This is a genomic window from Streptomyces phaeofaciens (assembly GCF_014648915.1).
Taxonomy (GTDB): domain Bacteria; phylum Actinomycetota; class Actinomycetes; order Streptomycetales; family Streptomycetaceae; genus Streptomyces; species Streptomyces phaeofaciens.
Map to the genome: position 1 here is coordinate 57,672 of NZ_BMSA01000019.1, position 57,671 is coordinate 115,342.

Genomic DNA, 57,671 nt, shown 5'->3' on the forward strand with positions numbered 1-57,671 from the left:
CGAACCGCTGCTCGCGGCACGCGGTCCGCGCGCGCGGTCGGCCGGAGTCACCGCGCTGCGGCGGGCCGGGCGGCCCGAGCGGGCGGTGGAGTTCCTGAGCGACCGGTCGGGTCTGGTGCGGGCCTGCGCCCGGTACGTCGTACGGCAGCACGGTGGGGATCCGTCGGCCTGGTACCGGGAGCGGTGCGCGGACCCGGCCGGCGTGTCGCCCGGGGCGGTGCTCGGGCTCGCGGAGTGCGGGGAGCGGCAGGACGCCGTTCTCCTGTGGCCCCTGCTCCGGCATCCGGCGGCGGCGGTACGGGCGGGGGCGGTGGCCGGACTGCGGACGCTGGACGTGACGGACATCGCCCGGCTGCTCCCGTCGCTCGACGATCCGTCGCCCGCCGTGGTGCGCCGGGCGACGCTCTCGCTGCTGCCCTCCGCGGGGTCCCTGGACACCGGCCCGCTCACGCGGCGGACCGGCACCGGGTGGCCGCCGCATGTGCGGATCGCCGCGTTCCGGCTGCTGAAGGCGCACTCGGTGCCGGCCCGGCTGCGGACCGCGGTCGCCCTCGCCGACGACGAGAACGACCGGCTGCGGACCCTGGCCCGGCGGTCCCTGCGCGACTGGGGCTTCGCGATGGACCCGCGGGGGAGGGCGGAGACGGAGGAGCTGCTGGACCGGGCACGGCGCCGGATCGACGAGCTGACGCCGGCGCGGCCGGGCGGCTGAGGCCCGCACCAGGAGGCTTTGCTGGCCCTAGGGCTGGTCACGACCGCTTCATGGCGGGCCCGGGTGCACACTGGGCAGTGGGGCGAGTGCGTGACTGCGGGGTGATTGCAGATGCAGAGCCGTTTCCGGAGCGACCGGCAGCTGACCGTGCGGATGACCGTCACGTTGTTCCTGCTCGGGCTGCTCTACGTGGCCTTCGTCGCCGCGTTGATCGTCTTGCTGAAGTCTTGGGTGCTGGTCGTCGTGGTGGTGGCCGGAGTACTGGGCGCGCAGTACTGGTTCTCCGACCGGATCGCGCTGTTCGCGATGCACGGACGGGTCGTCGAGCGGGAGGATTACCCCGAGTTGCACGCCGTGGTGGACCGGCTCTGCGCGATCGCGGACATGCCGAAACCGGTGGTCGCCGTGTCGGAGATGGACATGCCCAACGCGTTCGCGACCGGGCGGAACCCCGACAACGCCGTGGTGTGTGTGACGACCGGCCTGCTGCGGCGGCTGGATGCGGCCGAGCTGGAGGGAGTGCTTGCGCACGAGATGTCGCACGTGGCGCACAAGGACGTCGCCGTGATCACGATCGCGTCGTTCCTCGGCGTGATCGCCGGGCTGATCGTGCGGTTCGCCTTCTACTCGCAGCTGTTCGGCGGCGGCCGCCGGGACCAGAACACCGCGGCGGTACTCGCCGCCGTGATGGCCGTGTCGGTGGCCGTGTACGCGATCAGCTTCCTGCTCATCCGGGCGCTGTCGCGGTACCGGGAACTGGCCGCGGACCGGGCGGCGGCCCTGCTCACCGGCCGGCCCTCGGCGCTGGCCTCCGCCCTGACGAAGGTCTCCGGGGACATCGCCCGGATCCCGACGAAGGACCTGCGCACGGCCCAGGCCTTCAACGCCTTCTACTTCACCCCGGCGCTGGGTTCCGAGCCCGGCCTCGCCCGTCTCTTCTCCACCCACCCGAGCCTGGAACAGCGGCTCGACCAGCTGGGGCGGATCTCCGCCGAACTGGGCGAGGCCGCCAGGCCCGGGAAGGCGGGCTGATCATGGGGCTGCTGGACATCCTGCTCGGCCGGACGAAACCGGCCGCTCCCGATCTGGACCAGCTGTTCGCGCTGCCCTCCGCGGCGGTGACGCTGGAGGCGGCGGCCGGGTTCACGCCGACCGGGCAGGGCGCCGTCTGCTTCGCCACCGTGGAGGGCGCGGCCTTCGAGCAGACGCACCGCGAGGTCCAGGCGCTCCTCGACGCGGACACCGAGCGCACCGGTCCCCCGGTGCGGCTGCTGCGCGACGACCACGGCTACTCCTGGCTGGTCTCGCAGCGCGGCCCGGACGAGCTGTCGCTGCTGGTGAACGATCTGCACGCGGTGAACAGCGCGATGGAGGTCAACGGCTTCGGGCCACAGCTGCTGTGCTCCCTGGCCGGTTTCGAGAACCCCGACGGCCGTCCGCTCGCGCTGGTGTACCTCTACAAGCGCGGCACGTTCTATCCGTTCGCGCCCCTGCCCGAGCGGGGCCAGCGGCGCGACAGCCCGCTCGAACTCCAGGTGCGGGCGGCCCTCGCGGACGACCTGCGCATCGAGCCGGACCTGAGCCGCTGGTTCCCGGTGTGGGGCGCGCCCGCGCTGTGAGGCGGTCGGGGCGGGACGCGTGGTCCGTCCGTCCTCAGTGGTCCGTCCTCAGGCCTCAGGCCTCAGTCGTCTGTGGTGCGTGGGGCGTGAGTCAATAGGGCCGTGATCAATCCGACTCGCCTCACGCCCGAGCACGACGGCTCCGCGCGCCCGCCCGAGTACAGCGGCTTCACGCACGAGTACGACGGTGAACGCCTCAGCGGGGTCTACGGCGCCGGCCCGGGACCGGCCACCGCCGTGGTGCTGCACGGCGCCGGCAACGGCAGCAAGGAACGGCTGCTGCCGCTGCTCGGGGAATTCGCCGCGCACGGCTGCCGCACCCTCGCCTTCGACTTCTCCGGGCACGGCGAAAGCAGCGGCGTGCTGGGCGAGTTGAGCCTGCGGCGGCGGTTCGAGCAGGCGGTGTCCGTGATCGACGCGTACGTGCCCGCGGCGGGGCCCCTGGTGCTGGTCGGCTTCAGCATGAGCGGGCAGACCGTGGCCGATCTGGCCGCCCACTACGGAAGCCGGGTGACCTCCCTGGGGCTGTGCGCGCCCGCGGTGTACGCGGCCGGGGCCTGGGACGTGCCGTTCGGGGCGGGGGACGGGGAGTTCAGTGCGATCATCCGACGCCCCGGCAGCTGGCGGGAGACGCCGGCGCTCGATGTGCTGCGGGCCTACCCGGGCCGGGCGGTGCTCGCCGTGCCGGGCACGGACGCGGTGATCCCGCCGGAGGTGACGCGGGCCGTCCAGGACGCGCTCGGTGCCCGCGCCCGGTACACCCGCCTCGAACTGCCGGACGCGGGGCACCGGCTGGGCCTGTGGTTCCGCGACCACGCGGGCGACCGGCAGGAGTTCGTACGGGCCGTGCTGGCACCGGGTCCGGCGGCCGTCTGACGCCTCACACGTCGGGTGCCGCCGTGACGACCCCCGCCGCGACCGCCGCGCTCAGGGCGGCGTGGTCGGCGGCGTTCTGCTCGGCGTAGGCGAGGGCGAACTCGGCGACGGCGCGTTCGAAGGTGTCGGCGCCGCCGAGATAGCCGGCGAGGGCGACGCGGTCGCCGGAGCGGGCGTGGGCGCGGGCCAGGGCGGTGCCGCACAGCCGGGCATAGGCGAGAAGGTCGGCGGCGCCCATGCCGGCGACGTCCGCCGAGGCCTTCATGTCCCGCAGCTGCCGCCAGTAGAAGGCGCGCCCCTGGGGTCCGGTCATCCAGCCGAGGAAGATGTCGCCCGCGGCCTGGAGCAGCCGCTGTCCGGCGACGACCCGGTGCCCGGCGTGCCCGTACGGCCCGGTCGGCAGATGGTCCTCCAGGACGGACTTGCGGGCCTCCTTGATCTGGAGGAACAGCGGGTCGTCGGCGTCGCGTCCGGCGAGCAGGACGACGAAGCAGCGCAGGCCGACGCTGCCGACGCCGACGACCTTGCGGGCGGCGTCGACGAAGCGGTAGCGGTCGAGGAGGAGCCGGCGGTCCTCGGAGAGGGTGGAGCGGTAGTCGCTGAAGATCTTGCGCAGGGCGGCGCTGTCGGAGGCGCCGGCGGCCTGGAGGAGCGGCGGGTCCTGGATGATGCGGCGCCGCCCGTCGACGACCTCCGTCAGCCGGCCGAGCGCCTGGAGGCTGGTGCGGCGGCGGGCGCGGGTGAGACTCGCCCGGACGCGGTCGCGGTGGCGGGCGGAGCGGGCGAGGAACAGCAGCTGCTCGGCGTCGATGCGCTCGTACCAGACGGCGAGTTCGCCGAGCCGGGCGAGGCGGCGCATGGCGGTGCGGTAGGCGGCGGCGGTCTCCAGGGCCGCGCGGCGCACCTTGGGTTCCGGGTGGCCGTTCTCGCGGGCGGCCACGGCGACGGAGACGGCGAGCCGTTTGACGTCCCACTCGAAGGGGCCGGGGAAGGTCTCGTCGAAGTCGTTGACGTCGAAGAGCAGGGCCCGTTCCGGGGAGGCGTAGAGCCCGAAATTGAGCAGATGGGCGTCGCCGCACAGCTGCACGGTCAGCCCGGTGTGCGGCTGGGCGGCCAGGTCGGCGGCCATCACGGCGGCCGAGCCGCGCAGGAAGGCGAACGGCGACGCGGTCATCCGGCCGTACCGGATGGGCAGCAGTTCGGGCAGCCGGTCCCGCCCCTGCCGCTCGAGTACGGCGACGGGGTCGGCCCGGTCGAGGGACGGCAGCCAGAGTCCGTGCCCGGAGCGGGGCACCCGTCTGCGCGCGTCCCGGCCGCGCCGGGAACGGTCGGCGGGGGTGGTCATCTGCGTCGTCCCTGCATGGCACGCCTCCTGTTCGCAGTGAAGAGGGGCGGAGGGTGGTGCGCATGCCGGGGTCGGCGAACGGGTGACGGGCGCGGGGGCGGGCGGACCGGGGGCGGGCCCGTTGTCAGTGGCGTCGGGGAGGATCGGGACAAGGACAGAAGTCCGAGGTCCGGGGAGCGGCACCAAAGGCCGACAACCGAAGGCCGAGGGCTGATGGCTGAGCGCTGATGGCTGAGCGCTGATGGCCGAGGCCCGAGGACGGCGGACCGAGGGCGGGTGACGGCGGGTGGAGGCCGGTATGGGTGACGGTGCGCGGTACATCGGCGTGGCGGAGCGGCGGGCGCGGCTGGCGCTGCGGCACCGGCTGGCCCCGCAGGCGCGGGCCGGGACGCCCGAGGAGGTGGCGGACGCGCTGGTCGCGCTGCACGGCAGTGACCCGGCGACGGTGTACCTGGCGGTGGGGGCACGGCTGACGGACGCGGCGAGCACCGTGGCAGGCACGGACCGGGCGCTGTACGAGGACCGGACGCTGGTCCGGATGCACGGCATGCGGCACACCGTCTTCGCGTTCCCCACCGGGCTGACGGCGGTGGTGCACGCCTCGACCGGCCTGACCGTCGCCGCGCGGGAGCGGGCGGCGCTGCTGAAGGACATGGCGAAGGCCGGCGCGCCGGACGCGGCCTGGCTGAAGGAGGTCGAGGAGGCGGCGCTGTCCGCGCTGGGCCGGCTGGGCCAGGCGACGGCGGCCGAGCTGGCCCAGGAGGAGCCGCGGCTGCGGGAGCGGTTCGTGTACGCGGCCGGGAAGCCGTACGAGGGTGTCCACACCGTCGCGACCCGGCTGTTGAGGGTGCTGGGGGTGGAGGGGAAGGTGGTCCGGGGGCGCCCGCTGGGTTCCTGGACGTCGAACCAGTTCCGCTGGGCCCTGGCGCCCGAGCATCACGAACTGCCGCCGTCGGACGCCCAGGCGGAGCTGCTGCGCCACTGGCTGACGGCCTGCGGACCGGCCACGGAGGCGGACCTCAAGTGGTGGACGGGCTGGCGGGTCACGGACGTACGGCGGGCGCTGGCGGCGATCGGGGCGCGGGCGGTGTCCCTGGACGAGGGCACGGGGTACGTCGTCGAGGGGGACGTCGATCCCGTGGCGGGGCCGCGGGAGCCGTGGGCGGCGCTGCTGCCCGGCCTGGACCCGACGGCGATGGGCTGGCAGGGCCGCGACTGGTATCTGGCCCCGGAGCTGCGGCCGGCCCTGTTCGACTACAGCGGCAACGTGGGGCCGACGGTGTGGTGGGACGGCCGGGTGGTCGGCGGCTGGGCCCAGCGGCCGGACGGGGAGATCGTCTGGCGGATCCTGGACCGCGCGGGAGCCGGCCGGGACGCGGAGACGGCGGTCGCCGCGCAGGCGGAGCGGCTGGCGGCGTGGCTCGGGAGCACCCGGGTGACGCCGAGGTTCCGGACGCCGGTGGAGAAGGAGTTGGCGGGGTGAGGTGGCCCGGGGGTCACGGGGCCGGGGGCGCCGGGGGCCGCCGTGGGGCGGCGGCACCCGGCGTCACGGCTCACCGTGAGTAGCGCATCAGCGCCCGCACCATGTGGCAGGTGGTGTCCGACGGCGGATGTACACCGATCAGCACCGCGGTGCTGCGGATCTTCGCGTTGCGGGCCTGGGCCGGGTGGACACCCAGGTCGAGCAGGGCGATCGCGAGGCGCATCGCCTTGAGGCGGCGGTTGTGCGTGACGTACCACTCACGCGGCTGCCCGGGCGGCAGCACCCGCTTCTCCACGGGTACGTACGGCAGGTCGAGCTGGACGGGACGCTTCGCGGTGGACTGGGTCGGCAACGGCTTCGTCTTGAGTGCGGCAGCGGGCACAGGCATCCTCCTGTCGCGGTCGGGGTCCCGGTCCGGAACCTCCGGCGGAACCCTCGAACACTGCTTCTATTCTACCCGCCCCCACTGACAAAAGCCCCTGGCCACAGGGGCGTTCGGCGCGTTGTGACGCTACCGTGAGGCACATGGAGATCTGGATCAACCCCGCCTGTTCCAAGTGCCGCAGCGCCCTCACCCTTCTCGACGCCGAGGGTGCCGACTACACGGTCCGCCGCTATCTGGAGGACGTCCCGAGCGTGGACGAGATCAGGGCCGTGCTGGAGCGTCTCGGGCTGGAGCCGTGGGACATCACCCGTACCCAGGAGGCCGTCGCCAAGGAGCTGGGCCTCAAGGAGTGGGCCCGGGACGCCGGTTCGCGCGACCGCTGGATCAGCGCCCTCGCCGAGCACCCGAAGCTCATCCAGCGCCCGATCATCACCGCCGAGGACGGCACGGCGGTCGTCGCCCGCACGGACGAGGCCGTACGGGATGCTCTGTCCCGGTAGTCAACGGTTCGTCCGCCGAGGGGAGTTCGGGCCGTGCGCGCTGTTACCCTCCGCCGCCATGACCTTCGGTGATCAAGGACTCCCCAACGGAACGCCCGACCCGTACGGAACGTCGAGCCCCTACGGCACACCCGACCCGTACGCCCAGTACGCGGCCGAGCAGGAACGCATACGCCGGCGCCGGCGCAACCGGCGTGCGGTGGCGGCCGGGGCGGGTGTCGTCCTCGCCGCCGCGATCGCGGCCGGCGCCGTGACGGTCGCCGGGTCGGACGACGACACCCCGCCCGCCGCCGCACCCGCGACCGCCTCCCGCTCGGCCACCGGCCTCTCCGCCACCACCCCCGCCGTCCCCTCCGTGGAGGTCGGCCTGCCCTCCGACGCGCCGAGCGCGCTCCCCTCGCTGCTCGCCCTGCCGATCGTCCGCCCCGAGGAGGCGTTCCCGGCGAAGAGCGTGCGCCTGTCGGACGGTTCCCGGTTCACCCGCGTGGAGCTGGCCACCACCACCGACTGCGCCCGGGGGATGTCCCCGGAGCTGGCCGAGCTGATCACGCAGGGCGGCGCGTGCTCCCGGATGACGGCGGGCCTGTTCACGGACACCGACCGGCTCTCGCAGGTCACGGTCACGGTGCTGAGCTTCGAGCGGGTCGAGGACGCCTCGCGGGTGTTCGCGATGGCCTCGATGGACCCGGTGACGTACCAGGTGGTCTCGCTCGACCCGCCGCCGGAGGCCGGTATGCCGACCGTGCCACCGGGTTCGGCGGGGGTCTTCCGGCGGGTGATGACGGTCCGTTCGGTGGTGTTCGCCAACGGGCAGTGGGGTGACGGAAAGGAGACCGGCGAGGCCGAACTCACCGGTCAGACCGAGGGGTTGCTGGGATATGTACGGGACAAGGTGGTGGCGCACGAGGAGGGAAGGACGGGCTGACCCGGCCCTCGACCCTCATGTGACGCACGCCACTTGAGCTGACTCCTGTAACCGCTGAGTAACTTGGTTCGGTATCTCGTACATAGCGGCGTACGCTCCCCTACCTCTCAGGAGGCGCACATGTCGCGCAGGAGAACCCTCAGCACGAAGAAGAAGCTCGCCCTGCTGGTGAGTGCCGCGACCGTGGCGGGAGGCGGCGCCTTCGTCATGGCGGCCACCTCCAACGCCGCGCAGCCCGCGCAGACGGCCGCCGAGTCGACCGTCTGCCAGGGGCTCGCCACCGCCCTCGGCAACAACCAGACGTTCATCGACGGCCAGCGGGCCAATCCGGACGCGCAGTCGGCGGCCCGGATCGCCAACCGCGAGGCCGTCATCGCGCAGATCAAGGTGCAGCAGAAGGCGTCCGGCTGCGTCGTTGGGGAGTCGGCTCAGGGCTCCCAGGCGACGCAGCCCTCGCAGGCTGCCTCCGCGCCGGCCGCTTCCGCTCCCGCGGCCTCCGCGCCGGCCGGGAACACGGGCAACGCCGGGAACGCCGGGAACACGGGCAACGCCGGCAACAACGGCGGCGGTGCCGCCGCCTCCGGCCAGCAGGTATGCAACGGCTCCACCGTCACGCTCTCGGGCGAGGGCGGCGCCCCGGCCGCGTCCAGCAACCAGTTCCCGGCCGGAACCAAGCTGAAGGTCACCAACCTGGACAACAACAAGTCCACGACCGTCGAGGTGACCTCGGTGTCCGGCAGCTGCGCGCTGCTCAACAACGCGGCCTTCGAGCAGGTCCGCGAGCCCGGCAAGTTCCTGATCCGCCGTGCTCTGATCGAGAAGGTGGGGTGACGCCCGACCGCCGAGGAGATCGCTGAGGCGGCGGCCCGTTCCGGAGGGTGCGGCGAACGGCAGACGTTCGCCGCACCCGGGCCGCCACCACGTACGTGTCACGGGTCCCGCTGTTCGCGGCCACGAGCAGCGGGACCCACGCACGCGGACCCTTCAGGCAGGACGCGCGGCGGACACGCCGTCTCGGCCCGGCGCAGGACCGAGCCGGGCCGAGGAGGAACAGACGGCGTGTCCGCTCCCGTCGCGGGAGCGCGTCCCCGCACACGCGCCCCCGCGTACGCGCCGCACGCCCACCGAGGAAACCGGGCCGCACAGCACCCCGGTTCGCGAACCGCAACGGTGCGCACCCGACGGCCGTCCGCGCGCCGATCGTCCCGAGGGACGCGGCGCGGGCGGCGGGGCGCGTCCGGCCGACGACACGGATGCCCCCTTTCCGGGGCTCCCACTCCCATCGCATACGAGCCGCCCGCACCGGGCGTCTGCTCCCGCGAACGGCAACCTTCGGCCCGGCCGCCGCCCTCACACCGTGACTCCCACCACAGAACCACCAGGTAACACGGGGTTCACATTCGAGCAATGATCGGGAAATCGCCTGTTGACAAGCTGCCGGGCAGACAACAGCGGCGCCCCAGTGCCGCAGCGCCGCAGCACCCGCAAGTGCGTCAGACACACCCCGAAGGAAGTGGCCCGTGACCTTCAAGGCTGAGTACATCTGGATCGACGGCACCCAGCCGACCGCCAAGCTCCGTTCCAAGACGAAGATCATCACGGGCGAGCCCGTCGGTCTGGACGAGCTGCCGATCTGGGGCTTCGACGGGTCCTCCACGAACCAGGCCGAGGGCCACTCCTCGGACCGTGTCCTCAAGCCGGTCTTCACCTGCCCCGACCCGATCCGCGGCGGCGACGACATCCTCGTCCTGTGCGAGGTCCTCAACATCGACATGACCCCGCACGAGTCCAACACGCGTGCCGCGCTGGTCGAGGTCGAGACGAAGTACGGCGCCCAGGAGCCGATCTTCGGCATCGAGCAGGAGTACACGTTCTTCCAGGACGGCTACCCGCTCGGCTTCCCCAAGGGCGGCTTCCCGGCCCCCCAGGGCGGCTACTACTGCGGTGTCGGCGCCGACGAGATCTTCGGCCGTGAGGTCGTCGAGGCCCACCTGGAGAACTGCCTGGCCGCCGGCCTCGGCATCTCCGGCATCAACGCCGAGGTCATGCCCGGCCAGTGGGAGTTCCAGGTCGGCCCGCTCGCCCCGCTCGAGGTCTCGGACCAGCTGTGGATCGCCCGCTGGCTGCTCTACCGCACGGCCGAGGACTTCGGCATCGCCGCCACCCTCGACCCCAAGCCGGTCAAGGGCGACTGGAACGGCGCCGGCGCGCACACCAACTTCTCCACGAAGGCGATGCGCGAGGGCTACGACGCGATCATCACCGCGTGCGAGTCGCTCGGTGAGGGCTCCAAGCCGCTCGACCACGTCAAGCACTACGGCGCCGGCATCGACGACCGTCTGACGGGTCTGCACGAGACCGCCCCGTGGAACGAGTACTCCTACGGTGTCTCCAACCGTGGCGCCTCGGTCCGTATCCCGTGGCAGGTCGAGAAGGACGGCAAGGGCTACATCGAGGACCGCCGTCCGAACGCGAACGTCGACCCGTACCTGGTGACCCGTCTGATCGTGGACACCTGCTGCGCCGCCCTGGAGAAGGCCGGCCAGGTCTGATCCCGACCGCTTCCCGGAAGGGGGCGCCCGCCTACTCGGCGGGCGCCCCCTTCTGCGTATCGTGCGTCGTCATGGGGACCGACGGGGTGGAACAGACGGAGGAGTCCGGCGTGGCGGGGGACGACACCACCGCCGTGGAAGCCGTGAGCGAGTCCGCCGAGGCGGGCGACGTCGCCGCGCTGCTGCGGGCGATGGAGTCGCCCCGCGCGGACGTGCGCGCGAAGGCGATGGACTGGCTCGCCTCCGCGTCCTGGAGCGAGGACGACCTCGCCGTGGCGACCGCGCGCGCCGTGCCCGAGCTGGCCCGGCTCACCCTGGCGGAGACCGGTCACCGGGCGGAGCTGCTGTGGCTGCTCGCCGCGCTCGCCGACCGGCCCCCGTGCCCCGACGAGGACGGCTCGGCCCGGCGGACGGCGGCGGAGGCGCTGCCGGCCCTGCTGCCCTTCGCACACGACGGCGACCCGGCCGTACGGGACGCGACGCTCGCGCTGATCGCCGCGTGCGGCCGGGAGGAGGACCTGCCGCTGCTGCGGGCCCGGCTCGGGCGGGAGCCCGACCGGCTGGTGCGCGCCCACGCGGTCACCGCGCTCGCGCTGCTCGATCCGGGCGACGGCGCCTGGCGGCACGGTCTGCTCACCGACCCCGAGCCCCGGGTGGCGCTCGCCGCCGCCGAGGACCTGCTGCGCACCGCGCGGCTCCCGCTGCCCGGCCCGCTGGTCGACCACTGCGCACGGGCGTACTCGGCCGACCCCCATGAGCCGGACAACGCCCTGTGGCCCGGCCGGCACAAGCCGTTCACGGACCGGCTCCTGGAGGACCCCGAGGCCGCGCTGCGGGCCCTCGCCGGCGGGGTGCCGCTCGCCTACGAGATCACCGGGCACTGGCGTGACCGCGAGGCCGAGGTGCTGCCCTGGGCGCTGCGGGAGACCGGCGGCGAGGACTGGGAGCTGTACCGGCTGGCGCAGTTGACCCGCGCGCTGCCGCCCGAGGAGCACGCGCGCGTGCGGCAGCATGCGCTGCCGTATCTCTCGTCGGGCCCGCCGGACGTCCGGGCGGCGGCAATCACCGTGCTGGCCCGCGCGCGGACGCCGCAGGCGGTGCCGGAGGCGGTACGGCTGATCGAGGAGGACCCCGGTTCGTACGGCACCGCCCGCGCCGTCACCGCGGTGGCCGACGAGTTCGGGGCGGCGGCGCTGCCGGCGGTACGGGCCCTGGCCCGGCGGCTCGACGACGTCCACTCCGAGCTGGTCCCGGTGCTGGCCCGGTTCCCCGAGGCGGCGGTGGACGTCGTCGAGGAGCTGACGGTGCTGCTCGCCCGTACGGGCACCGGGTACCCGCCGGTCGCGGTGGCCGTGCTGGACGCGCTGGGGCCGGCCGCCGGCCCCCTGGCCGAACGGGCGCTGCTGGACTGTGTGACCGGGCGCGCCCACAGCTCGGTGTCGGCGGTCGCCGCGGTGGCGCACCACCGGGTCGGCGGCGACCCGGAGCCGGCCCTGGCCTTCTTCCACGAGGAGATGACCGCCTTCGGCCCCGGTCTGACGATGCAGTGGGCGAGCCGGCTCGGGCCGGCGGCCGCTCCCCTGCTGCCGTTCATCGAGCCCCTGCTGGCCGGCGACGCAGCGGCCTGTGCCGCGCAGGCCGTCTGGCGTATCACCGGCCGTACCGAGGACACCCTGGAGCCGCTGGCCCGCCGGGCCGTCGCGTGGGAGCGGATCTACCGCGGTCTTCCCCACCCCGTGCCCACCCTGACCGAGATGGGGCTGCTGCCGCGCTTCGCCGTGGAGCCGCTGCGCCGCGGAGCCGAGCAACGGCGGCGCGTCGTCCACGACTTCATGACGGGGGACGCCCTGCACGCGGACTACGTCGCCCGGACCGCCGTGCGCGACCTGCTGGAGACCGCCCGGATCGTGGACTGAACCGCCCGCCCCGCACCGGGGATCCGTCCACGCTGTGAGAGAAGTCTGCTGTTACGGGCGGGTGTCTGCTTCAATGGGGCCATGGCCAGCTTCCAGAAGGACACCGCGACGGGTCGCCATGACCTCGAGCCGTTCTGGCCCTCCCGTCAGCACCACGATTTCGACCGGGTGTGTTGCCGCGCGAAGAACGCGCCGGCCCTCTAAAGCCGTACACCCCCGGCCTTCGGCCAGCGCGCACGACGTACGTCCCTCGACGAGCCCGACCACGAATCGCGGCCGTCGTCCCCCCAGACGAACTTCTCGCGCGAAAGAGCTGACCTCTCATGGCGACCACTCGTTCCCTCTCCTCCGCTCCCCTCGCCCCCGTCTCCCCGGCCGCTCCCGCCCGGCACCGGCTGCGCGCCGTCGACCGGGACGAGGTGATCGACGTCACGGACTTCCTGCCGCCGGGCGCCACCTGGCTGCCCGCACCGCAGGACACCCTGCCCACGCTGCCGGGCCGGCCGCCGATGATCGGCTACCTGGTGCTCGTCCCGGCCGACCAGCAGCCGCCGTTCCTGCCGGTGGCGGTCCCGGACCGGCCCGCTCCGGACGCGGCCGACCCGCTGGTGCGGATCGACCCCGTGCAGCGCACCGCCGCCGTGGACGGCCGCGAACTCGACCTCACCTACCTGGAGTTCGAGCTGCTCGCCCATCTGGTGACCCACCCGAACCGGGTGCACACCCGCGACCAGCTCGTGACCACCGTGTGGGGCTACGGCCATGTCGGCGACGGCCGCACGGTCGACGTCCACATCGCCCGGCTGCGCCGCAAGCTGGGCACGGACCACCGCCGGACGATCCAGACGGTGCGCCGGGTCGGCTACAAGTACACCCCGCCGACCGGCCGCTGAACCCCTGTCTCTGCCCTGAGCAGAGCACGGCTGCGCCGCACGCCCGGTCCGGGCAGACTCACCTCCATGAGACTTCTGGTGCTGGGTGGTACGGAGTTCGCGGGGCGGGCCGTCGTCGAGGCGGCCCTCGGGCGGGGCTGGGACGTGACGGTCCTGAACCGGGGACGGCACGCACCCGTCCCCGGAACCCGTTCGCTGACCGGCGACCGCACCGCGCCCGGGGGCCTCGACGCGCTCGCCGAGGGCGCATGGGACGCGGTCGTCGACACCTGGTCGGCGGCGCCCCGCGCGGTGCAGGAGACGGCACGGCTGCTGCGGGGCCGGGTCCGCCGGTACGTGTACGTGTCGAGCTGCTCGGTGTACGACTGGGCCCCGCCCGCCGGATACACCGAGGACGCGCCCCTGGTCGAGGGCGCCGAGGCGGACGCCGGACAGACCGACTACGCCCACGACAAGCGGGGCGGCGAGCTGGCCGTCGTCGAGGCGTTCGGCGCGGAACACTCCCTGCTCGTACGGGCCGGGCTGATCCTCGGCCCGTACGAGAACGTCGGCCGGCTGCCCTGGTGGCTGACCCGGATCGCCCGCGGCGGCCCGGTCCTCGCCCCCGGCCCGCACGACCTGCCCCTTCAGTACGTCGACGTCCGCGACCTCGCCGAGTGGACGCTCGGGGCCGTCGAGCAGGAGCTGAGCGGGCCGTACAACCTGATCAGCCCGCAGGGGCACACGACGATGGGCGAGCTGCTGGAGGCCTGCGCGCGGGCCACGGGCTCGGACGCCGAACTGCGGTGGACCGAACCCGAGATCATCCTCGACGCGGGCATCGAGCCGTGGACCCAGCTGCCGGTGTGGGTGCCGCCGGGCACCGACCTGCACGACGCCCTGCACGCGGCCGACGTCTCGCGGGCGGTCGCGACGGGCCTGTCCTGCCGCCCGGCCGAGGAGACCGTGGCCGACACCTGGAGCTGGCTGACGTCGATCGGCGGCACGGCGCCCCAGCGCCCGGACCGCACCCGCAAGGGCCTGGACCCGGAGGTCGAGGCGAAGGTGCTGGCCGGGTCGGGGGGTGTACCTGGCACCACCTCCTGACCGGGGGCTTCGGGCCAGTGACCGGCGGTCCGCGGCTCGGCCAGACTGACGGCATGAACACCGACACGAAGGACGGCGGCGGCTCACGGACGAGGGCCGTCGTACTCGCCGCCGTACAGGGGCTGGTGCTGGCCCTGGCGGTCCTGCCCTCGACCGTGCTGTGCCTCGTCCTGACCCTCGTCTCCCTGGCGCTGATCCCCCTCGGTGTCGGCCTCGTCACGACTCCGTGGGCCCTGGCCGTGGTGCGGACCCTGGCGGGCACCCGCCGCAGGCTGGCGCAGGAGTGGTGCGGGGTGCGGATACCGGTGGTGTACCGGCCGGTTCCGGCGGACGCCCGCCCGTGGACCCGCACCGCCGGGCTGCTCCGTGACCCGCAGACCTGGCGGGACCTGCGGTGGCTGCCGGTGGACATGACGGCGGGCTTCGTGACCGCGCTGCTGCCCGCCGTGCTGCTGCTCTACCCGCTCGAGGGGTTCGCCGTGGCCGCCGGGTGGTGGCGGGTGCTCGCCGACGGCGGGACCTACTGGTACGGCTTCGTGCCGGTCACCGACCAGCCGACCGCGCTCGGCGCCGCCGCCACCGCCGCGGTCCTGCTGGTCGCCGCCTACCCGCTCGCCCCGCGGCTGCTGGTCGTCCACTTCCGGCTCACCCGGGCCCTGCTGGCCTCGCCGCAGGAGGAACTGGCGGCCCGCGTCAGGGTGCTGACCGAGACCCGGCGCGACGCGGTGGACACCTCCGCCGCCGAACTGCGCCGCATCGAACGGGATCTGCACGACGGGGCGCAGGCCCGGCTGGTGGCGATGGGCATGGACCTCGGCACGGTCGAGATGCTCGTCGACAAGGACCCGGAGCAGGCCAAGCGGCTTCTCGCGCAGACCCGCCGGTCCTCCGCCGAGGCGCTCGCCGAACTGCGCGACCTGGTGCGCGGCATCCACCCGCCGGTGCTGGCCGAACGCGGACTGGGCGACGCCGTACGGGCGCTGGCGCTCAGGCTGCCGGTGGCGACCGAGGTCGAGGTGGACCTCCCGGGCCGGGCGGACGCGCCGGTGGAGTCGGCCGCGTACTTCGCGGTGAGCGAGATCCTCACCAACGCGGTCAAGCATTCCGGCGCCGACCGGATCTGGGTCGACCTGCACCACGGGGAAGGGCGGCTGCGGATCTCCGTCACCGACAACGGCCGGGGCGGCGCGGCGCCCGGGGCCGGTTCGGGGCTCGCCGGGGTCGAACGCCGGCTGGGTACATTCGACGGTGTCCTGGCCGTCAGCTCCCCGGCGGGCGGCCCCACCATGGCGACCATGGAGATCCCTTGCGCGTTGTCCTAGCCGAAGACCTGTTCCTGCTGCGGGACGGGCTGGTGCGGCTGCTGGAGGCGTACGACTTCGAGATCGCCGCCGCCGTGGAGAGCGGGCCGGAGCTGGAGCGGGCCCTGGCCGAACTGGAGCCGGACGTCGCCGTGGTCGACGTCCGGCTCCCGCCCACGCACACCGACGAGGGTCTCCAGTGCGCGCTGACGGCCCGCCGCGCCAGGCCGGGCCTGCCGGTGCTGGTCCTCTCGCAGCACGTCGAGCAGCTGTACGCGCGCGAGCTGCTCGCGGACGGCAGCGGCGGGGTCGGCTATCTGCTGAAGGACCGGGTGTTCGACGCCGAGCAGTTCGTGGACGCCGTGCGGCGGGTCGCGGCGGGGGGTACGGCGATGGACCCCCAGGTGATCCAGCAGCTGCTGGCCCGGCGCAGCGGCGACCGACAGAGCCCTGTGACTCGCCTCACACCTCGCGAGCGGGAGGTGCTCGAACTGATGGCGCAAGGCCGGTCGAACACCGCGATCGCCGGCAAACTGGTCGTCACCGAGCGGGCCGTCGCCAAGCACACCGCGAACATCTTCGTGAAGCTCGGTTTGGAGATCTCGGACGACGACAACCGCAGGGTACTGGCGGTGCTGGCCTATCTGGACCGGGACCGGTGATCGCTCAACTCGCGTGAAGTGTGCGGTTGTTGGGGTCGTTTTGTCGTACGGGTCTCTCATCAATTTCTGAGTCCGCTGAACACCTCTGCGACGACATGCGTAAGGGAGGGGGCAGCTTCACTCCTGTCGGGCGCCTCGATGCTGCCCCGCAAGGAAGTCAGAGGAGTTCCATGGGACGCAACACACGTAAACGCCGTTCGTCGATGGCCACGAAGGCCGTGGCAGCATCGGCGGCCCTAGCGCTCGGCGGGGGCGGGCTGATCTGGGCGAACTTCTACGCTTCGGCACACGAGTCGAAGTCCGGCCAGAACTCGACCAAGGCCGCCACCGCGGCCGCTCAGGTCGCCACCATCTCCTGCCCGGACGTGGGGCAGAAGCTGACGAACGTTCCCAGGGGGGCGCGTCAGGGCGTGGCAACCGAACTGGCGAACCTCGACAAGCAGATCACCGAGGCCTACACCCGGCTCGCCTCCACGCGTCAGGCGCAGTCGAAGGACTCCGGTTTCGTCCAGAACGCGATCGTCGGCCCCCTGAAGGAGAAGCGGGCTGCCACGATCGACCGGATCCGGATCAACATCCAGCGCGCCGGCGGCCAGTTCAACAGCCAGCTCAGCCAGCTCGCCGCCTGCACCACCCAGGGCGCCAACACCAACGCCGGCCAGGCCGGCGGCGGGCAGAACAACGGCGGCCAGCAGCAGAACGGTGGTCAGCAGCAGAACGGCGGCCAGCAGCAGAACGGCGGCCAGCAGAACGGCGGTCAGCAGAACGGCAACAACGGCCAGCAGCAGAACGGCCAGGGCGGCAACGGCCCGGTCGCCGCGGACTTCGTGGACATCACCAAGGTCCAGGGCAACGCGCAGCTGGGCGTCGGCGCCAACGGTCTCGCGGCCAACGGCAACAGCGGCTCGCGCGGCACGTTCACCACGCGGTGCGGCACCAACGGCAACGACAACCACAACACGGACAACGTGATCGTCGCCCCCGGTGTCACCAACGGCGCGCACCACCTGCACGACTACGTCGGCAACCAGAACAACGACGCCTTCGCGAGCGACCAGGAGCTGGCCGGCGCGAGCACCACCTGCCAGAACCAGGGCGACAAGTCCTCGTACTTCTGGCCGGTGCTCCGTCTCCAGAACGGTACGCAGGACTTCGACCAGAACAACGACGGTGGCGGCAAGGAAGGCAACGTCGGCAAGATCCTCCAGCCGGCGCAGGCCCAGCTGAAGTTCGTCGGCAACAAGAAGGGCAAGGTCGTCGCGATGCCGACGGCCCTGCGCATCATCACGGGTGACGCGAAGGCCTTCGTCAACGGCAACGCCAACGCCAACGTCAACTGGAGCTGCACCGGCTTCGAGAACAAGGTGCAGCTGAAGGACAAGTACCCGATCTGCCCGCAGGGCAGCCAGGTGGTGCGGACGACCAACTTCCAGAGCTGCTGGGACGGTCAGAACATCGACAGCGCCAACCACCGCACGCACGTGTCCTTCGTCCAGGCGGACGGCACCTGCGCCAACGGCTTCAAGGCGATCCCGCAGCTCCAGGTCCGGCTGGTCTACAACGTCCCGGCCCCGAAGCTCCAGAACGGCACGGTCGTGAACCCCTACGCGGTCGACACGTTCCCGGAGAACCTGCACAAGCCGATCACCGACCACAACGACTTCATCAACTTCTTCTCCACGAACACGATGAACAAGCTGGTCAACTGCATCAACACCGGCAAGCGCTGCCAGTGACGCCCTGATCTGACGCCGAAGGCCGGCGGTGAGGACTCCTCACCGCCGGCCTTCTCGTCGTCCGGGCTCAGTGACCGGAGTGCGTGGCGCCCTCGGAAGGGTCGCCCGACACGTGCGCCGAGTGGTCCGTGCCCTCCTCGATGTCACCGCCGAGGGTCTTGCGCAGCGCCGTCACGGTGCTGGTCTCGCCCACGGCCACCCACTTGCGGCCGACCAGGTAGTGGCCGCCGTAGTCCTTGGCGCCGTTGATCCACTCGCGCTGGCCGCGGTCGGTGGCGAAGGTCGCCAGGATGAACTTGCCGGCCGCGTTCTTGCAGATGGCCTGGCGGATCTCGTCCGCGTCGGTCTGCATGTTCGGTTCGCACTTCACCTCGGCGGCCAGGTGCTCCAGGCTGCCGGTCGCCGTCGTCGGCACGGACGCCTCCTTCGAGCCCCCGTCGGAGCCGCCGCAACCGGTCAGCACCAGCGCCGCCACAGCGGCGGCCGCCGCGAGCATCGGTCGGGTCACGTTCATCTGTCCTCCCTGGAGAGCCTCGTCCTGGATACGGCTCCCGAGCGCGGTCCGCTCAACCTACCGGTGTCACCGCCCGGCGCACCGGGCGAGCGCCCCGCCCGGTGCGCGCCACGGGCGGCCGCCGCGCACACCGCTCCCGCGGGGGTGACCCACCCGGACGGCCGGTGACCATCCACCGGCACGCTCGTTCTGCTGGACGTGCAGTCACAGGATGTCGCCCCGCGCCACGCCGCCGGTCCCGCCGGCCGGACCGTCGACGTCGAGCAGGCCGAGGCCGCGCTCGTCGAGCACTACCCGCGCCTCGTCCGGCTCGCCTACCTGGTGCTGCCGCCGGGCCGCGGCCGGGGCCGCCGCGTCCTGACCGCCCACGCCCTCGCCCAGCGCGCCCTGCCCCGCGGCCGCTCCGCCGCCCCGGTCATCCCGGCCCAGTCCACCGGCCACGCCGGGGACCCCGGATACGCCTACGTCCGCCTCCAGGTCGTCCGTACGGCGCTGGAGGCCGGTCTGCCGCTGCGGCGCGGGGCGTGGCCCAAGCGTGCGCAGCTGCCGCCGCTGTTCCCCCAGGTGTGGGGCCTGCGGCTGTTCCCGCGCTCGGGCGGCGCCGACGAACTCGCCCTGGACCAGCGCCTGGCCGGCCTCCCGGGCCCGGCCCGCGCCGCCTACGTCCTGCGCGGCCTGGAGAAGCTGCCCGACGGCGATGTGCGCAAGGTCCTCACCGAGGCGGGCGTCGAGGACGTCGACGCCGCGCTGAGCGAGGCCGACACGGTCCCGGCGGCCCGGTACGCGCTGCTCGACTCCCCCGAGTTCGACGCCTGCTCGCTCCAGGCCCGGCCCACCGATCTGATGCGCCGCCGCCGGCACACCCGGGCCGCGCTCGCGGCCGCGGCGGCGCTCGCCGTGTGCGGCGCCCTGGTCGCGCTGCCCGGCGACGGCTGGGGGCCCGACGGCGCGGCGGCCCCGTCGTACGCGCGCAACCCGGCCGCCGAGGCCGCGCTGGACCCCGGCCGGCTGATCAAGGTCTCCCCGGTCGCCTGGAAGACCTCCGCCCGCCTGGACTTCTCCGTCTGGCCCGCCCGCGGCGGCCTCGCCGGCGACACCGCGCTGCTGCGCCGCGCCCTCGCCGTCTGGGCCCGCCCCGGTGAGACGGTACGGGTCTCCGCGACCCCGGAGACCCCGTTCGGCGGCCCCGCGGGACCGCCTCAGCTGCTGTACGCGGGCGAGGTCGACGGCGCGCGCGTGGTGATCCTGCACGACGGTCTGCGCATCGCCCGGTACGCCGAGCCGAAGGAGGGCACGACCGGGGCGGCGCTGGACTTCGCACGGGTCGACGGCGCGACGCGCGCCGAGTCGGGCGCGCTGGTCCTCGGCCGGGCCGACGGCAACGTCCGCTATCTCACGGCTCCCTGGATCACCGGGGCAGGCGAGCGGGACCTGTCCAAGCCGGGCGCCGGGGTGATGGACCTGGCGCTGACCGACGGCATCACCGCGCCGCTGGCCAGCCCCGCCACCCGGACCGGCACCTGCACGACCTGGAACGTCCTCCAGCTCACCGACGCCACCGGCGGCCAGCTCCTGACCGACCTGGGCGAACTCGTCCCCGCCCGGCTCACCACGGGCAAGCCGTCCTCGGTCGGGCGCGCGACGGGCGCCGAGGCGCTCAGCACCTGGGCGCCGTTCGCCTGTTCGCTGGCCGATGTGCGCGGACAGGGGGTGCGGACGGTCAACGCCTGGCCGTACGCGCGGCAGTCGCTGCCCGACGGCAGCGGTTCGGCGTCCTGGGCGTGCACGCGCGCGGAGACCTGGCGGGGGGACGGCAGCCGGGTGCTGGCCCAGTTCCGTACGCCGGGCGGGCTGTTCGGGGCGGCCGTGGCGAAGGCCGGGGACGTGCCGGCCTGCGGTCCGCGCGATCCGCATGTGCTCGCCGGGGTGCTGTGGAAGTCGGAGGGCGGCACCTGGTACCTGCTGGCCGCCGGTGACCGCAGGACGGTGTCGGTGCGGGCGAGCGGCGGGGTGAGCGGGTCCGCGCAGGGGAATCTGCTGGCAGTCCGGACCGAGCGGGGCGCGAAGGCGAGCCTGAAGGGCACCCTGGCGGACGGGCGCTCGGTCGACGGCCTCGGCTGATCCGCGCACGGGGGTTCACCTCCGGCCTACCCGTCAGTACATTGACGTCATGTCTAACAAGAGGGGCCGGATACCGCTCAAGGCCCGCAAGGTGTCCTTCTCCTGGGACGGCACACCGCTGCACTGGGTCCCCGGCGATCCGTTCGCCACCCACACCATGAACGTGCTGCACCTGCTGCTGCCGGCCGGCGAACGCTGGTTCGTGCACGTCTACCGGCAGGTGCTGCCGTACATCCGGGACGAGCGGCTGCGCGAGGACGTCATCGGGTTCATCGGCCAGGAGGCCATGCACTCCCAGGCGCACGACGAGGTGCTGCCGCACCTCAAGGAGCAGGGGCTCGACCCGACGCCGTACACCGCGCAGGTCGACTGGTTCTTCGAGAAGCTGCTCGGCGACCGCACGCTGCCGCCCGGGCGGGCGCGGCGCTGGTGGCTGATGGAGCGGGTGGCGCTGATAGCGGCCATCGAGCACTACACCGCCTTCCTCGGCGACTGGATCCTCAACGCCGAGGAGCTGGACCGCCGGGGCGCCGATCCGACCATGCTGGACCTGCTGCGCTGGCACGGCGCGGAGGAGGTCGAGCACCGCTCGGTCGCCTTCGACCTCTTCACCCATCTCGACGGCGGCTACCGGCGCCGGGTGCGCACCTGGGCGACCGCGTTCGCGGCCCTGGTCTTCCTCTTCCAGCGCGGGACGCGCTTCTTCATGGAGAACGACCCGACACTCGTCGACGGGAAGGCGAGCTTCCGGGACTTCTACGTCCGCGGCCGGCGGGGCACACTACCCGCGACCGGCGATCTGCTGAAGTCCGTCCCGCGCTATCTGAGCCGGAGCTACCACCCCTCGCAGGAGGGCTCCACGGAGCAGGCGGCCGCCTATCTGGCGACCTCTCCCGCGGCGCTGGCGGCCGAGGCGGCCGAGTCGGAGGGCGCGGGCGTCCCGTCCGCCCGCGTCGAGAAGGGAGCCGTGTGATGCCGAGGCCCGTGACCGTGGCGGCCGTCGCCGGTGCGGCGTGGCTGGTGAAGCGGGCGTTGCGGCGCCGGATCCAGGTCTCCCCGCTGTGGCCGATGCCCGCACTGGAGGAACCGGTCTCCGGGCGGCCGCGGTCGCGCGCGCTGCGGCTGCGGGTGGCCGCGCACGAGACGATCGCCGACGGGGTCGTCCGGCTGCGCCTCGAGGGGCGGGAGCTGCCGCGCTGGGCGCCGGGGGCGCACATCGAGCTGGTGCTGCCGTCGGGGCTGGTGCGGCAGTACTCGCTGTGCGGGGACCCGGAGGACACCTCGTCGTACACCGTCGCCGTGCGGCTGGTGACGGACGGGCGGGGCGGCTCGCGGGAGGTGCACGGGCTGCGGGAGGGCACGCAGGTCGAGGTGCGGGGGCCGCGGAACCGGTTCGCGCTCGTGGCCGCGCCCTCGTACGTCTTCGTCGCGGGCGGCATCGGGATCACGCCGGTCCTGCCGATGCTGCGGGCACTGCCCGAGGATGCCGACTGGCGGCTGGTGTACGCCGGCCGGACCCGCGCCTCGATGCCGTTCCTGGAGGAGATCGAGAAGCTCGGCAGGACGGGGGTCCCCGCGCCGGAGCGGGAGCGGGTGACGGTCGTCGAGGGGCGGCCGGCCCTCGACGCGCTGCCGGCGGAGCTGCCCGAGGGGGCGGCCGTCTACGCCTGCGGGCCGGAGGGGCTCATGGCGGCGGTGGCCGAGCGGGTACCGGCCGTGCGGGTCGAGCGGTTCGGGGCGCGGGCCGCGACCGGAGTCCCCTTCGAGGTCGAACTCCGGCGCACGGGACGGGTGTTGACGGTCCCGGCCGACTCGTCCGTGCTCTCCGCCGTACGCGCCGAGCTGCCGGGCACCCTCTACTCCTGCGAGCAGGGATTCTGCGGCACCTGCCGACAGCGGGTGGTGGCCGGGGAAGTGGACCACCAAGACGAGCTGTTGACGGACGCGGAACGCGCCGACTCGATGCTCATCTGTGTGTCGCGGGCGCGAAGTGATCGTCTGGTGCTGGACATGTGAACGCTCATGGCCGGTCCGGGCCGTTCGAGGCCTGAATCGATCGGTAAGGTGTCCGCATGAGTACCGGGGTTCGCCGCAGGATGGGAGTCGAGGAGCGGCGGCAGCAGTTGATCGGCGTCGCCCTCGAACTGTTCGCCAAGCGCTCCCCCGACGAGGTCTCGATCGACGAGATAGCCGCGACCGCCGGCATCTCCCGGCCCCTCGTCTACCACTACTTCCCCGGCAAACTCAGCCTGTACGAGGCGGCGTTGAAGCGTGCCTCGGAGGATCTCGCGAGCCGGTTCGTCGAGGCGCACGACGGGCCGCTGGGCTCCCGGCTGCTCCGGGTGATGCGGCGCTACTTCGACTTCGTGGACGAGCACGGCCCCGGCTTCTCCGCCCTGATGCGCGGCGGCCCCGCGGTCGGCTCCTCGACCACCAACGCCCTCATCGACTCCGTACGCCAGGCCGCCTACGAGCAGATCCTGTCGCACCTGGGGGTCACCGACCCGCCCGCCCGGCTCGAACTCGTCGTGCGCTCGTGGATCTCGCTCGCCGAGTCGACCGCGCTGATCTGGCTGGACGGGCGGCGCATCCCGCGCCAGGAGCTGGAGGTGCAGCTCGTGCACGACTTCGCCGCGCTGACCGCCGTGAGCGCCGCCTACGACGACGAGATGCGGACGTTGCTGCGCCCGATGCTCGGCGGCGAGCCGGCCGACGGCCCCTTCGGGGACCTGGCCACCCGGCTCATCGCCCTCGCGTCGTAGCCGCCGCCTGCCGCTCCCGGCCCTTCCTAGCCCTCGTACTTGCGGTACGACGGGTCCAGGTCGCGCACCTCGGCGGAGGCGTGCAGCACGAAGCCGTCGCCCGCCACATGCTCGCGCAGCAGCTCCAGGACGGCCTCGGTCAGCTTCGCCTTGGTCTCGTCGGTACGCCCGGCCAGCAGCCCGAGGGTGACGTGCACGATCGCGTGGCGCTGCTCGGCGGGGTCCTCGTAGCCGAACGCCGTGAAGTCGGCCTCGCGGAACAGCGTCTTGCAGGCCTCCGGCTTGGCGGCCGCGATCTCGACCACCAAGGTGTGCAGGGCCCGTGCGAAGGCACCCCGGTCGAAGGACGGGCTCATCGCACCGGAGTGGTCGACGGTGATCTGCGGCATGGTCGCTCCTGTTCCAGTCGTCTGCGACGTTCACCCTAGTCGCAGCGCCAGCATCGCGATGTCGTCCTCCCGGTCCTGGCCGAACCGGCCGAGAAGCAGGTCGCACAGGGCGTCCACGCCGGGCGGGGCCCCGGCGGCGGTCTCGCGCAGCCGGTCCAGACAGACGCCGATGTCCGTGCCGCGGGTCTCGACGAGGCCGTCGGTCACCATCAGCAACCGGTCCGTGCGGGCCAGCACCAGCTCCGCCGGCTCCGGCCGCCGCAGACCGAGCCCCAGCAGCGGCCCGTCCGCGTCGACGTACGCGGCGCCACCGCCGTCCGCCACGACCAGCGGCGGGAGATGGCCCGCGTTGGCGACCCGCACCCGGCCGGTGCCGGGGTGGAGCAGCGCCAGACAGACGGTCGCCGTGACGTCGGGGTGGTAGCGCTGGAGCATCCGGTCGAGCCGGGCGGCCAGCGCCGCCGGGTCCGGATCCTCGACGCAGTAGGCGCGCAGCGCGTGCCGGATCTCCACCATCACGGTGGCCGCCTCCAGCGAGTGCCCCACCACGTCGCCGACCGCCGTGAGCACCCCGGCCCCGGTGGACACGGCCGCGTAGAAGTCGCCGCCGATCTCGGTCTCCCGGGACGCGGGCACGTACCGCACCGCCAGGTCCACGCCGGGCACCTCGGGCAGCAGTCCCTGCGGCAGGGGCAGGAAACTGCGCTGGAGGGTGAGCGCCACATGCCGTTCCGCCTGGTACCTCAGCAGCGGTTCGGCGGCCAGCGCGGCGGCCTCGGCGAGCCGGGCGACCAGAGCGTCGCCGGCACCGGCCCCGGCGGGCATCGCCAGACAGACCGGCGTACGACGCCCCCGGGGCACCGCCAGCACCAGGCGGGCCTCCTCCCGGACCCCGGGCCGCAGGAACCCGGCGGGCCACAGCGACGCCGGCACCACGGCACTGCGCACCCCGCCGCGCCCCGCCGTGAGCCGGGCGACCAGTCCGGCCACCTTCTCGTGCGCCGCCGCGTCCGGCAGGGCGAGTGCGGCACGCTCCCGGGACGCGCCCCGGTGCAGCTCGCCACCCGGTCCGAGCACGAAGGCGACGGCCGGTGAGCCGGTCAGCCGGGCCGCGCCCTCCGCCGCCGCGTCGGCCAGCTCCGCCGGACAGCGCGCGGCCTGCACGGCGCCGACCGCCTCCGCGAGGAGCGTCAGCCGCCGCGCCAGCGCCTCGGCGTCCCCGTGCCGGCGGGCGCCGCGCACCGCGGCCCGGACGACGGCCTGGACCTCCAGCGGATCGGCGGGGACCGTCAGATACGCCTCACCGCCCGCGTCCAGTCCCCGGCACCGGTCGCGCGGGGCGACCACGGCGGCCGAGAAGTAGACGACGGGCAGCGCGGCGGTGGGCGGCCGGGACTTCAGCCGGCGGCACAGGTCGAAGCCGCTCATGTCCGGCAGTCCGACGTCCACCAGCGCCACGTCGGGCAGCCGGCCGGTCCGCTGCCGCTCGTCGAGTTCACGGAGCGCCTCGCGGCCGCCGGCCACGGGCACCACCCGGTGGCCGGCCCGGCGCAGGACCGGGCCCAGGGCATGGCGGCCCGCCGGCACGTCGTCGACGACCAGCACGGTCGTGTCGCTCTGTTCGCGGTTGCCGTACATCTTCCGGCGCCTTCGAAGGGACATGGTGAGGGGGCGGCCCCGAACCGGGACCGCCCCCTCAACGTAGTTCCTTATCAGGTGGCCGGGGAGAAGACCGCCACCGTGCGACCCGGAACGGTGAACGTGCCGGATTCCCGCTCGTACGAGGCGGACTTGACGATAGAGTCCGCCCCCGCGGCCTGGACCGGATGCAGTCGGTAACCCGCTCCGGCGGCGGCGTCGACGCGCTGCCGCTGGGTGTCCGGCGTCGCGTTGAACACGACGACCAGGTCGCCCAGCCGCATGGTGATCACACCCGGTGTCTCGTCCTTGCCCGACAGCGGGAAGGAGAGCGCCGACTGCACCCGCGCGGTCGTGCCGAGGGAGAAGGTCTTCTCCGTCGTACGGATCCTGAGCAGGTCCTGGTAGGCGGCGGAGGCCCCGGTGATCTGCGGGCAGCCCACCTGGACGGTGGTCAGCAGGGGCTTGGCGTACGGCCACTTGGCGGCGTTGTCGGCGGCCGGCGGAAGACCGGTTCCGAAGCCGTTTCCGTCGGCGCAGTTCCAGCGGATCGCGTTGAACCAGTCGCCGCTGTCGTAGGAGTTGCGGTCCAGGGACTTGGAACGCAGCAGGTCACTGCCGGCCTGGGAGAGCGCCGGGCCCTGGGAGAGCGTGGCCGTGGCCATCGCGAGGACCTGCATCCGGGCCCGGTCGGCGGCCGAGGTGTCCTTCGGCAGCTTGAAGGCGAGAGCGTCGAACAGGGACTCGTTGTCGTGCGCGTCGGCGTAGGCGAGGGCGTCGCCCGGGGCGTCCGCGTATCCGGCGGGCTGGCCGTTGTAGTCGACCTGGGCGCCGCTGACCTCCTTGCCGTCGGTGTCGGTGAAGCGGTATCCCGCGAGGTTTCCGGAGAGCCCGACCTTGATCAGGTCCTGGTAGTGCAGCAGCCGGGCCTTCTGCTCGGCCTCCGTCCCGTTCGCCGTGGAGGTGTTGGGGTCGGTGTAGAGCCCGGACGCGAAACCCTGAACGCCGGGGTCGGAGTCGAAGGGGCCGCCGCCGCGCACCGCGTCACGGGCGCGGTCGGAGAACGTCGCGACGCCGGTTCCCGCCATGTTCTTCTGGGTGGCCTGCACGAAGCGGGCGTCGTCGGCGACCTCGCCGAAGTTCCAGCCCTCGCCGTACAGGATGATCTTCTTGCCGTCCACGCCGTCCTCGGCGAGGGTCAGCGCGTCCAGCGCCTTGCGGACCGCCAGGATGTTGGCCTTCGGGTGGTGGCCCATCAGGTCGAAGCGGAAACCGTCGACCTTGTACTCCTTGGCCCAGGTGACGATCGAGTCGACGACCAGCTTGCCCATCATCGCGTTCTCGGTGGCGGTGTTGGCGCAGCAGGTGCTGTTGGCGACCGAGCCGTCCGCGAGGAGCCGCTGGTAGTAGCCGGGGACGACCTTGTCCAGCACGCTGTTCGCCGCCTGGCCGCCGGCGGCCGTGTGGTTGTAGACGACGTCCATGACGACCCGCAGGCCGTCCTCGTTGATCGCCTTCACCATCCTGCGGAACTCGACGTTACGGGTGGTGCCGTCCGGGTCGGTGGCGTACGACCCCTCGGGGACCGTGTAGTGGTACGGGTCGTAGCCCCAGTTGTAGGCGTCCTTCGCGGCGATCGCGGCGACGCACTCCTGCTGCTTCTCGGAGTCGGCGGGGTAGGACGCGAGGTCGCAGTCGGTGGTGGCCTGGTCGGCCTTGCGCTCGGGGATGGTGGCGATGTCGAAGACCGGCAGGAGGTGGACGTAGGAGGTGCCGGCCTTCGCCAGCGCCTTCAGGTGCCGGGAGCCGTCGCTGAACTTGTCGGTGAAGGCCAGGTAGGTGCCCTGGTCCCGCTTCGGGGTCGTCGGGTCGGCGACCGAGAAGTCCCGGACGTGCAGCTCCTGGATCTGGGCGTCCTTCAGCGGGACGGCCCGGGGCTTGGTGTACGTGTTCCAGCCGGCGGGGGCGAGGGACCGGTCGGCGAGGTCGACGACCAGGCTGCGCGCGGAGTCGGCGGTGAGCGCGACGGAGTAGGGGTCGGTGACCTTGTTGGTGACGACCTTCCCGGCGCCGGGCGCCCACACCTTCACCACGTACCGGTAGGGCTTGCCCTTCCAGGACGAGGGGCCGGTGACGGACCACACGCCGGTGGTGGCGTCGCGCTTCATGGCGACCACGGAGCCGCCCAGCTCCAGCTTCACCGACTGCGCGGTGGGGGCCCAGACGGACAGGGTGGGGCGGCCGTGCCGGAAGACCGGCCCGAGCGCGGCCTTCGTCGCGGCCGGGTACAGGTCGTCGAGCACGCCCGCGATCTGCACCCCGGTCGCCGCGAGCACGGCGCCGTTCACGGCCCGCTGGGAGGCGACGACCTGGCCGCCGAGGGCGGCGCGCACCCGGTCGCGGTCGCGCGGGTCGACGGACCAGGCGGTGTACGCCTTCAGGTGCGGGAACTTCGCCCGCTGCGCGTCGGTCAGTTGCGTCTTCGTCAGCCGGAGCCACTTGGCGTCCCCGGTGAGGGCACCGTTCTCCACGGCGATCCCGCCGCCCTTGCTGTAGAGCAGCTGGGTGGAGGCGGCCGCCTCGGAGCCGTTCCAGGCAACCGTGTTCCGGTCGATCCAGACCGCCTTGGAGGTGCTCAGGTCGAGCGCGGCGGCGGAGCCGGCCGGCTGCGGCAGCAGGTACTTCTCCTGGCCGCCCAGCAGCCACACCTCGTTGCCGTTCGCCCGCAGGTCCAGCGACTGGTCCGACGGGAGGTCCTTGTCGTCGCCCTGGTGGATGATGTAGCTGAGGCTGGTGGCGCCGCTGGTGAGGGGCACCTCGAAGACCGCGCCGTAGGCGTCGGTGCGCACCGGCTTCAGCGGGCTCGACCACTCGGTGGGGTTCGCGGCACCGGTCCAGGTGTGCAGGCCCCAGCCGTCGTAGTCGCCGTCGGCGCGGTGGTAGTGCAGGACGGCCTTGGCCGTGTCCTGCGCCGGGTACTCCGGCCGCTCCGTCGTCACGTCCGCCACGCCCTGCTCGATCCAGACCTCGCCGGTGCGGGTCACGTCGATGGTGCGGTCGGCGGCGACGTCCTTGTTGCCGTCCTTGTCGATGACGAGGAAGCCGACGGACGAGGCGCCGGGCTTGAGCTTGACGTAGGCGAAGGCGCCGTAGGCGTCCCGGCCGGTGAAGGGGTGGCTGTCCGGCCAGTTCGTCGACTCGCCGTCGGCGAGGTCGCCCCAGGCGTACACGCCCCAGTCGGCGTAGTCGCCGTCGGTGCGCTTGTAGTGGACGATCGCGTAGTCGCGGGAGGAGGCGGTGGGGATCTCCTCGGCGGGCGGGGTGCCGGTGGTGGAGGCGGCGGTGGCGCTCGCGGTGCGGCCCGCCGAGTCGACGACGACCGCCTTGTAGCGCAGGGCCGTTCCGGCCGGTACGTCCTTGCCGATGACCTGCCTGACCTTGTACGGGGCGTGGTCGGCGGAGCCGAGCGTCCGCCAGGTGCCGTTGCCGGTCTGGGCGGCGAAGACGACCCGGTTGAGCCGGCCGCCGTCGACGTCGGCGCTCAGCTCGACGGTGCCGGTGGCACCGGCGGCGGGGGCCTGAAGGGTGATCGTCGGCTTGGCGGCGGACCCGGCGGGCTTGCCGGCCGCCTTCAGGACGATGGTCGAACCGGCGGGGACGGTGACGGTGAGCTTCTTGTCGGCGCCGCTCTTCAGGGAGGCGTTGCCGCCGTAGATCCCCCGGTACAGCGTGCCGGCCGAGCCGGTCGTGAACGTCGCCGTCTTCGCGTCGTCGGCGTTGTTGAAGGCGACGACGTACTCCGTGCCCGACTTCGCGTCGGTCCGGGAGACGGCGTAGACGCCGGCGCCGTCGGCCGCGTACCGCTCGGTCTGGATTCCGTCGGCGAGCGCCGGGTTGGCCCTGCGCAGCTGGGAGAGGGCGCTGATCTGCCGGTACAGCGGCGCCTTCGTGTCGTAGGCGTCGCTCGCGTGGGTGCGGTCGGTGCCGATCTCGTCGTCGTCGAGGTAGTCGGCGGTGCGGGAGGCGAACAGGGTCTGGCGGGCGTCCTTGTCGCCGCCGGCGCCGGTGAAGCCCTGTTCGTCGCCGTAGTAGACGACCGGGTTGCCGCGGCTGAGGAACATCAGCTCGTTGGCGAGCCGGTCCTTGGCGAGGAGTTCGGCGTCGGTGGCCTTGGGGTTGTCCTGGTTCAGGAAGTACCCGATGCGGCCCATGTCGTGGTTGCCGAGGAAGGTGACCTGCTCGTACGCGTTGGCCTTGTCGGTCGTGTACTTGTAGTCGTCGGCGAACATCCGGGAGAGCGTCTGCGCGCTGCCGCCCTGGGAGGCGTACTGGCGGGCCGCCTCCTGGAAGGGGAAGTCGAGGGTGGCGTCGAGGCGGCCCTCGGTGACGTACGGGGACGTGACGTCCGTGTCGGCGGAGTAGACCTCGCCGAACATGAAGAAGTCGTCCCGTCCGTGCCGGGCCGCGTAGGCGTCCAGGGCGGTGGCCCACTGGGTCCAGAACTCCATGTCGACGTGCTTCACGGTGTCGATCCGGAAGCCGTCGATGTCGAAGTCCCTGACCCACCGCTGGTAGATCTTCTCCATCCCGCCGACGACCTCGGGACGCTCGGTCCACAGGTCGTCGAGGCCGGAGAAGTCGCCGCTCTCGGAGCTCTCACCGGCGAAGGTGGAGTCGCCGCGGTTGTGGTACATCGTCGGGTCGTTGAGCCAGGACGGGACCTTGGAGTCCGCCGTGGCCTTCGGCGTACGCGGGAAGGAGTCGGTGTCGACGTCGGGGAACCCCTTGCCGCCGGCCGCGTAGTCGGCGTCGTCGAAGGGCTCGCCGTCCTCGGTCAGGTACGGGAAAGCGCCCTTGGAGAGGTAGTCGTAGGACTTCTCCTCGTAGTCGACGACATCGGCGGTGTGGTTGGTGATGACGTCGAAGAAGACCTTCATGCCCTTGGCATGCGCCTTGGAGATGAGGGTCTCGAGGTCCTTGTTGGTGCCGAAGTGCGGGTCGACCTGGGTGAAGTCGGTGATCCAGTAGCCGTGGTAGCCGGCGGAGGCGTTGGCGCCGGTGCCCTGCACGGGCCGGTTCTTGAAGATCGGCGCCATCCAGATGGCGGTGGTGCCCATGCCCTTGATGTAGTCGAGGCGCTGGGTCAGACCCTTGAGGTCGCCGCCCTGGTAGAAGCCCTTGTCGGTGGGGTCGTAGCCGGTGGCGAGCCGTGAGCCGGTCAGGCCGCCCCGGTCGTTGCGCCGGTCGCCATTGGCGAAACGGTCCGGCAGGACGAAGTAGAACTGCTCGCGCGTGGCGTCGTGGCGGGCGGGCGCGGCGGCGAGCTTCGCGTCGCTCGGCGGCGCGGGCGGTGTGGCGGCGCCGGCGGCCAGGGGCTGGACGAGGGCCGCGGCGAGCGCGGCGACGGTGACGGTCGCGACCCGTCCGGCATGAGCGCTGCGGCGCGTCGGTGGCGCCGGCCATCTCGGTATCACAGGCGTGAACTCCTAGCGATTACGGCTCTCTTGGGTCCGACCCCTGCGCCGCGGCACGGCCTGATCGGCTTCGTTGCCGGGCGCCCGCGCGACCGTATCGCTAACGAAAGGTTTACAGCAAGAGGCTTGAAACCGATGGAAAGAACTTTCACATCGCACCTTGACGGGCTGTTCCCAACTGGCCCAGTCTCACCAGTTGTTGAAGCCCGAACCCGCCACCCCCCTCCCTCTGCAACCCTTACGGAGCCGCAGATGAGCAGACACCGGCCCCCGGGTGTCGTCCGCCGCACGGCGAGTGCCGCGGCCGCGGCCGCACTGGCCCTCGCCGGAGCGATCGCCCTGCCCGCCGCCCCCGCCCGGGCGGACGCCACGACCTCGGGCGACGTGATCGCCAACCTCTGGGAGTACAACTGGAACTCGGTCGCGGCCGAGTGCGCGGACGTCCTCGGCCCGGGCGGCTACGGCGCCGTCTGGGTCGCCCCGCCGTCCGAGTCCCTCAAGCAGTCGAACTACTACTGGTGGGACGTCTACCAGCCCTACTCGTACGAGCTGAGTGGCCGATTCGGGACGGCGGCCCAGTTCGCGAGCATGGTGGACGCCTGCCACGACGCGGGCGTGAAGGTCTACACGGACGCGGTGATCAACCACACCGCCGCCCAGACCGGAACCGGCTACCGCGGCACGACGCTCACCAACAAGTACGACACCCCCGACTGGGACCCCGGCGACTTCCACACCTCGGCGGAGTGCAACGACTCCGACCTGATCATCGACGACTGGTCCAACCTCTCCGAGATCCAGAACTGCGAGCTGCTCGGGCTGCCCGACCTGGAGACCGAGGACGACAACGTCCGCTCGGGCATCGCCGCCTATCTCAACGAGCAGATCGCCCTCGGCGTCGACGGGTTCCGCGTCGACGCCGCCAAGCACATCCCGGTCGCCGACCTGAACGCGATCCGGGCGAAGCTCGACGACACGACGTCGGGCGCGGACCCGTACGTCTTCCAGGAGGTCTACCCGGGCTCCGCCCCCGCGGCCTCCGACTACTACGCCTCGGGCGACGTCCTGGACTTCACCTACGCGAGCAGGATGAAGTCCGCCTTCCAGGGCAATGTCTCGGACCTGGAGTCCCTGGCCTCCTCCGGGATCCTCACCCCGGCGAACTCGGTGTCCTTCGTGACCAACCACGACACCGAGCGCAACGGCCTGCACATGAGCTACAAGGACGGCGACACCTACCGGCTCGCCAACATCTTCCAGCTCGCCTACAAGTGGTCGACGCCCACGGTCTACTCCGGCTTCGAGTTCTCCTCCTCCGACCAGGCCCCGCCGAACTCGGGCGGTTTCGTCACCGACACCACCTGCGGCTCGGGCTGGTACTGCCTGCAGCGGGACGCCGCGATCACCGGCATGGTGAAGTGGCACAACGCGGTCGGCTCGGCGGCGGTCACCAACTGGTCGACCAAGTCGTCGAGCGTCATCGGCTTCGCCCGCGGCACCGGCGGCTATGTCGCGATCAACAACGGCTCCTCCGCGGCCACGTACACCTTCGCGACCGGCATGGCCGACGGCACCTACGCCAATGTCGTCGACAACGGCGGCTCGACGGTCACGGTCTCCGGCGGCAACGCCACGCTCACCCTCCCGGCGAAGGGCGCGATCGCGTTCTACGACGGCGCGTTCACCCCGTGCGACACGTCCTGCGAGGAGCCGGACGACGGCACCTCGACCGTGGCCGCGACCCTCGAGGAGTACGCCCCGACCGCCTCGGGCACCACGGTGTACGTCGTCGGCTCGATCACCGCCCTGGGAGGGTGGGACACCTCCAAGGCCGTCCCGCTGTCGTCCTCGGGCTACCCCCTCTGGTCGGGGGCGGTGAACGTGCCGGTCAACACGGCGTTCGAGTACAAGTACATCAAGAAGGACGCGTCCGGGAACGTGACCTGGGAGTCCAACGCCAACCGGACGGCCGCGACGACCACGTCGGCGCTCACCCTCGCCAACTCGTGGAACCTCGCGAGCGCGAGCGCCACCGACCTGACCTTCCGGGTCGACGCGACGACCGACTGGGGCACCAACGTCTACGTCGTCGGCTCGGTCGCCTCGCTGGGCTCCTGGAACACCGCCGACGCGATCCCGCTGTCGTCGGCCTCGTACCCGGCCTGGAGCAGGACGGTCATCGTCCCCAGGAGCACGGCCCTGGCCTACAAGTACATCAAGAAGGACGCCTCGGGGAACGTGACCTGGGAGTCCGGGACGAACCGCTCGTACACGACGGGCGGTTCGTCCGGATACACCGTGAACGACACCTGGAAGTAGCGGCAGAGCCCGCTCAGCAGCTCGACTTCCCGGCGTAGATCGCCAGCGCCGTGTTCGCGCCCAGGGTGGCGGTGAACTGCCCACCGGAGTTCACCGCCACCGTGGTGTTGTTCTGCACGTTGCAGTACGTTCCCGCCGGCAGCGAGGTCTGGTACGTCCGGGTGAGCGAGCCGCCCTCGTGGTTGATGGCCACGTATCCCTTGGCGCCCCGGCCGAAGGCGATCGCGTCGCCCCCGTTGTCCCACCAGTCGCCGACCGCCGCGCCGCGGGTGGCGTTGCGGAAGCCGACCATGCGCAGGATCTCCGGCCAGGCGTGCTGGCACTTCCAGCCGTTCTGCCAGCAGGCGCTCACCGAACCGCCGCTCGGGGGTCCGGCGTCGATGTCCGACCACTCGTAGCCGGAGTTGATGTCCGGGGCACCGTAGGGGTACGCCAGCATGAAGACGTTCGCCAGGGTGTAGTCGGCGCCGTTCTTGTAGTTGAGCGTCGAGCCGTTGCGCTCGGTGTCGTGGTTGTCGACGAAGACACCCGAGACCGAGCTGCTCATGTAGCCCCAGCCCTCGCCGTAGTTCTTGAGGTAGGCGAGGTTCTCGTTGGTGAAGACCCGCTTGAGGTCGTAGGCGTAGCGGAACTCCTGCACGTCCCCGTTGCCCGTGTACTCCGTGGGCTGGACGGCCTCGCCGCTGCCGTAGATGGCCTCCTGCTTCCAGTAGACGGAAGGGTTGGTCAGCCGCGACTTGATGTTGGCGAGGTCGGCGGTGTCGATGTGCTTGGCCGCGTCGATCCGGAAGCCGTCGACGCCCAGCGTCAGCAGGTCGTTCATGTAGCCGGCGATGGCACCGCGGACGTAGCTCTCGCCGGTGTCGAGGTCGGCCAGGCCGACCAGTTCGCAGTGCTGGACGTTCCAGCGGTCGCTGTAGTTGGAGACCTGGGAGGTGCAGTCGTCGAAGTCGTTGGACGAGTACAGACCCGGGTAGGTGTACTTCGTGTACGACGAGCCGCCGGTGCCGGTGCCGGAGCCCGCGGACATGTGGTTGATCACGGTGTCGACGACGACCTTGACCCCCGCCGCGTGGCAGGTGTTCACCATGTTCGTGAAGGCCGTACGGTCGCCCAGCCGCCCCGCGATCTTGTAGCTGACCGGCTGGTACGAGGTCCACCACTGCGAGCCCTGTATGTGCTCGGCGGGCGGCGAGACCTGGACGTAGCCGTAGCCGGCCGGGCCCAGGGTGTTGGTGCACTCCTTGGCGACCGAGGCGAAGTTCCACTCGAAGAGGACCGCGGTGACGTCCTTGGTGCCGGGAGGGGAGGCGTACGCCGCGCCGGGGGCCATGAGGGCGGCTGTGACGGCGGTGAGGGCGGCGGCGCTTGAAACGATTCTGCTGCGTGCCATGTGGGGTTCCTTCGACGTTGAAGGCTGTTGCTGAAATCTTTCAGAAACCTTGCAGTGGCGCGATGTTAAGGCTCCGTCGGCCAAAAAGGCAGCGGGCTGCGTGAAAGATCTGCAAGAAGTTACCGGGTGACGATCCGTCAGACCGGCTCCACGGGCGGGCGGTTCGGGAAAACAGCGAGGCCCGCCACTCCCCCAAGAGTGACGGGCCCCGTGCCGGAGGATCAGGCAGTCGTGAACCAGACCGTGGTGTCGGCCGGGAGCTTCGCCTCACCGTCCGCCTCCGCCACCTCGCCGCTGGCGAGCAGGACACGGCCGTACGCCGGGATCCGTGCCGACTCGCCCGAGGTGTTCGCGACGCACACGAAGTCGCCGCGACGGAAGGCCAGTACGCCCTCGGGGGCCTTCAGCCACTCCACCGAGTCGCCCGCGCCGAGGTCGGGCCGGGAGCGGCGGACGGCGAGGGCCGAGCGGTAGAGCTCCAGGGTCGAGCCGTCGACGCCCTCCTGGGCCTCCACGCTCAGTTCGGCCCAGCTCGCCGGCTGGGGCAGCCAGCTGCCACCGCTGCCGAAGCCGTACGACGAGCCCTCGCGGGTCCACGGGATCGGCACCCGGCAGCCGTCGCGGAAGCCGTCCTGGCCGGCGCCGCGGAAGTACGCCGGGTCCTGGCGCACCTCGTCGGGCAGGTCGACGACGTCCGGGAGGCCGAGCTCCTCGCCCTGGTAGATGTAGGCCGAGCCGGGCAGGGCCAGCATGAGCAGGGTGGCCGCCCGGGCGCGGCGCAGGCCGAGCTCCGGGTCGCCCGCCGTGCGGATCTGGGTGCCGAGACCGGGCGGGTTGGCGAAGCGGGTGGTGTGGCGGGTGACGTCGTGGTTCGACAGGACCCAGGTCGCCGGGGCGCCCACCGGGCGCATCGCCTCCAGCGTGCGGTCCACGACCTTGCGCAGTTCCTCGGCGTCCCACTCGGTGCCCAGGTACTGGAAGTTGAAGGCCTGGTGGAGCTCGTCGGGGCGGACGTAGTGGGCGGTGCGCTCGACCGTGGGGGTCCAGGCCTCCGCGACGAAGATCCGCTCGCCCGCGTACTCGTCGAGGATGAGCCGCCACTGCCGGTAGATGGCGTGGACGCCGTCCTGGTCGAAGAACGGCATGGCATCGTTGCCGAGCAGCTTCACCTGGTCGTGGGTGCCGAGGTCGGGCAGACCGGGCGCCTTGACCAGGCCGTGGGCCACGTCGATGCGGAAACCGTCGACGCCCATGTCCAGCCAGAACCGCAGGACGGAGCGGAACTCGTCGCCGACCGCCGGGTGGTCCCAGTTGAAGTCGGGCTGCTCGGGGGCGAAGAGGTGCAGGTACCACTCGCCGGCCGAGCCGTCCGGCTCGGTGACCCGGGTCCACGAGGGGCCGCCGAAGATGGACTCCCAGTCGTTGGGCGGGAGTTCGCCGTTCTCGCCCTTGCCGGGACGGAAGTGGTAGCGCTCCCGCAGCGGGGAACCGGGACCCTCGGCCACCGCCCGCTTGAACCACTCGTGCTGGTCCGAGGAGTGGTTGGGGACGAGGTCGACGATGATCCTCAGGCCCAGCTCGCGCGCGTCGCGGATCAGGGCGTCGGCGTCGAGGAGGTTGCCGAACATGGGGTCGACGGCGCGGTAGTCGGCCACGTCGTAGCCGGCGTCGGCCTGGGGGGAGGCGTAGAAGGGGCTGAGCCACACGGCGTCCACACCGAGGTCGCGCAGGTACGGGAGACGGGAGCGTACGCCTTCCAGGTCGCCCATGCCGTCGCCGTTGCTGTCGGCGAAGCTGCGCGGGTACACCTGGTAGATCACGGCGTCCCGCCACCAGTCGCGGCGCTGGGCGACCGTGGCGACGGCCGCTGCGGCGGTGGGGGTCGGGGCCGGGGCTGCGGAGTGCTGCTGGCTCATGGCGTCCTTGAAACGATGGGGCTCCCCCCGCTCGAGCGAGGCCGAGAGTGGGGGAGGGTGGTGTTCATGGGTTGTCGGGTGGGGCGACGGGTGGGCCCGTGAGACCGGGCCCGGGGCGGGGCCGGGTGCCGTGGTGAGGCCGAAGGCGGTGGCACCGGGAGGGTGGCGGGGTGACGAGGCGGCCGCGGGTCAGCGGGGTCGGATGGACACCGCGGCCGCCACCCGCGCGATCAGGCGCGCGGGAGTCTTGTCACCGGATCACCGGATCACCGGTTCTCTGGCCTTTCTGGCTCTCCCATTGTCCGGCTTTCCGGCTCGCGGCGGGGTGTCACCCCTTCGTGCCGCCGGCGGTCAGACCGGTGACCAGGTTCTTCTGCACCAGGTAGAAGAACAAGGCGGCCGGTATCGCGATCAGGACCGCGGTCGCGGCCATCAGGTTGCGCTGGGCGTCGTGCTCGCTCACGAAGGACTGCAGACCGACGGCGAGCGTGTACTTGTCGTCGCTCAGCATGAACGTCGAGGCGAAGGCGACCTCGCTGAAGGCGGTGAGGAAGTTGTAGAAGGCGGCCACCGCGATCCCGGGCTTGGCCAGCGGCAGGATCAGCCGCAGGAAGGTGCCGAAGGGGGTGAGCCCGTCGACGCGGCCGGCCTCGTCGATCTCGAAGGGGATGGTGTCGAAGTACCCCTTGAGCAGCCAGGCGCTGTACGGCACCACCGTCGTGCAGTAGACGAGGACGAGGCCGAAGTAGTTGTCGACGAGCTTGAGGTCCGAGAGGATCTGGTACATCGGGACCATCAGCACGGCCACCGGGAACATCTGGGTGACCAGCAGGATCCACATGAACTTCTTGTAGCCGGGGAAGCGCATGCGGGAGACCGCGTAGCCGGTGGTGGCGGCGATCAGCACACCGATGGCCGTGGTGCCCAGGGTGACGATGAGGGAGCTCTTCAGCCAGTTGAAGAACTCGGTGTGCTGGAGGACGAACGAGTAGTTGTCGAACGACATCTTGCCCCAGATGTCACCGGGGTGCAGATAGTCGTCCTTGTCCGGCCCGAGGGACAGGTAGACCAGCCAGGCGATCGGGAAGAGCGCGATCACGCTGGCGGCGATCAGCACGCCGTGCGAGACGAGGGAGCCGGCCAGGGTGTTCTCACCCCGGCGCCGGGCCCGGCGGGGAGCCTTCACGGAATCCTTCTTCACCGGGGCGGAGCTCTCGGCTGTGGTGGTACTCATGGGAACTCCTGCCCTCAGATCGCGAGCTGCTGCTCGTTGCGGTTCAGCCAGCGACGGTAGAACGAGGTGAAGACGATCAGGATGGCCAGCAGCAACATGCCGTAGGCGGCGGACTGCGCGAAGTCACGCGGCTGCTGTCCGAAGCCGAGGTAGTACGCCCAGGTGACCAGGATCTGCGCGTCGGGTGCGGTGTTGCCGAACAGCAGGAAGATCACGGCGAACTGGTTGAAGGTCCAGATGATGCCGAGGAGCACCACGGTGGAGCTGACCGACCTCAGGCCCGGCAGGGTCACGTACCGGAAGCGCTGCCAGGCGCTGGCGCCGTCCATTTCGGCGGCCTCGTACAGGGAGGCGTCGATGGCCTGGAGGCCACCGAGCAGCGAGATCATCATGAACGGCACACCGCACCAGGTGTTCACCATGATCGCGGCGAACCGCTGCCAGAAGGTGTCCTCGAGCCACAGCGGGGTGGGCAGGTGCAGCGCGTCGAGCGCGGAGTTGATGACGCCGCCGTCGGCGAGCATGAAACGCCAGCCGAAGACGGTGACGAACGTGGGCACCGCCCAGGGCAGCACCAGGACCAGCCGGTAGAGGGTGCGGCCGCGCAGCTTCTGGTTGAGCAGCAGGGCGAGGCCGAGGCCGATGGTGTAGTGCAGGGCGACACAGGCCGCCGTCCACACGATCGTCCAGATGAAGTGCGACCAGAAGCGGTCGTACGCCGTGGGGCCCCACAGGATGTCGGCGTAGTTGTCGAGGCCGATGAACTGGTAGGTGGCGTCGATGTGGTTGACGCCGATCGTGCGCGCGGTGTTGAGGCTGTTGGCGTCGGTGAGGGTGAGGTAGAAGCCGTACACCAGGGGATAGACCACCAGGACGCCGAGGACGACCGCCACCGGGGCGATCATCACGTAGGCGTACCAGTGTTTCTGGTACCCGCGCTTCAGGCGCCGGCCCAGACCGGGCCGTGGCTCGTGGTCACCGCGACGCTTGCCGGTCGCGCGGTCGATGGCGACTGTCATTGGTTTGACAACCTTCGTGAAGTCCTGTGGATCAACGGGTGTACGGCTCACAGGCCGACGGGGCCGTCGGATCCGTCCCCTCTACAAGGAAGATCCGACGGCCCGGCGGGGCCTACTTGCTGAAGTCGGGCACCAGCTTGGCGATGGAGGTCTCGGCGGTGCTCAGACCCTTCTCGAGGGACTCCTTGCCACCCGCGATCTTGGGCAGCTCGGTGTCCAGCGGGCCCCACAGGGAGCTGTACTCGGGCAGCGCCGGGCGCGGCTGGGCGGCGGACAGGACCGTGCCGTAGCCGGCGATGGCCGCGTTGGCCTTGACCTCGGCGGTGTAGGCGTCGTCGCGCGTCGGAAGCGTGGAGTTCTTCAGCGCGATGGTGGCCTGGGACTTCGCCGACGTCATGAAGTTGACGAACTTCAGCGAGGCCTCCTGGTGGGCCTTGTCCGAGCCGGCGTAGACCGAGAGGTTGTGGCCGCCGGTCGGGGCGCCCGCCTTGCCGGAGGAGCCGGCCGGGACGGTGGCGATGCCCAGGTTGGCCTGGTCCTTGAAGGCGCTGCCCTTGTAGAAGTTCGTGATCTCCCAGGGACCCTGGACGATCGCGGCGACCTTGCCGTTGACGAACGCGTCCTGGATGTGGGCGTACGCGTCGGCGGTGGTGTCCGCCTTGTGCAGGCCCTTGCCGTCGAAGAGGCCGAGCCAGGTGCCGTACGCCTTCTTCGCCTCCGCCGAGTTGACGGTGATCTTCTTGGCGTCGGCGTCGACCGTGTCGGTGCCCTCGCCGTAGAGGAAGGACTGGGCGTAGTAGGCCTGGGTGGAGCCCCAGTAGCCGTCGACGCCGGTCTTGGCCTTGATCGTGGCGGCCGCGGTCTTCAGGTCGTCCCAGGTCTTCGGGGCCTCGGTGATGCCGGCCTTCTCGAAGAGCGCCTTGTTGTAGACGAGCGCGAGGGTGTCGGTGACGAACGGCACACCGTACGTCTTGCCCTCGTACTTGGCCTGCTCGACCAGGTTGGACTTGAACTTCGCCTGGTCGGCGAGGGCCTCGGTGCCGTCCAGCGGCAGGAAGTAGCCCTTCTTGGCGAAGGCGGGCGTCCAGCCGACCTCGGAGCGCAGGATGTCCGGGGCGCCGGAGGCACCGGCGGCCGTGTCGAACTTGTTCTGCGCCTGGTCGAAGGGCACGTTGACGTACTTGACCTTGATGTTCTTGTTGGCGGCCTCGAACTCCTTGGCCAAGGCCTGGTACGTCGGCGCCTCATTGGTGGCGTTGGAGGTGTCCCACCAGGTGATGGTCACCGGGCCGTCCGCCTTGTCACTGCCGCTGTCGTCTCCGCCGCAGGCCGTCGCCGCGAGGGCGAGGGACGCCACCAGCGCAGTGGCCGCTATGCCACGCCGCATGAGTTTCTCCTTGAGGGTGAAAGCCCGTATAGCTACAGGAGGCGGTCCCGTCCGCCGCTCCTGTCGACTTCTGCCGACCGCGCCGTTGCTGCCGCCGGGCGACGTGAACGTAACAGCCATGTAAGCGTTGCGAAAGACCTTGCAGAAAAAAAGTGCAAGGGGTCTCCGAAGTTATCCGTGCGTGACCCGACGGCGACCGTCGTGAGACGCTTGTTTACGCCCGTCCGAGCACTTGGGGACGGCCTGTGCAAGACTCTGCAAGCTCTTGCCACCACTTTCATGAGGGATCACGAGGGAGCGCGATGACGCAGCAGCCCGGGCGCGGCCGGTCGACCGGTCGCCCACGGCGTCCGATTGGTGTGCAAGGCGTCATGCGGCCGGTACAGTCCACCTCTGTGACCACACGGCTTGCCGACATCGCTGCTCAGGCGGGGGTGAGCGAAGCGACCGTCAGCCGCGTCCTCAACGGCAAGCCTGGCGTCGCCGCCACCACCCGTCAGTCCGTGCTCGCCGCGCTGGACGTCCTAGGGTACGAACGCCCCGTACGTCTGCGCCAGCGCAGCGCGGGCCTCGTGGGCCTCATCACGCCCGAGCTGGAGAACCCGATATTCCCGGCCCTGGCCCAGGTCATCGGGCAGGCGCTGACGCGCCAGGGCTACACCCCCGTGCTCGCCACCCAGACTCCGGGCGGCTCCACGGAGGACGAGCTCACCGAGATGCTGGTGGACCGCGGGGTCGCCGGCATCATCTACGTCTCGGGGCTGCACGCGGACACCACCGCCGACATGCAGCGCTACGAACAGCTGCGCGCGCAGGGCGTCCCCTTCGTCCTCGTCGACGGCTTCTCCCCGAAGGTCCAGGCGCCCTTCATCTCCCCGGACGACCGCGCCGCGATGACCCTCGCGGTCACCCACCTCGTGTCCCTGGGCCACACCCGGATCGGCCTCGCCCTGGGCCCCAAGCGGTTCGTCCCCGTGCAGCGCAAGATCGAGGGCTTCGTGCGCACCGTGCAGGAGCAGCTGGGGCTGAGCGCGCAGACCGTCGAGTCCGAGCTGGTGCAGCACTCCCTCTACACGCTGGAGGGCGGCCAGGCGGCCACCACCGCTCTGATCGGCCGCGGCTGCACGGCGATCGTGTGCGCCAGCGACATGATGGCGCTCGGCGCGATAAGGGCGGCCCGGCAGCTCGGCCTGGCGGTGCCGCAGGACATCTCGGTCGTGGGCTTCGACGACTCCCCGCTGATCGCCTTCACCGACCCGCCGCTCACCACGGTCCGCAAGCCGGTCCCGGCGATGGGCCAGGCCGCGGTCCGCACGTTGCTGGAGGAGATCGGCGGGACCCCCGCGCCGCACAGCGAGTTCGTGTTCATGCCGGAACTGGTGGTACGCGGTTCGACCGCTTCGGCCCCTGGGGACCGGAATCGTCCCTAAGGCGGAGAAGTCGGGGTTTCCTCCCCTGCGTCGGTAGGAGACGATGAGGTCCCTCCGCCGTAGAACGTGCGCGGCGAACCCGCCCGCGGGATGATCGGGGGGAGATGGCTTTTCTGGCAGACTCTGTGCCCATGGGTGAGCAGACCGTGACGCCGAGGGAAGGCCGTGACCAGGCCCTTCCGCGCTCGGCCACGGCCCCGGACGAGGTCGCGCCGGAGCCCCGCGGGGGCCGGCTGGCCCGGATGCGGGCCCCGCGCAGGCCGCGCCTGTGGTTCGAGATCCTCCTGATCGCGGTGAGCTACTGGACGTACTCGCTGATCCGCAACGCGGTCCCGGAGCAGCGCACCGCCGCACTGAACAACGCGGACTGGATCTGGCGGACGGAGCACCACCTCGGGATGGCCTTCGAGGAGTCCGTCAACCACGCCGTGAACTCGGTGACGTGGCTGATCGTGGGCATGAACTACTACTACGCGACCCTGCACTTCGTGGTGACGCTGAGTGTCCTCGTGTGGCTCTACCGCAGTCATCCGGGCCGGTACGCGGCCACCCGCCTGGTGCTCTTCGCGACGACGGCGGTGGCCCTGGTCGGCTACTACCTGTATCCCCTCGCACCGCCGCGCCTGATGAACGGCGGCGACTTCGTCGACACGGTCATGGTCCACCAGACCTGGGGCTCGATGGCCTCCGGCGACCTGAAACACATGTCGAACCAGTACGCCGCGATGCCGTCCATGCACATCGGCTGGTCCGTGTGGTGCGGCCTGACGATCTTCGCCCTGGCCAAGCTGCCCTGGGTACGCATCCTGGGCCTGCTCTACCCCGTGGTGACCCTCGTGGTGATCGTCGCCACCGCCAACCACTTCTGGCTGGACGCGGTCGGCGGCCTCCTCTGCCTCGCCTTCGGCTTCGCGGTGGCCCGCCTCTGGTACGGCACCCTGCCGTACGCCCTGCCGAGAGTGGTGCCGGCGCGGGGGACGGGCGGGCCGTTGCTGCCCACGAAGGGGTAGGGCCGAGGGGCTCTCCCTCACCCCCGGTGGACCACATGCCCCCCGGTGACGGTCAGCCGTACCGGCGCCTCGGCCAGTTCGTCCGCCGGGGCCTCGACCGGGTCCAGGGCCAGGGCCGTGAGGTCGGCCCGGTGCCCGACGGCGATGCGTCCCGCCACCTCGCCCTCCCCCGCCGCGCGCGCCGCATGGGTCGTACAGCCCTCCAGGGCCTCCAGTCCCGTCAGCCCGGCCCGGGCCGAAGCGGCGCCCCGCGGGACGCGGGCGGTGGCGAGCACGGACCGGACGTCGTAGTGGGCGATGGGCCAGTCCGAGCCGAGGGCCACCGTCGCACCGGCGTCCCGCAGATCCCGCAGCCGCCAGGCATGCCCGGACCGCCCGGTGCCCAGCCGCCGGGACCACTCGTCGGTGCCGTCGGCCCGTGTGTACGCGGTGTGCGGCGGCTGCATCGACGCCGCCACCCCCAGCTCCGCGAACCGCGGCAGCAGCGCGTCCGGCGCGGTCTCGATGTGCTCGACCCGGTGCCGTCCCCGGGCGCCGTCACCCAGCCCGGCGACCACGTCGAGGACGTGCCGCACGGCCGCGTCCCCGATGGCGTGCGTGGCCGTGCGCACCCCGGCGGCGTGCAGCCGCCGTACGGCGCCGGCGTACGCCTCGGGGTCGGGCCAGAACGCCTGCGTCCCCTGCCCGTGGCAGTCGGCGTGCTCCAGCCAGGCCGTACCGCCCTCCACGGTCCCGTCCATGAAGAACTTGACCCCGTCGACCACCCAGTGCCGCCCGCCCCGGCCCTGTGCGGCGACCAGTTCCGCGAGCCCGGACTCGTCCACCCCCGGCATGCACCAGGGCGCGAACCGCAGCCGCACCGGCAGCACGGTCTCCCGGGCCACCGCGCCGACCAGCTCGGCATCGCCCGCGTCCATGACGTGCGCCCCGGTCAGCCCGGTCGCGGCCATCGCCCCGAGCAGTTCGACGAGCCGTGCCCGCCGGGCGGCGTAGGAGGGCCGGGGCATGACCTCGGCGACCAGCTCCATCGCCGCGTGCTCGACGAGATGCCCGGTCGGCCGCCCGTCGGGGGCGCAGACGATCCGCGCGCGCTGGGCGAAGTCGCGCGCCCCCGTCACCCCGGCCGCGGCCAGCGCCGCGCCGCTGGTCAGCGCGGAGTGCCCGTCGTACAGCCGCAGGAAGGCCGGGGCGCCGCCGAGCACGTCCTCGACGAGCGCCCGGTCCACGGCCCGCCCCTCGAACGCGTTGTGATCGAGCCCGAAACCGATGACCCAGCCGTCGATCCGCTCGGCCCCGGCCAGTGCGGCCCTCAGCCCCGCGAGGTCCGACACCCCCGACAGATCCGCTCCGGTGGCCATGTCCAGCCCCCACACGGGGTGACTGTGCGCGTCCACGAGCCCGGGCACGAGATGCGCACCCGCGAGGGGGACGACCTCGGTGCCCGGCCCGCGCCAGTCGCGTACGTCGCTCTCGTCGCCGACGGCGGTGATCGTCCCGTCGTGCACGGCGACGGCGGTGGCGTACGGCCGGCCCGCGTCGAGGGTGCGGACCTCGGCGCCGGTGAGGATCAGATCGGGGGCGGTCATCTCGGGGGGAACTCCCTTGTCGTACGGGTACGGGTAGGGGAAGGGGTAGAGGTAGGGGTAGAGGTAGGGGTCGTGCGGGCTATGTGGGGGAATCGGAGGCCGTGGCCTGCTCGTCCGGTTCCGCGGCGAACCCGGCGTACACCTGGGGCCGCTCCCTTCGCAGCCACCACGCGAGGACGAGTCCCGCGACGAAGACGGCGGGCGCGAGGACGATCAGGACCGTGTTCACGGTGTCGGAGGCGCCGGTGAACAGGTCGATGTGGGTGATCACGAGCCCTATGGCGGTGGCGAGCAGCACGGCCGCGACGAGCGGGGCGACCACCGTCCGCAGGGTGCCCTCCCGGTGGCGTACGCGCCGGAAGTAGCAGGGCACGGCGAGGGCGGCGAGCAGCTGGAGCACGAACAGTCCGATCATGCCCGGCGTGTTGACCCACAGCAGCAGCTGCCCGTACGGATCCGCGCCCGCCGCCCAGAAGCCGAGGACGACGACCGCGCCGAGCACGGTCTGCGCGATGCCGGCGACGTACGGCGACCGGTGCCGCGGGTGGATCCGCCCCAGCGTCTTCGGCAGGACGCCCTCCTCGGCGAGCGCGAGGGCGTACCGGTTGATGGCGTTGTGGAAGGCGAGGAGCGAGGCGAGGACGCTGGTGACGATGAAGACGTGCATCAGGTCGGCCGCCCAGCCGCCGACATAGGTGGTGATGGCGGAGAAGAAGAGCCCGCCGGGGTCCTTGGCGGCGGCCGCGATCACGTCCTCGTCGCCGAAGGCCTGGATGACGATCCACACGACGAAGGCGTAGAAGAGGCCGAGGAAACCGATGGCGGCGTACGTCGCCCGCGGCACCGTCCGCTCCGGGCTGCGGGCCTCGCGGCGGTAGATGACCGTCGACTCGAATCCGGTGAAGGCGGCGAAGGCGAACGCGAGGACGACGGCGGTCCCCGACACGAACACGTTGCCCGGGGCGAACGACGCACCCGACAGCCCGTGCGCACCCCCCTTGACCAGCACCCCTCCCGCGAGCAGCAGCAGGATGCCGGTCTCGGCGACGAGCAGCACGCCGAGCACCTTGGCGCCGAAGTCGATGGAGCGGTAGCCGCCGTATCCGATGACGACCAGTCCGGCGAGGGCGAACGGCAGCCAGGGCACCTCGGTGCCGAAGAGGGCGTGCACGGTGTCCTGGGAGGCGGTGCCCAGCAGGCCGTAGACGCCGATCTCCATGCCGTTGTAGCCGAGCAGCGCGAGCAGGGCTGCGCCGATACCGACGGGGCGGCCGAGGCCACGGGTGATGTACGCGTAGAAGGCGCCGCCGCTCTTCACGTACCGGCTCATGGTGGTGAAGCCGACGGCGAAGACGGCGAGGGTGATGCCGGCGATGAGGTAGCCGGCCGGGGCGCCGACACCGCCGAGCAGGATCGCGAGCGGGGCGACACCCGCCATGACCGTGAGCGGGGCGGCGGCGGAGACGACGAAGAAGGCGATGTCGGCGGTGCCGAGGGAGCCGGAGCGGAGCGTCGCCGTGGTGGGCGGCGTTCTCCCCTCGGAGGTGGTGACGGACATGGGGAAGCCCTTCGAGCGCAGCAAAATGGTGGGTTCCGGGCGCGCGGGATGACCGACGTTCCGGGACGAACCGCAGGAGAGCGACCGCCCCGGAGCCATTAATCTAAAGGCTTTCGGTTTCGGCAATGTAGCCTCCTCGTGGGCGTCCGGGAAGCCCCTCACCGACCTTCAGGGGAGAACGCAGACATGGGACGGCCGCGCACACCGCTCCTCGACCGCGAACGCATCACCACGACCGCGCTGCAACTCGTCGACGAGCAGGGCGACTTCAGCGTCCCGCAGATCGCGAAGCGGCTCGGGGCGCAGACCGGCTCGGTGTACCACCATGTGGACGGCCGGGACGGCATCGTGGAGCTGCTGCGCGAACGGGTGGCGGCCGCGATCGACCCGCGGACCCTCGACCGGGCCCCCTGGGACACCGCTCTGGAGGCCTGGGCCCGCTCCTACCGCGCCGCCTTCGCCGCCCATCCCAAGGCGATACCGCTCCTGATGACCTCACCCGTACGCGCGCCGGGGGTCCTGGAGCAGTACGAACGGGCGGTGACCCTCCTGCTGGACGCCGGCTTCGCCCGCGAGCAGGTGATGCCGCTGATCATCGCCCTGGAGAACCTGGTCCTGGGCTCGGCCCTGGACCTGGCCGCCCCCGAGACCATGTGGGAACTCACGGAGGAGACCCCCACCCCCCGCCTGGCCGAGGCCCTGGCTGCGGTGGGCGAGCACCGCGCCGACCGGGCCTTCGAACTGGGGCTGACCGGCTTCATCCGCCACGCCAGAAGCCTGCGAGGTGCGGCGGAGACCGACCAGTAGGGCTGGTGGGGACCCGTGGGGAAGTAGAGGCCCGTGGGGGCTCACGGGGGCGGTGGGGGCTCGCGGGGGCGGTTCACTCCGTTCCGACGACCTCCCGCAGCGCGTCGAGGAACGCCCCCAGCGCCGGCTGCTGCGGCACACCGGCCTCCCGCACCACCGCGTGGATCGTCCGTACCGGCGCCGGATCCCGCACCTCCCGGACCACGACCCCCGGATGCCGGCTCCCGAGCCCGAGCCGCGGCACCAGCGCGACGCCCAGCCCCGCCGCGACGAACCCCTGAGCCGTCACGTAGTCCTCGCTCTCGACCACGAACCGCGGCCGGAACCCCGCGACCGCGCAGGCGTCGAGCTGCGCGTCGAGACAGGGTCCTGGCCACTCGCTGCCCACGAACGCCTCCTCCGCCAGCTCCCCCAGCCGCACGCTCCGCCGCCCCGCGAGCCGGTGTCCGCGCGGCAGCACGGCGAGGTACGGATCGTCCAGCAGCCGGACCGGCCGCAGCCCGCCCACCTCGCGCCCCGCCCCGCGCACCACCAGCGCCAGATCGGCGCGCCCCTCGCTCACCTCGGCCGACGGATCCTCCGTGTCGGCCGTCAGCCTCAGCTCGACCTGAACCCGGGGAAGCCGTTCCCGCAACAACGCCACCGCCGGCGCGACCAGTCCCGCGCCCGCGGTGGCGAAGTACCGCACGGCCAGGCGCCCGGTCCGCCCCGCGCGCAGATCGGCCAGCGCGGCCTCCGCCTGGGCGACCTGCCGTCCGATGGCGTCCGCGTACTCGGTGAGCAGCAGCCCGGCGGCGGTGGGCCGCACCCCTCGGCCGACCCGCTCCAGCAACGCGACCCCGGCCTCCTTCTCCAGGACGGCGATCTGCTGACTGACGGCGGACGGCGTGTAGCCCAGCCGGGCGGCGGCACCGGTCACCGAGCCCACCCCCACGACGGTCCGCAGCACCTGCATACGACGCACATCAAGCATGTAGCCCAGCTTAATGAACCGTCCAAAACTCTTCACTTGTCCTGACAGGATGCCTCCCTCACCGTAGAGGCATGTCCCCCGCCTCCACGCTCCGCATGGCGATGCTGGCCCTCCTGTGGGGCTCCGGCTTCCTCTGGATCAAGCTCGCCCTCAACCACGGCCTCTCCCCCACCCAGATCACCGTCGCCCGGTGCGCCCTGGGCACGGCGACCCTGCTGGCCCTGGCCCTCGCGGCCGGCCAGCGGCTGCCCCGCTCCCTGACCACCTGGGGCCACCTGACCGTGGCGGCCCTGTTCTGCAACGCCGTTCCGTTCGCCCTGTTCGCCCTGGGCGAGCAGACGGTCGACTCCGGCGTCGCGGGCGTCCTCAACGCCACGACCCCCCTCTGGTCCCTCCTCATCGGCGTCCTCCTCGGCACCGACCGCGCCCTGCGCCCCCGACGCCTGACCGGCCTCCTCCTGGGCTTCGCCGGGACCCTCCTGATCTTCGCCCCCTGGCACCAGGAGGGCCTCCTCACCTGGGGCGCCCTCGCCCTCCTGGCGGCCGCCGCGAGCTACGCCGTGGCCTTCGCGTACATGGCCCGCCATCTCACGGACCGACAGGCCCCGATCGCCATGTCCACCGCCCAGCTCCTCATGGCGACGGGCTGGACCACCCTCGCCCTGCCCACCGCGGGTCCGCCGCGCGCCGACCTCACCGGCGTCCTGGCCGTCATCACCCTCGGTGTCCTCGGCACCGGCGTGACCTTCTACCTCAACTACCGCCTCATCGCCGACGAAGGCCCCACGACGGCCGCCACCACCGGTTACCTCCTCCCGGTGATCTCGGTGGCCCTGGGCGCGCTCTTCCTGGACGAGAACGTGGGCCCACGCGTCTGGGCGGGCATGGCGGTGGTCCTCACCGGTGTGGCACTGACCCGCGACAAGTCCCCTCGTACGCCTGGTACATCACGTACGGCGCGGACGGTGGAGACAGCGCGGACGGCGGAAGGCCGCGACCGGGCGGGGGCGGGGGCGGGTCGTGGCGGCGCGGAGTCGCAGCCCGTCGCATAACCGGTCACCGCCCGAGCCCCGGGCACCTGGCCCCGGCCCCGGGAAGCTCACCCCCCGTAGAACAGCTCCTCCACAACCCCCCGGGCCCGCCGGGCGGTCCGCCGGTACCCGTCCAGCAACTCGCCCACGTGCCCGGGCCCGTACCCCAGATAGCGGCCCACCGCGGCCAGTTCGCGGCTCTCGGAGGGAAACGTGTCCCCGGCCCGCCCCCGTACCAGCATCACCGCGTTGCGCACCCGTGTGGCCAGCACCCACGCCTCGTCCAGGATCTCCGCGTTCTCCCCGGAGATCAGGTCCGCCGCGCACGCCGCCGCCAGTGCCTCCCGGGTCCGTGTGGTCCGCAGCCCCGGCTCCACCCACCCGTGCTGCAACTGGAGCATCTGCACGGTCCACTCCACGTCGGAGAGCCCGCCGGGACCCAGTTTGGTGTGCAGCTTGGGATCGGCGCCCCGGGGCAGCCGCTCCGACTCCATCCGCGCCTTCAGCCGGCGGATCTCCCGGACCGCCTCGTCCCCCAGGCCCTCCGCCGGGTACCGCAGCGGATCGATCAGCTCGATGAAGCGTCGCCCCAGCTCCTCGTCCCCGGCGACCACCTCCGCCCGCAGCAGCGCCTGCGACTCCCACACCAGCGACCATCGCCGGTAGTAGGCCTCGTACGACTTGAACGTCCGCACCATCGGCCCGGACTTCCCCTCCGGCCGCAGATCGGCGTCGATCAGCAGCGGCGGGTCGGCGCTCGGAACCTGAAGCAGCCGGCGCATCTCGGCCACGACCCGGTTGGCGGCCTGACCGGCCTCCCGCTCGTCCACCCCGTCCCGCGGCTCGTGCACGAACAGCACGTCCGCGTCGGACCCGTAGCCCAGTTCGTGCCCCCCGAACCGCCCCATGCCGATCACGGCGAACCGGGTGGGAAGCCGGTCCCCCCACCCGTCCCGCACCACGGCCCGCAACGTCCCCGCCAGGGTCGCCGCGGTCAGGTCCGAGACCGCGGCCCCCACCCGGTCCACCAGGGCCCCTTGATCGGGTTCGGCCGGCTGGGTCTCGGTGCCGTACGAGCGGACGATGTCGCCGGCGGCCGTACGGAACAGCTCCCGCCGCCGCACCCCCCGCACGGCGGTCACCGCCTTCTCGCCACTCTCCGCCCGCCCGACGGCCGCCAGGATCTCCTGCTCCAACTGCGCTCTTCCCCGCGGCTGGAGCCCGCCTCCGTCACCGTCGCCGTCACCCAGCAGGGCGACCGCCTCGGGCGCGCGCATCAGCAGGTCGGGAGCGAGCCGTCCGGCGGAGAGCACCCGTGCCAGGTTCTCCGCGGCGGCCCCCTCGTCCCTCAACAGCCGGAGATACCAGGGTGTCTTGCCCAACGCGTCCGACACCTTGCGGAAGTTGAGCAGGCCCGCGTCCGGGTCGGCCGAATCGGCGAACCACCCCAACAGCACCGGCAGCAGCGTTCGTTGGATGGCGGCCTTGCGCGACACCCCCGAGGCCAGCGCCTCCAGATGCCGCAGCGCGGACGCGGGATCGGCGTACCCCATGGCGACGAGCCGCTCGCGAGCCGCCACCACGCTCAACCGGGCTTCTCCAGGGGCGAGTTGGGCGAAGGCGTCCAGCAGCGGCCGGTAGAAGATCTTCTCGTGCAGCCGCCGCACCACGGCCGCGTGCCGCTTCCACTCCCGGTTCAGCTCCGTCACCGGATCGGTCCGCAGCCCCAACGACCGCCCCAGCCGCCGCTGATCGCCCTCGCCCTCGGGCACCAGGTGCGTCCGCCGCAGCCGGTACAGCTGGATCCGGTGCTCCAGGGACCGCAGGAACCGGTAGGCGTCGTCGAGCTGGACGGCGTCGACCCGCCCCACATACCCGCCGGCGGCCAGCGCCTGAAGGGCGTCGAGCGTGGTCCCGCTCCGCAGCGACGCGTCCGTACGTCCGTGCACCAGCTGCAACAGCTGTACGGCGAACTCGACGTCCCGCAGCCCACCGGGACCGAGCTTCAGCTCGCGTTCGACCTCGGCGACGGGAATGTTCTCCACCACCCGCCGCCGCATCTTCTGCACGTCGGCGACGAAGTTCTCCCGCTCGGCGGCCTGCCACACCAGCGGCCCCACCGCGGCGACGTAGTCGGCCCCCAGCTCCAGGTCACCGGCCACCGGCCGCGCCTTGAGCAGCGCCTGGAACTCCCAGGTCTTGGCCCACCGCTGGTAGTAGGCGAGATGGCTGCTCAGCGTCCGCACGAGGGGCCCGTTGCGCCCCTCGGGCCGCAGATTGGCGTCCACCGGCCAGATGGATCCCTCGACCGTGGTCTCCGAGCAGACCCGCATCATGTGGGAGGCCAGCTTGGTGGCGGCCCGCAGCGCCTTCCCCTCGTCGGCGCCCTCCGCGGCCTCCGCCACGAAGATGACGTCGACGTCGGACACGTAGTTGAGCTCGTGGCCGCCGCACTTGCCCATGGCGATGACGGCGAGCCGGCACAGGGCGGCGTCGTCGGGCGCCGCCGTCCGCGCCAGGCGGAGCGCGGCACGGAGTGTCGCGGTGGCCAGGTCGGCGAGTTCGGCGGCGGTGTCGGCGACGTGGGTCGTCCCGCAGACGTCGCGCGCCGCGATCGACAGCAGACACCGCCGGTACGCCACCCGCAGCGCGACCGGTTCCGTGACGTCGGCGAGCCCGCGCTCGAACTCCTCCACCCCGGGGTGCAGGTCCCGGGGCTCGTACATGACCAGCGCCTCCCAGTCGCGGGGGTGCCGGGCCAGGTGGTCGGCGAGCGCGGCGGACGCCCCGAGGACACCCAGCAGGCGGTCCCGCAACGGCTTCGCCGCTATCAGCGTGTCGAGCAGCTCACGGCGGGCGGTGGGCCCGGGCTGGGCCTCCAGCAGCCGTACCAGGCCGTGCAGCGCGAGATCGGGATCGGCGGTCGCCCCCAGTGCCTCCAGCAGAAAGGGGTCGTCTCGCACCGGGGACAGCTCGGGGCCGTCCAGGAGCCGCTCGGCGGCGGACGGGTCCGTGAAACCGTGCCGCAGCAGCCGTGTGAAGGTACTGCTCCTGCGCCCCGGCGCCATCATCCCCGGCCTCCCGTCGGACCATCGGATCAAGGTCGTACTGTCCCGAGCGTAACCGGAGTGCCTGGGAGAAGCGCCGGAGCGGGGACCGATGAGTTCGCCGGCGCGGCCGGGTCTGCCACCGTGGAAACGAATGGCGAGCGGCAGGGAGGAACCATGCGGGAACCCCGGGGCGAGCTGGACGCCCGGTACAGCAGCGAGGGAGCCACCGCACCCGACTGGGCCGAGGTCGCCGCCCTGCTCGGCGCGGCGGAACTCTTCTGGATCTCGACGGTACGGCCCGACGGCCGCCCGCACGTCACCCCGCTGCCGGCGGTCTGGACGGACGGCGCGCTGCACTTCGCCACCGGCCCCGCCGAACGCAAGGCCCTCAATCTGGCGCAGAACCCGCAGGTGGTGCTGACGACCGGCACGAACACCTGGGCAGCGGGCTACGACGTCGTGGTCGAGGGCGAGGCCGTGCGGGTGGCGGACGACGGGCGGCTGCGTGAGCTGGCGGCGGCCTGGGAGGCGAAGTACGGCAGTTTCTGGCACTACGAGGTGCGGGACGGCTTCTTCCACCACGGTGCGGGACACGCGTTGGTCCAAGCGGTGGCGCCGCGGACGGTTTTCGGCTTCGGTAAGGGAGAACCGTTCAGCCAGACACGGTGGCGGTTCGACTGACGGGCGGTGGGCCCACCGGCCGCACCGGCCCGATTCCGTGCGAGGCGACCGGGAGGACCAGCACATGCTCTATACGCTCGAAGTGATCCCGCTGCCCGTCAGCGACATCGACCGGGCGCGGGACTTCTACCGCGACCTGGTCGGTTTCCACGTGGACATCGACCAGGAGGTCATGCCGGGCATGCGCATCGTCCAGCTGACGCCCCCGGGCTCCGGCTGCTCGATCGCGCTGGGCGACACGATCTGGGAGACCATCGACGGCCCCCGCCCGGCCCCCGGCTCCTACCAGGGCCTGCAACTGTGCGTGACCGACATCAAGGCGGCCCACGCGGAACTCGTCGCACGGGGCCTGGAGATCTCCGACCCGGTCCAGTACGCCCCCGACGACGGCGCCACCTTCATGCACTTCAAGGACCCCGACGGCAACGGCTGGGCCGTCCAGGAGTACCGCCGCCGCGCCACGGAACCCCTCCACCAGGTCCTCGCGAACCTGGCGGCGGCCGAGTAACAGCACCCCGGCACCACCGAAGGGGCGCGGGAACGCACTGGCCACCCCCACGGGGAGGCCACCGCACACCCCACGCCCCTCCGGCGCGACGGACACGGCCCTACAGCACCGGCAGATTCTTCCGCAGCTCGAACGCGGTCACCTCGGAGCGGTACTCCTCCCATTCCTGGCGTTTGTTGCGCAGGAAGAAGTCGAAGACGTGCTCGCCCAGGGTCTCGGCGACGAGGTCGCTGCGCTCCATGAGGGAGAGGGCCTCGCCGAGGTTCTGGGGCAGGGGCTCGATGCCCATGGCGCGGCGCTCGGCGTCGGAGAGGGCCCAGACGTCGTCCTCGGCGCCCGGGGGAAGCTCGTAGCCCTCCTCGACGCCCTTGAGGCCGGCGGCGAGGAGCATGGCGTAGGCCAGGTAGGGGTTGGCGCCGGAGTCGAGGGAGCGGACCTCGATGCGGGCGGAGCCGGTCTTGCCGGGCTTGTACATGGGGACGCGGACCAGGGCGGAGCGGTTGTTGTGGCCCCAGCAGATGTACGAGGGGGCCTCGCCGCCGGCGCCGGCGGTGCGCTCGGAGCCGCCCCAGATGCGCTTGTAGGAGTTGACCCACTGGTTGGTGACGGCGGCGATCTCGGCGGCGTGCTTCAGCAGGCCGGCGATGAAGGAGCGGCCGACCTTGGACAGCTGGTACTCGGCACCCGACTCGTAGAAGGCGTTGCGGTCGCCCTCGAAGAGGGAGAGGTGCGTGTGCATGCCGGAGCCCGGGTGCTCGGAGAACGGCTTCGGCATGAAGGTCGCCTGGACGCCCTGCTCCAGCGCCACCTGCTTCATGACCAGGCGGAACGTCATGATGTTGTCGGCCGTGGAGAGTGCGTCGGCGTAGCGCAGGTCGATCTCCTGCTGGCCGGGGGCGCCCTCGTGGTGGGAGAACTCGACCGAGATGCCCATGGACTCCAGCATGGTGATCGCCTGGCGGCGGAAGTCCATGCCGACGTTCTGCGGTGTGTGGTCGAAGTAGCCGGAGTTGTCGGCGGGGGTCGGGCGGGAGCCGTCGGTCGGCTTGTCCTTCAGGAGGAAGAACTCGATCTCGGGGTGCGTGTAGAAGGTGAAGCCCAGGTCGGAGGCGCGGGCCAGGGCGCGCTTGAGCACGTAGCGCGGGTCGGCGAAGGACGGCGAGCCGTCCGGCATGAGGATGTCGCAGAACATGCGGGCGGTGCCGGGGGCCTCCGCGCGCCAGGGCAGGACCTGGAAGGTGGACGGATCCGGCTTGGCGATCATGTCGGACTCGTAGACCCGGGCGAAGCCCTCGATCGCGGAGCCGTCGAAGCCGATGCCCTCGTCAAACGCCTGTTCCAGCTCGGCCGGGGCCACGGCGACGGACTTGAGGAAGCCCAGCACGTCCGTGAACCACAGGCGTACGAACCGGATGTCGCGCTCCTCCAACGTCCGGAGCACGAACTCCTGCTGCTTGTCCATCTTCCGCTTCCCCATCCTTGCTGGTCAGGCCGCCTGTCTCCCGTCCCACGGAAATGGCGGTCGGGCACCTGAGCATCCCACCACAACACCGTTTCGTGCGCGTTGCGGGCCATGATCGCCCGGGCGGCCGCGCCCTGAACGCCGCACGTCCGGCAGGTGTACTGCTCTGCCGCCCATCTTGCCTGCTCGGACGGACATCCGTAATGCCCGCCCCCCTCCGTCTCGCCTCCGGCCACTTAATTTGCATCTCAGATGCAAGTTTTACTAACGTGCCGGACAGTCGAGCGCCGCACCGTGAGCGCCGACCAGCCTGAGGAGGCACGATGCTGACCGAGCAGTCCGCAGCCACCGTCCGCGCCACCCTTCCCGCAGTGGGCGCGGCGATCGGCGAGATCACCGAGCGCTTCTACGCCGGTCTCTTCGCCGCCCGTCCCGAGCTGCTGCGCGACCTCTTCAACCGCGGCAACCAGGCCGCCGGCACCCAGCGGCAGGCCCTGGCCGGCTCCATCGCCGCCTTCGCCGTCCACCTCGTCGACCACCCGGACACCCGCCCCGACGCGATGCTCACCCGCATCGCCCACAAGCACGCCTCCCTGGGCATCGCACCCGAGCAGTACGCCCTCGTGCACCAGCACCTCTTCACCGCCATCGCCGACGTCCTGGGCGAGGCGGTCACCCCCGAGGTCGCGGCCGCCTGGACGGAGGTCTACTGGCTGATGGCGAACGCGCTGATCGCGATCGAGCGGCGGCTGTACGAGGAGAACGGCGGGCCCGAGTGGCGGACCTGGCAGGTCGTGGAGCGCGTCCCGGAGACCGAGGACGTGGTCACCTTCCGCCTGCGCCCGCTCGACGACGACCCCCGCCCGGTCCGGGACTTCCGCGCCGGCCAGTACGTCTCGGTCCGTGTCGCGCTCCCCGACGGCGCCGGCCAGATACGCCAGTACAGCCTCTCCGCCGCGCCCGGCTCGGGCGTGCGGCAGATCAGCGTCAAGCGGGTTCCCGCCGACCGTACGACCCCGGCGGGCGAGGTCTCGAACCACCTGCACGCGCACGTGCGCGAGGGCGACGTGCTCCAGCTCTCCGAGCCGTACGGCGACCTCGTCCTCGACCACCGCGACGACACGCCGCTCCTGCTGGCCTCGGCCGGTATCGGCGTCACCCCGATGGTCGCGATGCTGGCCCGGCTCGCGGAGACCGGCCACCGCGCCCCGGTCACGGTCGTCCACGCCGACCGGTCCCCCGCCCACCACGCCCTGCGCACCGACCACGGCGCGTACGCGGCGAAGCTCCCCGAGGCGTCCGTCCACCTCTGGTACGAGCGGGAGGCCCCGCAGGACGCGGCGACGGGTCTGGCCGACCTCACCGACGTACCCGTCCGGCCGGGCACCCGCGCGTACCTGTGCGGTCCGCTGCCCTTCATGCGGGCGGTGCGGGGCCAGCTGATCGAGAAGGGCGTGGCACCGGCGGACATCCACTACGAGGTGTTCGGCCCCGACCTGTGGCTGGCGGGCGCCTGAGCGACTGGGGACCGGACGTGTGGCCGGCGGGCGCCCGGGTCCCGGGTCCCGGGACCCGGGCGCGGGACCGCCCGGACTCTCCCTCAGTCGGCGGCCACCGGGCCGCGTGAGATCGACAGCAGCAACGGCCCCGTCGGCTCCGCCACCACGTCCGCGACCGTGATCGGGTCCAGGGAGGCGAAGAACGCCTCCTGGGCCCGGCGCAGGGCTCCGCGGAGCCGGCATCCGGAGTTCAGGGGGCAGGGGGTGGCGCCCTCGCAGTCGACCACGTCGCCGTCGCCCTCGAAGGTGCGGACGATCCCGCCGACGGACGCGGAGCGGCCCTTCCCGGTCAGGGTGAGGCCGCCGCCCCTGCCCCGGCGGGCCTCCAGCAGGCCCAGGTGCTGGAGCTCGGCGACGACCTTGGCCGCGTGGGTGTAGGGGACCTCCATCGCGGCGGCCACCTCCCGGGTGGTGGGGGTGGTCTCGCCCGCGACCGCGAGCCTCATGAGGACACGCAGGGCCAGGTCGGTGGATCGCAGCAGCCGCATGAGAGAAGCGTAGATAATACGCATCTGTCCTTCAAATTTTTGTGCGACACCGGGCTTGGCCGTGACCTGTCTACGACATTCCCCGCCTCCCCCATTACGATCAGCTGACCCGTACACCCCGACCGTCCCGCCCCTTTCCCCAGAAGGACAGGCCTCATGGGTTCCGCCAACCAGACCGGCAGTACGGCGCGCAAGGCGCGCATAGAGGAGATGCGGCGGGCCGAGCAGGCCCGTGAGCGGCGCAACCGGTTTCTCGTGATCACCGGCAGCGTCGTCGCCGTGGCCGCGCTCGTCGTGGGCGGTGTGTTCGTCGTGAGGTCGCAGTCGGACGACGACGGCGGCTCCACCGCGTCCGATGCCAAGAACCCGGGGAAGTTCGTCACCGGCGCGGACGGGGTGAAGACATGGAAGGGGACGCTGGGGCGCACCCATGTCTCCAAGACCGTGAACTACCCGATGGAGCCCCCGGTCGGCGGTGACCACAACCAGGTCTGGCTGAACTGCAACGGGGACGTCTACACCAAGGCCGTCGACAACATGAACGCCGTGCACTCGCTGGAGCACGGCGCGGTCTGGGTGACGTACAACAGCAAGGCCGGCAAGGCCGACATCGAGGCGCTCGCGGCGAAGGTGAAGAAGACGCCGTACACGCTGATGAGCCCGGACGACGAGCAGGCCGACCCGATCATGCTGTCGGCCTGGGGGCACCAGCGGACGGTGACCGGGGCGAGCGACCCGAACGTGGACGCGTTCTTCGAGAAGTTCGTGCAGGGCGAGCAGACGCCCGAGCCGGGCGCGGCCTGCACGGGCGGTCTGTCCCAGTGAGGTACGCGGGAGTCGCCGTGGCCGTGGCAGGGGTGCTCGTCGCGGCCGGGGCGATCAGTTATTCCGTCGCCGAGGACGGCGGGTCGGGCGTGGAGCCGCCCGCCGCCGGGTCGGCCGACGCCGGGTTCGCCCGGGACATGGCGGTGCACCACCAGCAGGCCGTGGAGATGTCGTACATCGTGCGCGACCGCACGGACGACGAGGACGTACGGCGGCTCGCCTACGACATCGCGCAGACGCAGGCCAACCAGCGCGGGATGATGCTGGGCTGGCTCGATCTGTGGGGGCTGCCGAAGGTGTCGTCCGACGAGCCCATGAGCTGGATGGGCATGGCCGGGATGGCCGACGGCAAGGACGGCGCGCTCATGCCCGGCATGGCCACGAACACCGAGATGAAGAAGCTCGGCACGCTCAACGGCAAGCAGGCGGAGATCTTCTACCTCCAGCTGATGACGGACCATCACCAGGGCGGCATCCACATGGCCCAGGGTTGCGTCGACAAGTGCACCGTCGGCGTGGAGAAGCGGCTCGCGCAGGGCATGGTCG

At 71.9% G+C, this 57,671-nt stretch carries 47 protein-coding genes (2 of these 47 cut by a window edge); 30 read left to right on the forward strand and 17 right to left on the reverse strand.

Annotated features, from left to right (window positions below):
- From IE275_RS28470 to IE275_RS28485, 4 genes are all read left to right on the forward strand, one after another.
- On the forward strand, positions 1–712 hold the 3' portion of the coding sequence (locus tag IE275_RS28470; RefSeq protein WP_189714301.1) for a hypothetical protein. It extends 698 nt beyond the left edge of the window; only the last 712 of its 1,410 coding nucleotides appear in the window; its start codon lies off the left edge, out of view; the stop codon is at positions 710–712.
- 111 nt (positions 713–823) lie between these two features.
- Positions 824–1,744 carry a zinc metalloprotease HtpX gene (gene htpX / locus IE275_RS28475; RefSeq protein WP_189714302.1) on the forward strand — a complete coding sequence of 307 codons (921 nt, stop codon included), beginning with the start codon at positions 824–826 and terminating at the stop codon, positions 1,742–1,744.
- Positions 1,745–1,746: 2 nt separating this feature from the next.
- On the forward strand, positions 1,747–2,331 hold the full coding sequence (gene pspAB / locus IE275_RS28480) for a PspA-associated protein PspAB (RefSeq protein WP_189714303.1): 585 nt from the start codon (positions 1,747–1,749) through the stop codon (positions 2,329–2,331).
- Between the two features lie 102 nt (positions 2,332–2,433).
- On the forward strand, positions 2,434–3,207 hold the full coding sequence (locus tag IE275_RS28485) for an alpha/beta hydrolase (protein ID WP_229870658.1): 774 nt from the start codon (positions 2,434–2,436) through the stop codon (positions 3,205–3,207).
- 4 nt (positions 3,208–3,211) lie between these two features.
- Here the strand turns inward: IE275_RS28485 and IE275_RS28490 are convergent, their stop codons facing one another.
- Positions 3,212–4,552, reverse strand: a complete 1,341-nt coding sequence (locus IE275_RS28490) for a DUF2252 domain-containing protein (protein ID WP_189714304.1) — start codon at positions 4,550–4,552, stop codon at positions 3,212–3,214.
- A gap of 298 nt (positions 4,553–4,850) precedes the next feature.
- On the opposite strand from IE275_RS28490, the gene IE275_RS28495 reads away from it, so the two are divergent.
- Complete coding sequence (locus IE275_RS28495) at positions 4,851–6,035, forward strand: winged helix DNA-binding domain-containing protein (protein WP_189714305.1); 1,185 nt, start codon at positions 4,851–4,853, stop codon at positions 6,033–6,035.
- Between the two features lie 70 nt (positions 6,036–6,105).
- On the opposite strand, the gene IE275_RS28500 is transcribed toward IE275_RS28495, so the two are convergent.
- Positions 6,106–6,417: a hypothetical protein gene (locus IE275_RS28500; protein WP_189714306.1), complete on the reverse strand. Its 312-nt coding sequence runs from the start codon at positions 6,415–6,417 to the stop codon at positions 6,106–6,108.
- A 143-nt stretch (positions 6,418–6,560) separates the two neighbouring features.
- On the opposite strand from IE275_RS28500, the gene IE275_RS28505 reads away from it, so the two are divergent.
- From IE275_RS28505 to IE275_RS28550, 11 genes are all read left to right on the forward strand, one after another.
- Positions 6,561–6,920 (forward strand): arsenate reductase family protein, encoded by a 360-nt coding sequence (locus IE275_RS28505; protein WP_189714307.1) that lies wholly within the window; start codon positions 6,561–6,563, stop codon positions 6,918–6,920.
- A gap of 58 nt (positions 6,921–6,978) precedes the next feature.
- Complete coding sequence (locus tag IE275_RS28510; protein ID WP_229870661.1) at positions 6,979–7,845, forward strand: hypothetical protein; 867 nt, start codon at positions 6,979–6,981, stop codon at positions 7,843–7,845.
- Between the two features lie 120 nt (positions 7,846–7,965).
- Positions 7,966–8,676: an SCO2207 family protein gene (locus IE275_RS28515; RefSeq protein ID WP_189714308.1), complete on the forward strand. Its 711-nt coding sequence runs from the start codon at positions 7,966–7,968 to the stop codon at positions 8,674–8,676.
- Between the two features lie 689 nt (positions 8,677–9,365).
- Complete coding sequence (gene glnII, locus IE275_RS28520) at positions 9,366–10,397, forward strand: glutamine synthetase (RefSeq protein ID WP_189714309.1); 1,032 nt, start codon at positions 9,366–9,368, stop codon at positions 10,395–10,397.
- 71 nt (positions 10,398–10,468) lie between these two features.
- On the forward strand, positions 10,469–12,313 hold the full coding sequence (locus IE275_RS28525) for a HEAT repeat domain-containing protein (RefSeq protein WP_189714310.1): 1,845 nt from the start codon (positions 10,469–10,471) through the stop codon (positions 12,311–12,313).
- An 81-nt stretch (positions 12,314–12,394) separates the two neighbouring features.
- A complete protein-coding gene (locus IE275_RS46875) occupies positions 12,395–12,517 on the forward strand; it encodes a hypothetical protein (protein ID WP_268255296.1) in 123 nt (40 codons plus the stop codon).
- A gap of 119 nt (positions 12,518–12,636) precedes the next feature.
- Positions 12,637–13,206 (forward strand): winged helix-turn-helix domain-containing protein, encoded by a 570-nt coding sequence (locus tag IE275_RS28530; protein WP_189714311.1) that lies wholly within the window; start codon positions 12,637–12,639, stop codon positions 13,204–13,206.
- Positions 13,207–13,272: 66 nt separating this feature from the next.
- On the forward strand, positions 13,273–14,292 hold the full coding sequence (locus IE275_RS28535) for an SDR family oxidoreductase (protein ID WP_189714312.1): 1,020 nt from the start codon (positions 13,273–13,275) through the stop codon (positions 14,290–14,292).
- A 53-nt stretch (positions 14,293–14,345) separates the two neighbouring features.
- A complete protein-coding gene (locus IE275_RS28540; RefSeq protein WP_189714313.1) occupies positions 14,346–15,614 on the forward strand; it encodes a sensor histidine kinase in 1,269 nt (422 codons plus the stop codon).
- Positions 15,599–16,255: a LuxR C-terminal-related transcriptional regulator gene (locus IE275_RS28545; protein WP_189714314.1), complete on the forward strand. Its 657-nt coding sequence runs from the start codon at positions 15,599–15,601 to the stop codon at positions 16,253–16,255. Before IE275_RS28540 ends, IE275_RS28545 begins: the two co-directional genes overlap by 16 nt.
- Before the next feature lie 170 nt (positions 16,256–16,425).
- Positions 16,426–17,991, forward strand: coding sequence for a DUF1996 domain-containing protein (locus IE275_RS28550; RefSeq protein WP_189714315.1), 1,566 nt, complete (start codon positions 16,426–16,428; stop codon positions 17,989–17,991).
- A 67-nt stretch (positions 17,992–18,058) separates the two neighbouring features.
- On the opposite strand, the gene IE275_RS28555 is transcribed toward IE275_RS28550, so the two are convergent.
- The gene (locus IE275_RS28555; RefSeq protein ID WP_189714316.1) at positions 18,059–18,505 is read right to left on the reverse strand and encodes a hypothetical protein; all 447 of its coding nucleotides are present in this window, start codon (positions 18,503–18,505) and stop codon (positions 18,059–18,061) included.
- A 198-nt stretch (positions 18,506–18,703) separates the two neighbouring features.
- On the opposite strand from IE275_RS28555, the gene IE275_RS28560 reads away from it, so the two are divergent.
- The 4 genes from IE275_RS28560 to IE275_RS28575 are packed head-to-tail and all read left to right on the forward strand — an operon-like array spanning position 18,704 to position 23,388.
- Entirely contained in the window at positions 18,704–20,626 is a 1,923-nt protein-coding gene (locus IE275_RS28560; protein ID WP_189714317.1) for a hypothetical protein, read from the forward strand.
- A 49-nt stretch (positions 20,627–20,675) separates the two neighbouring features.
- Positions 20,676–21,599: a metal-dependent hydrolase gene (locus tag IE275_RS28565; RefSeq protein ID WP_189714318.1), complete on the forward strand. Its 924-nt coding sequence runs from the start codon at positions 20,676–20,678 to the stop codon at positions 21,597–21,599.
- Entirely contained in the window at positions 21,599–22,642 is a 1,044-nt protein-coding gene (locus IE275_RS28570) for a PDR/VanB family oxidoreductase (RefSeq protein WP_189714319.1), read from the forward strand. Before IE275_RS28565 ends, IE275_RS28570 begins: the two co-directional genes overlap by 1 nt.
- A 56-nt stretch (positions 22,643–22,698) precedes the next feature.
- A complete protein-coding gene (locus IE275_RS28575) occupies positions 22,699–23,388 on the forward strand; it encodes a TetR/AcrR family transcriptional regulator (RefSeq protein ID WP_189714320.1) in 690 nt (229 codons plus the stop codon).
- 26 nt (positions 23,389–23,414) lie between these two features.
- Here IE275_RS28575 and IE275_RS28580 read toward each other — a convergent pair whose 3' ends face one another.
- From IE275_RS28580 to pulA, 3 genes are all read right to left on the reverse strand, one after another.
- Positions 23,415–23,777 (reverse strand): 5-carboxymethyl-2-hydroxymuconate Delta-isomerase, encoded by a 363-nt coding sequence (locus tag IE275_RS28580; protein ID WP_189714321.1) that lies wholly within the window; start codon positions 23,775–23,777, stop codon positions 23,415–23,417.
- 30 nt (positions 23,778–23,807) lie between these two features.
- Positions 23,808–25,415, reverse strand: a complete 1,608-nt coding sequence (locus IE275_RS28585; RefSeq protein ID WP_189714322.1) for a fused response regulator/phosphatase — start codon at positions 25,413–25,415, stop codon at positions 23,808–23,810.
- A 74-nt stretch (positions 25,416–25,489) separates the two neighbouring features.
- Complete coding sequence (pulA, locus tag IE275_RS28590) at positions 25,490–30,889, reverse strand: pullulanase-type alpha-1,6-glucosidase (protein ID WP_189714323.1); 5,400 nt, start codon at positions 30,887–30,889, stop codon at positions 25,490–25,492.
- 252 nt (positions 30,890–31,141) lie between these two features.
- Here pulA and IE275_RS28595 point away from each other — a divergent pair, with 252 nt between their 5' ends.
- Positions 31,142–33,208, forward strand: a complete 2,067-nt coding sequence (locus IE275_RS28595; RefSeq protein WP_189714324.1) for a carbohydrate-binding module family 20 domain-containing protein — start codon at positions 31,142–31,144, stop codon at positions 33,206–33,208.
- A 13-nt stretch (positions 33,209–33,221) separates the two neighbouring features.
- Here IE275_RS28595 and IE275_RS28600 read toward each other — a convergent pair whose 3' ends face one another.
- From IE275_RS28600 to IE275_RS28620, 5 genes are all read right to left on the reverse strand, one after another.
- Positions 33,222–34,601 carry an alpha-amylase gene (locus IE275_RS28600; RefSeq protein ID WP_189714325.1) on the reverse strand — a complete coding sequence of 460 codons (1,380 nt, stop codon included), beginning with the start codon at positions 34,599–34,601 and terminating at the stop codon, positions 33,222–33,224.
- Between the two features lie 221 nt (positions 34,602–34,822).
- Positions 34,823–36,517: a glycoside hydrolase family 13 protein gene (locus IE275_RS28605; RefSeq protein ID WP_189714326.1), complete on the reverse strand. Its 1,695-nt coding sequence runs from the start codon at positions 36,515–36,517 to the stop codon at positions 34,823–34,825.
- A gap of 328 nt (positions 36,518–36,845) precedes the next feature.
- Entirely contained in the window at positions 36,846–37,751 is a 906-nt protein-coding gene (locus IE275_RS28610) for a sugar ABC transporter permease (RefSeq protein ID WP_189714327.1), read from the reverse strand.
- Positions 37,752–37,765: 14 nt separating this feature from the next.
- Entirely contained in the window at positions 37,766–38,770 is a 1,005-nt protein-coding gene (locus IE275_RS28615) for a carbohydrate ABC transporter permease (RefSeq protein ID WP_189714328.1), read from the reverse strand.
- A 112-nt stretch (positions 38,771–38,882) separates the two neighbouring features.
- Positions 38,883–40,157 carry an extracellular solute-binding protein gene (locus tag IE275_RS28620; protein ID WP_189714329.1) on the reverse strand — a complete coding sequence of 425 codons (1,275 nt, stop codon included), beginning with the start codon at positions 40,155–40,157 and terminating at the stop codon, positions 38,883–38,885.
- 395 nt (positions 40,158–40,552) lie between these two features.
- Between IE275_RS28620 and IE275_RS28625 the strand changes: the two genes are divergently transcribed.
- Both IE275_RS28625 and IE275_RS28630 read left to right on the forward strand, forming a co-directional pair.
- The gene (locus tag IE275_RS28625) at positions 40,553–41,587 is read left to right on the forward strand and encodes a LacI family DNA-binding transcriptional regulator (RefSeq protein WP_189714330.1); all 1,035 of its coding nucleotides are present in this window, start codon (positions 40,553–40,555) and stop codon (positions 41,585–41,587) included.
- 131 nt (positions 41,588–41,718) lie between these two features.
- On the forward strand, positions 41,719–42,597 hold the full coding sequence (locus IE275_RS28630) for a phosphatase PAP2 family protein (protein ID WP_189714331.1): 879 nt from the start codon (positions 41,719–41,721) through the stop codon (positions 42,595–42,597).
- Positions 42,598–42,614: 17 nt separating this feature from the next.
- Here IE275_RS28630 and IE275_RS28635 read toward each other — a convergent pair whose 3' ends face one another.
- Positions 42,615–44,183: an amidohydrolase gene (locus IE275_RS28635; protein WP_189714332.1), complete on the reverse strand. Its 1,569-nt coding sequence runs from the start codon at positions 44,181–44,183 to the stop codon at positions 42,615–42,617.
- Between the two features lie 79 nt (positions 44,184–44,262).
- Entirely contained in the window at positions 44,263–45,741 is a 1,479-nt protein-coding gene (locus IE275_RS28640; protein WP_189714333.1) for an APC family permease, read from the reverse strand.
- 186 nt (positions 45,742–45,927) lie between these two features.
- On the opposite strand from IE275_RS28640, the gene IE275_RS28645 reads away from it, so the two are divergent.
- Positions 45,928–46,548: a TetR/AcrR family transcriptional regulator gene (locus IE275_RS28645; protein ID WP_189714334.1), complete on the forward strand. Its 621-nt coding sequence runs from the start codon at positions 45,928–45,930 to the stop codon at positions 46,546–46,548.
- 73 nt (positions 46,549–46,621) lie between these two features.
- On the opposite strand, the gene IE275_RS28650 is transcribed toward IE275_RS28645, so the two are convergent.
- The gene (locus tag IE275_RS28650) at positions 46,622–47,521 is read right to left on the reverse strand and encodes a LysR family transcriptional regulator (protein WP_189714335.1); all 900 of its coding nucleotides are present in this window, start codon (positions 47,519–47,521) and stop codon (positions 46,622–46,624) included.
- 71 nt (positions 47,522–47,592) lie between these two features.
- Between IE275_RS28650 and IE275_RS28655 the strand changes: the two genes are divergently transcribed.
- Positions 47,593–48,573 carry a DMT family transporter gene (locus IE275_RS28655; RefSeq protein ID WP_189714336.1) on the forward strand — a complete coding sequence of 327 codons (981 nt, stop codon included), beginning with the start codon at positions 47,593–47,595 and terminating at the stop codon, positions 48,571–48,573.
- Positions 48,574–48,620: 47 nt separating this feature from the next.
- On the opposite strand, the gene IE275_RS28660 is transcribed toward IE275_RS28655, so the two are convergent.
- A complete protein-coding gene (locus IE275_RS28660; RefSeq protein ID WP_189714337.1) occupies positions 48,621–51,623 on the reverse strand; it encodes a bifunctional [glutamine synthetase] adenylyltransferase/[glutamine synthetase]-adenylyl-L-tyrosine phosphorylase in 3,003 nt (1,000 codons plus the stop codon).
- A 153-nt stretch (positions 51,624–51,776) separates the two neighbouring features.
- Between IE275_RS28660 and IE275_RS28665 the strand changes: the two genes are divergently transcribed.
- Both IE275_RS28665 and IE275_RS28670 read left to right on the forward strand, forming a co-directional pair.
- The gene (locus IE275_RS28665) at positions 51,777–52,283 is read left to right on the forward strand and encodes a pyridoxamine 5'-phosphate oxidase family protein (protein ID WP_189714338.1); all 507 of its coding nucleotides are present in this window, start codon (positions 51,777–51,779) and stop codon (positions 52,281–52,283) included.
- Between the two features lie 64 nt (positions 52,284–52,347).
- Complete coding sequence (locus IE275_RS28670; RefSeq protein ID WP_189714339.1) at positions 52,348–52,791, forward strand: VOC family protein; 444 nt, start codon at positions 52,348–52,350, stop codon at positions 52,789–52,791.
- Positions 52,792–52,891: 100 nt separating this feature from the next.
- Here the strand turns inward: IE275_RS28670 and glnA2 are convergent, their stop codons facing one another.
- Positions 52,892–54,253, reverse strand: coding sequence for a gamma-glutamylpolyamine synthetase GlnA2 (glnA2, locus tag IE275_RS28675; protein WP_189714340.1), 1,362 nt, complete (start codon positions 54,251–54,253; stop codon positions 52,892–52,894).
- A 323-nt stretch (positions 54,254–54,576) separates the two neighbouring features.
- Here glnA2 and IE275_RS28680 point away from each other — a divergent pair, with 323 nt between their 5' ends.
- Positions 54,577–55,770 (forward strand): globin domain-containing protein, encoded by a 1,194-nt coding sequence (locus tag IE275_RS28680; protein ID WP_189714341.1) that lies wholly within the window; start codon positions 54,577–54,579, stop codon positions 55,768–55,770.
- An 83-nt stretch (positions 55,771–55,853) separates the two neighbouring features.
- On the opposite strand, the gene IE275_RS28685 is transcribed toward IE275_RS28680, so the two are convergent.
- Positions 55,854–56,300, reverse strand: a complete 447-nt coding sequence (locus tag IE275_RS28685; protein WP_189714342.1) for an Rrf2 family transcriptional regulator — start codon at positions 56,298–56,300, stop codon at positions 55,854–55,856.
- Between the two features lie 156 nt (positions 56,301–56,456).
- On the opposite strand from IE275_RS28685, the gene IE275_RS28690 reads away from it, so the two are divergent.
- A complete protein-coding gene (locus tag IE275_RS28690) occupies positions 56,457–57,125 on the forward strand; it encodes a thioredoxin-like domain-containing protein (protein WP_189714343.1) in 669 nt (222 codons plus the stop codon).
- Positions 57,122–57,671, forward strand: partial view of a DUF305 domain-containing protein gene (locus IE275_RS28695; protein WP_189714344.1) — the 5' portion only. It continues 71 nt past the right edge of the window; only the first 550 of its 621 coding nucleotides appear in the window; it begins with the start codon at positions 57,122–57,124; its stop codon lies off the right edge, out of view. Before IE275_RS28690 ends, IE275_RS28695 begins: the two co-directional genes overlap by 4 nt.

Coding starts and splice junctions, on each gene's coding strand:
- htpX (WP_189714302.1), top strand. CDS start 824: ATGCAGAGCCGTTTCCGGAGCGACCGGCAGCTGACCGTGCGGATGACC.
- pspAB (WP_189714303.1), top strand. CDS start 1,747: ATGGGGCTGCTGGACATCCTGCTCGGCCGGACGAAACCGGCCGCTCCC.
- IE275_RS28490 (WP_189714304.1), bottom strand. CDS start 4,552: ATGACCACCCCCGCCGACCGTTCCCGGCGCGGCCGGGACGCGCGCAGA.
- IE275_RS28495 (WP_189714305.1), top strand. CDS start 4,851: ATGGGTGACGGTGCGCGGTACATCGGCGTGGCGGAGCGGCGGGCGCGG.
- IE275_RS28505 (WP_189714307.1), top strand. CDS start 6,561: ATGGAGATCTGGATCAACCCCGCCTGTTCCAAGTGCCGCAGCGCCCTC.
- IE275_RS28510 (WP_229870661.1), top strand. CDS start 6,979: ATGACCTTCGGTGATCAAGGACTCCCCAACGGAACGCCCGACCCGTAC.
- IE275_RS28515 (WP_189714308.1), top strand. CDS start 7,966: ATGTCGCGCAGGAGAACCCTCAGCACGAAGAAGAAGCTCGCCCTGCTG.
- IE275_RS28525 (WP_189714310.1), top strand. CDS start 10,469: ATGGGGACCGACGGGGTGGAACAGACGGAGGAGTCCGGCGTGGCGGGG.
- IE275_RS46875 (WP_268255296.1), top strand. CDS start 12,395: ATGGCCAGCTTCCAGAAGGACACCGCGACGGGTCGCCATGACCTCGAG.
- IE275_RS28530 (WP_189714311.1), top strand. CDS start 12,637: ATGGCGACCACTCGTTCCCTCTCCTCCGCTCCCCTCGCCCCCGTCTCC.
- IE275_RS28535 (WP_189714312.1), top strand. CDS start 13,273: ATGAGACTTCTGGTGCTGGGTGGTACGGAGTTCGCGGGGCGGGCCGTC.
- IE275_RS28540 (WP_189714313.1), top strand. CDS start 14,346: ATGAACACCGACACGAAGGACGGCGGCGGCTCACGGACGAGGGCCGTC.
- IE275_RS28550 (WP_189714315.1), top strand. CDS start 16,426: ATGGGACGCAACACACGTAAACGCCGTTCGTCGATGGCCACGAAGGCC.
- IE275_RS28555 (WP_189714316.1), bottom strand. CDS start 18,505: ATGAACGTGACCCGACCGATGCTCGCGGCGGCCGCCGCTGTGGCGGCG.
- IE275_RS28565 (WP_189714318.1), top strand. CDS start 20,676: ATGTCTAACAAGAGGGGCCGGATACCGCTCAAGGCCCGCAAGGTGTCC.
- IE275_RS28570 (WP_189714319.1), top strand. CDS start 21,599: ATGCCGAGGCCCGTGACCGTGGCGGCCGTCGCCGGTGCGGCGTGGCTG.
- IE275_RS28575 (WP_189714320.1), top strand. CDS start 22,699: ATGAGTACCGGGGTTCGCCGCAGGATGGGAGTCGAGGAGCGGCGGCAG.
- IE275_RS28580 (WP_189714321.1), bottom strand. CDS start 23,777: ATGCCGCAGATCACCGTCGACCACTCCGGTGCGATGAGCCCGTCCTTC.
- IE275_RS28585 (WP_189714322.1), bottom strand. CDS start 25,415: ATGTACGGCAACCGCGAACAGAGCGACACGACCGTGCTGGTCGTCGAC.
- IE275_RS28595 (WP_189714324.1), top strand. CDS start 31,142: ATGAGCAGACACCGGCCCCCGGGTGTCGTCCGCCGCACGGCGAGTGCC.
- IE275_RS28600 (WP_189714325.1), bottom strand. CDS start 34,601: ATGGCACGCAGCAGAATCGTTTCAAGCGCCGCCGCCCTCACCGCCGTC.
- IE275_RS28605 (WP_189714326.1), bottom strand. CDS start 36,517: ATGAGCCAGCAGCACTCCGCAGCCCCGGCCCCGACCCCCACCGCCGCA.
- IE275_RS28610 (WP_189714327.1), bottom strand. CDS start 37,751: ATGAGTACCACCACAGCCGAGAGCTCCGCCCCGGTGAAGAAGGATTCC.
- IE275_RS28615 (WP_189714328.1), bottom strand. CDS start 38,770: ATGACAGTCGCCATCGACCGCGCGACCGGCAAGCGTCGCGGTGACCAC.
- IE275_RS28620 (WP_189714329.1), bottom strand. CDS start 40,157: ATGCGGCGTGGCATAGCGGCCACTGCGCTGGTGGCGTCCCTCGCCCTC.
- IE275_RS28630 (WP_189714331.1), top strand. CDS start 41,719: ATGGGTGAGCAGACCGTGACGCCGAGGGAAGGCCGTGACCAGGCCCTT.
- IE275_RS28635 (WP_189714332.1), bottom strand. CDS start 44,183: ATGACCGCCCCCGATCTGATCCTCACCGGCGCCGAGGTCCGCACCCTC.
- IE275_RS28640 (WP_189714333.1), bottom strand. CDS start 45,741: ATGTCCGTCACCACCTCCGAGGGGAGAACGCCGCCCACCACGGCGACG.
- IE275_RS28645 (WP_189714334.1), top strand. CDS start 45,928: ATGGGACGGCCGCGCACACCGCTCCTCGACCGCGAACGCATCACCACG.
- IE275_RS28650 (WP_189714335.1), bottom strand. CDS start 47,521: ATGCTTGATGTGCGTCGTATGCAGGTGCTGCGGACCGTCGTGGGGGTG.
- IE275_RS28655 (WP_189714336.1), top strand. CDS start 47,593: ATGTCCCCCGCCTCCACGCTCCGCATGGCGATGCTGGCCCTCCTGTGG.
- IE275_RS28660 (WP_189714337.1), bottom strand. CDS start 51,623: ATGATGGCGCCGGGGCGCAGGAGCAGTACCTTCACACGGCTGCTGCGG.
- IE275_RS28665 (WP_189714338.1), top strand. CDS start 51,777: ATGCGGGAACCCCGGGGCGAGCTGGACGCCCGGTACAGCAGCGAGGGA.
- IE275_RS28670 (WP_189714339.1), top strand. CDS start 52,348: ATGCTCTATACGCTCGAAGTGATCCCGCTGCCCGTCAGCGACATCGAC.
- glnA2 (WP_189714340.1), bottom strand. CDS start 54,253: ATGGACAAGCAGCAGGAGTTCGTGCTCCGGACGTTGGAGGAGCGCGAC.
- IE275_RS28680 (WP_189714341.1), top strand. CDS start 54,577: ATGCTGACCGAGCAGTCCGCAGCCACCGTCCGCGCCACCCTTCCCGCA.
- IE275_RS28685 (WP_189714342.1), bottom strand. CDS start 56,300: ATGCGGCTGCTGCGATCCACCGACCTGGCCCTGCGTGTCCTCATGAGG.
- IE275_RS28690 (WP_189714343.1), top strand. CDS start 56,457: ATGGGTTCCGCCAACCAGACCGGCAGTACGGCGCGCAAGGCGCGCATA.